A 56,312-nucleotide genomic window follows, 5' to 3' on the forward strand; every position below is an offset into this window, starting at 1 on the left:
TTGACGAGCTGTTCAGGTACGGAAAGCGTTACTCCGAGGTGGGCGATTTCGATAGTGCCGAGCGGGCACTGATTGAAAAGCTGTTTTTTACCGAAGCGGAAAAATACGGTTTTTACGGAGAAAAGGTGACCAAGGAGTTGACGGCGGCCATTCCCGCCAAGGAGGCGGTAAAGATTCCGTATTCGGGGCATTACCTGCTCAAGGGTGAGTCCACGGCTTACTATGAGAAGTTGCGCAAGGATATTGGCGATAGTGTCATCCTGACCTCGGGTATTCGTGGCAACGTCAAACAGATGCACCTGTTCGTGGCCAAGTGTCTGGAGTCCGGTTACAACCTCTCCAAGGCCTCCCGCTCTCTGGCACCACCCGGGCACAGTTATCACGGCATCGGTGATTTCGATGTCGGTCGGGTCGGCTGGGGTTACTCCAACTTTACCGACCGGTTTGCCGAGACCGATGAGTTCAAGCGCATGCAGGATCTTGGGTATGTGCAGATCCGCTATACCAAGGACAACCATTATGGGGTGCGCTTCGAGCCCTGGCATATCAAAGTGGTCTGATCTGGCTCGGAGGTTACCGAGCACCGGAAACAAAAACGGCCTTTGAGATTGCTCTCAAAGGCCGTTTTTTTTGCAGTAGCGGCGCCCGAAGGCACCACCGCTGTTTTTCTTAGTGCTCGTGGCCTTCCGGGCCGTGAACGTGACCGTGCTCTTTTTCTTCGTCGGTCGCGTCACGCACGTCGGTGACTTCCACATCAAAGCTCAGGTCGACGCCGGCCAGCGGGTGGTTGGCATCGATGGTGACAGTGTCGCCCTCGACGGACGCCACACGCACGATCTGGGTGCCCTGTTCGGTCTGGGCCTGAAACTCCATGCCCGGCTCAACTTTCTCAACGCCGGTGAACATGTTGGCGGGCAGCTCCTGGATCAGGTTGTCGCTGCGCTCGCCGTAAGCTTCGGCGGCGGGAACCTGGGCGGTCAGCTTGTCACCGACGCTCTTGCCTTCCAGCTGCTTTTCCAGGCCGGGAATGATGTTGCCAGCGCCGTGCAGGTAGGTCAGCGGGCCTTTTTCCTCATTGGACTGGTCCAGCTGCTTGCCTTCTCCGTCGGTCAGTGTGTAGTGAAAGCTGACTACGCTGTTGTTGGAGATGCTCATAAAATAACCTATTGGTTGCGGGTGAATGAAAAGGGTCGAACAGTGTGGTGCTCGTTGTTCCCAGCCGCATGCTAGAAACGTTCTATTCTCTTGCCGTTGATACGTGCTTTGTTGATGGTGATGGAATGCGAGTCGCCATCCTCTTTCTGCTGAAGGCGAATCAGCAGAAAGTCCCAGTCTTTGGCCAGCCAGGCGTAGGTGACGCGGTCATCATCATCCCGGCTGCGCATGACCTTGACGGTATCGACTTTTCCCAGCGGTGTGTCCAGGGTCTCTTCGCCCACTATCTCGAACCGGTACCGCTTGAGTTCGCCGCCATCGGCGATTTCGTAGACCAGGTTGTCCCGGCCGGCGATCAGGTCCCGCTGCAGCTGCACCTGGTAGCTGGTTTTGTCCTGAACGTTCTCGCTGATGTCCATGTTCCAGCTCACACCCTGGACGTCGTTGGTCACACGTTCCTTGTCCCAGTCGAAGGTCAGCTCGGCGTCGCGGTCTTTACCCAGCCCCCGGCGCTTGTAAAAGTACTTGTTGGGCTGAACCACGGTTCCGTCTTCAGTCCAGTCGAACCGGGTTATCTCTACTATGTTACCAATCCAGGAGTCAGCTTCAAAGCGCAGCTGTTGTCCGCCCTCGTCCAGATCGGACAGGGTGTGGGTCACGGTGACCTTGATGCCGAAAATACGGGTTGAGTACTCGTTTTCGAAGCTCCGGGGCATGTCGGCCCTGGCTCCCACTGCCATGAGCAGCGACAGGGCGAGCATGAGAATGACGTGCATCGATCGAGTGTTCTGGGGCATATATGGCTCCTCGCCGTATGGATTCAACGCCTACTGGTTTCCATTGGACGCCCACTGGGCCCTAAAGGTTCGTTATCCAGTACCGCTTTTCCCGATTCCATCCGCAATCGCCCCTTGGCGAACCATTCAACGGCCAAGGGGTAGAGGGTGTGTTCCTGCGCCTGAACCCGTCTGGCAAGCGCCTCGGCCGTGTCATCGGCGTGAACCGGAACCCGGGCCTGGACCACCGGTGGCCCGCCATCGAGTTCATCGGTGACAAAATGCACCGTGACGCCGTGTTCTTTGTCCCCCGCCTCCAGGACCCGCTCGTGGGTGTGTAACCCCTGGTATCTGGGCAGCAGAGAGGGGTGGATGTTCAGCATCCGGCCCTCGTAGTGCCGTGTGAATTCGGGCGTTAAAATCCTCATAAAGCCCGCCAGAACCACCAGATCCGGATGGTGGCGGTCAATCAGCTCCTGCAGAGCCCGATCAAAGGCCTCGCGCGATTCAAAATCTTTGTGGTCGAGCGTCAGGGCGGGGATGCCGGCCGCTTCGGCTCTCTGCAGGCCGGCAACCCCCGGGCGGTTGCTGATCACAGCCACCAGATCAATGGGGAGCTGCCCGGCCTGCCGGGCATTGATCAGCGCCTGAAGGTTGGTGCCACTGCCACTGATCAGAACGACGACTCGGGTGCGGGACTGGACACTCAAGCACGGACTCCTGTCAGCTCAACCCGGGGCTCATCACCCGACGCTTCGGCGATGGTGCCAATGGCAAACGCCCGCTCGCCGGCGGCGTTCAGCTGTTCCAGAGCGGCGGTTTCCTGGGCCCTGGGCAAGGCGATGACCATGCCAACGCCGCAGTTGAAGGTGCGGAACATCTCGCGCGGGGCAACGCCACCGGCCTGCTGCAGCCACTGAAACACGGGCGGCAGATCCCAGCTACCGGTGTCGATCACCGCTTTGCAGTGATCGGGCAGCACCCGGGGGATGTTCTCCGTCAGCCCGCCGCCGGTAATGTGCGAGAGGGCGTGAACATCGAAATCTTTGATCAGTTGCAGCAGCGGTTTGACGTAGATGCGGGTCGGTGTCATCAACGCCTCGCCCAGCGGTTGCCCGTCGCAGTCCCGGGTCAGGTCGGCGTCGCTGACCTCAATGATTTTGCGGATCAGTGAGTAGCCGTTGGAATGGGGGCCGCTGGAGGCCAGGGCGATGAGGCTGTCGCCGGCGGCCACTTTGGTGCCGTCGATGATCTCGGACTTTTCCACCACGCCGACGCAGAAGCCGGCCAGGTCGTAGTCGTCGCCGTCATACATGCCGGGCATCTCGGCGGTTTCGCCCCCGACCAGAGCACAGCCGGCCTGCTCACAGCCGGCGCCAATCCCGGTGACCACATCGGCGGCGATATCGACGTTGAGCTTGCCTGTGGCGTAATAGTCCAGGAAAAACAGGGGCTCGGCGCCGGCCACCACCAGATCGTTGACGCACATGGCGACCAGATCAATACCGATGGTATCGTGGCGTTTGAGGTTCATGGCCAGGCGAAGCTTGGTGCCAACGCCGTCTGTCCCCGAGACCAGCACCGGCTGGCGATAGCCGCTGGGCAGCTCGCACAGAGCGCCAAAGCCACCCAGGCCGCCCATGACCTCCGGTCGGCTGGTGCGCTTGGCGACACCCTTGATGCGCTCAACCAGGGCTTCCCCGGCATCGATGTCGACACCGGCATCTTTGTAACTCAGTGACGGATTCGCGTTTTGTTCACTCATGAATTGGCTTTCGCTCTCGGAACGACGGCAGCGAACTGCCTGTCTGGACGGGGAATGTCATTTAATGGCCGCGTATTCTATCAGTTTATGCCCGAAATGCGAGCGAGTGGTCCATGCGGCCAATTCTGTCACTCTCAGCCGTCACACAAGCGCGTTGGGCAAGGCGCGCGAGTGCAGGACTGGCCGTCGTCAATTCAAGCGAGCGCAAAGCTTACCGCCTCCTGCTCTCGCCCCTTACCTACATCCATGTAGGCAACACCGCCCAGGGTGCTTGTGTGGCGGCCCTTCGGGAGAGCCTGTGCTGGCGCGACTCGGCGTTGCGTCTCTTGACAAGGGAACCACCCTTGCCTGCGAACGCGCCTTGATTCGCACCAGCACAGGCTCTCTGAGAGTGACAGAATTGGCCGCATGGACCACTAATGAACCTTTCCCCATTTTTGTGGCCTGCTACAATGCGGAGCTTGGCCCTCCAGCCGATTCGAGAAACCTGTTCAAGCGAACCATTCAACCAACATGGAACCGAGGCATACTTTGAGGCGATTACTGACAATAACGACGGCCTGGCGGCTCTGTCTGACCTTCGCAGCACTGCTGCTTGCCGCGGCGCCGCTTCGTGCCGAGCAGGTGGTGGACCTCTACACCGCCGAAGTGCTGGTGGCGACGCAGTCGGCGGCCGATCGCGAGCGTGCGGCGCGCGAGGCGTTTGCAGCGCTGGTCGTGCGAGTCTCGGGTGATACCGGGGCCATGGAGCAGTCGGCGGTGCGCGAGGCCAGCCGACGAGCGCAGGACTTTGTCTACCAATTCAACTATGCCTCGACCGATGACACTATCGAGGTCGACGGAGAGGAGCGCCCGGCCACCCGGCTGGTGCTGAAGTTCTCACCGGTGGAAATTGAGCAGCTGTTGCGCTCCGCCGAGCTGTCCCTCTGGCCAGCCAACCGTCCCGCCGTGCTCTACTGGCTGGTAGCCCGGGACGATGACGGCGTTCAGCGCGTGACCGGCTCGCAGGAGCGGGACTGGCTGAAGGAGCAGGCCGTCTTGCGCGGGTTGCCGTTGATTTCGCCCCTCGACGATCTGCAGGATCGGCTGGCACTGTCCGCCCGTCAGCTGTGGGATCTGGATCGGGAGGCCATCCGGTCAGCGTCAGCGCGCTATGATTCCGACGCGGTGCTCGTGGGCCGCTACAGCGAGACGTCCAGCGGCGAGTGGCGCTCGGACTGGCAGCTGTATCATGGAATGGGGAACTACGGCTTTAACGTCAACGCCGAGTCGAAACAGGCGATGATTGCCTCGGCCGTAGATGTTCTGGCGGACCATTTTGCCTCGCTCTATGCCATTGTGCCGCGTGAAGAAGGGCCGGACACGCTGGTACTGCAGCTGTCCAACATTGAGGGTTTCGGCGCCTACAAGGCGGCGGAGACCTATCTTGAAGATCTGGCGATGGTCCGTCGGGTAGAGATGATATCGGTGCGCCCCGGCGTGTTGCTGTTCCGCCTGGTCACCGAAGGGGACGTCGAGCGCCTGCTCAGCACCCTGAAACTCGACAGCCAACTGGTTCCCGCTGCCCAGAGCGGGCATGTCAGCCTGGTGGGTGATCGCTTCCAGCCACAGGGTACAATGGCCAACCCGCTGGTTTATACTTGGGAGCCGTAACGCTCGTTTCCGGCCCGTTTAGTCACGGGAGCCCCAACAGTCACTGGAGCCCCAATAGTCATTGGAGATAGTGTGATCGCCATGTCCCCACCGGAGCAGTTGTCGCTGGGCGTCAGCCTGAATGACGACGCCACCTTTGAAAATTTCTATGCGCCGGCCGGTTCCGCCAATGAGCGGACATTGACGCTGCTGCGCGCTCAGGCGTCGGGGCAGGGCGAGGACTTCATTTACCTGTGGGGTGGCTCTGGGGTGGGGTTGACCCATCTGCTGCAGGCGGCCGGGCATCAGGCCCAGGATGCGGGCTTCAGTATCCAGTATCTGCCTCTGCGCGAGCTGGTGGGATTCGCCCCCGAGGCCCTGTTTGACGGCATGGAGCATGTGGATTTTCTGTATCTGGACGGACTGGAAGCCATTGCCGGGCAGGCCCATTGGGAAGAGGCGCTGTTCCACCTTTATAACCGGCTGCGCGACGGGGGTGGCCGCCTTTTGGTGGCCGCTGTCCAGGGGCCCCGGGAGCTGCCTGTGGCATTGCCCGATTTGCGCTCGCGCCTGCAGTGGGGGATCACCTGCCAGGTCCACCCGCTCAATGATCAGGACAAACAGAATGCTCTGCGCCACCGCGCCCGGGCGCGGGGTCTGGATCTGAGTGAAGAGGTGGCCCACTACATCCTCCAGCGTGTTCCGCGCGATATGAACGAGCTGTTCTGCTACCTGCAGCGACTGGATCATGCCTCCCTGGCCGAGCAGCGCAAACTGACGATCCCGTTTGTAAAGAAAGTGTTAAATCTGTAGCCGGCTCTCTCTTTGATCGCGACTTTGAGGTATTCTTGGGTCTCTTAGGGTCGCGAGCACCATAACTCTGGAGAGGCAGGCCGGGCATACCGGGCTTCGGCGCCAGCGACCCCGAACAACAAACATCAATAAAAATAGAGGTGCTTCCATGCCCACTCTCACACGTGGACTCGTGGCCGTATCGGCCGGCCTTTGTCTGCTCACTGCCTGTCAGTCCGAACTGTCCCAGCCCCGGGATGACGTCACCGAAGGTGACGCGAACATTCAGGTCAATCAACTGGGTTTTATGCCCGATGCGGCCAAGGCCGCCGTGGTACCGGCCAATGGGGCGGACCGTTTTGAACTGATCGACATCCGAAGCGGCCAGTCGGTGTTCAGCGGTACCCTCAGTGAAGGGCGGGCCTGGGAGCACTCGGGTGAGCGGGTACGTCAGGCTGACTTTTCCTCCTTTACCCGGCCCGGCCGCTACCAGGTGCGCGTGGCCGGTCTGGCCGAATCTCCGGAGTTTGAGGTGCGCGAGGATATCTATCGGGCATTGAACGATGCCGCCATCAAGGCCTACTACTTCAATCGCGTCAGCACTGAACTGACGCCCGAGTATGCGGGAGACTACGCCCGCCCGGCGGGTCATCCGGATACGCAGGTCGAGGTCCATCGGTCGGCAGCCTCCGAGGCGCGGCCCGAAGGCACCGTCATCTCCAGCCCCAAAGGCTGGTATGACGCCGGCGACTACAACAAGTACATCGTCAACTCGGGCATCAGTACCTACACCCTCCTGGCCGCTTTCGAGCACTTCCCGGAATATTACTCGGGGCGCGATCTGACCATTCCCGAAAGTGGCGACGCCGTGCCCGACCTGCTCGATGAAACCATGTGGAACCTCGAGTGGATGCTTACCATGCAGGACCCGCATGACGGCGGCGTCTATCACAAGCTCACCACCAAGAACTTCTCGGGCAAGATCATGCCCCACGAGGCTGATAAACAGCGCTACGTGGTGGCCAAAGGAACCGCTGCGGCGCTCAATTACGCGGCGGTGATGGCCACCGCCAGTCGGGTGTATGCCGAGTATGAAGAGGCCTTCCCCGGCTTCTCCCGCCAGGCGCTCAAGTCCGCCGAAGCGGCCTGGCAGTGGGCGCAGGAAAACCCCGATGTCACTTACCGCAACCCGGAAGACATTCAGACCGGCGAGTACGGCGATGACCAGTTGAGCGACGAATTCGCCTGGGCGGCCGCCGAGCTCTATATCACCACGGGCAAGGATGACTACTATCGGGTCATGAGCGCACCGGAGCTGGCCAACAGCACGCCCAGTTGGTCCGACTCCAAAGGGCTGGCCTGGATGTCCCTGGCCCACCATCGCGAGCAGTTGACCTCAGCGGCGGATCGGGACCTGATCGAATCCCGGGTGACCGGTCTGGCCGATGAGCTCCATGGGGAATGGCAGGACTCGCCCCAGGGCGTGGCGATGCGGGCTGAAGATTTCGTCTGGGGCAGCAACGGGGTGGCGATGAACAATGCCATGATGTTGTTGCAGGGCTATCGGCTCAGCGGCGAAGAGGGCTATCGCGATGCCGCTCAGGCTCTGCTGGATTACGTGTTGGGGCGCAATCCCACCGGGTTCTCCTACGTGACCCAGTATGGCAGTCAGACTCCGCAGCACATTCACCACCGGCCGTCAGAAGCCGACGAGATCGAGGCGCCGGTTCCCGGTTTTCTGGCCGGAGGCCCCCACAGCGGCCAGCAGGATGCCGATGACTGCCCGGTGGAATACCCCTCGGACAAACCGGCCAGGTCCTATCTGGATCACTGGTGCAGCTACGCTACCAATGAAATCACCATCAACTGGAATGCCCCCCTGGTATACGTTTCGGGGGCTTTACAGGTGATGAGCGAGCGCGACTAGCGCCTGTCAGAGGAAGCTCTCTTCTCAGCCCGGCCACGCAATGCTCCGTTCCCGAGCGGTCGCGTGGCCGGGTTTTTCGTGCCTGATTGAGTGACCATTTGGGCGCGACGATGATACCCTTCGGGTTTTTCTCTCCGGACCCCACTGAAGATTGATCCCCATGCCAAAACTGCTCGCCCTGCTTCTGCTCATTTTCAGCTCATCGACGATCGCGGGCGAACGCCCGCCCGCGAATCGATATGCCGACGTCACCGCCGACGGCCGGGGCGCGGTGGCCACCGTGCAGCCTGTGGCCACCCGGGCGGCCATGGATGCCTATGAGCAGGGCGGCAATGCCCTGGATGCCGCTGTGGCCGCTGCCCTCACATTGGGAGTGGTGGATGGGCACAATTCCGGCATTGGCGGCGGTATTTTCGCGGTGGTCCACTGGGCGGACGGTACGGTAGAGGCCATCGACGGGCGGGAAATCGCACCGGCCAGGGCCCATCGGGACATGTATGTGCGCGACGGCGAGTACCGGCCGGAGCTGAGCAAAAAAGGGCCCCTGGCGGTCGGCATTCCGGGCTCGGTCAGCGCCTATGACTACATGATGCGCAAGGGCGGGGAGGGCACCTTCGCCCAGCACCTGAAGGCAGCGGCGGACCTGGCCGAAGAGGGCTTTGCGATTGACGGCATCTTTACTCGCCGCCTGAACCGCCATGTTGATGACCTGAACGAATTCCCCGGCACGGCCGCCATTTTCCTGAACCCGGAAGGTGAACCCTGGCCGCTGGGGCATCGCCTGCAGCAACCGGACCTGGCCCGCACCTACCGGGCCATTGCCAAACAGGGGCCGGAGTACTTCTATGAGGGTGATTTCGCCCGGGCGGTGGGCGACTGGATGGCCGACAATGGCGGGATGGTGAGGGCCGAGGACTTTGCCGATTATGACCTCAAACGTCCCCAGCCGGTCGTGAGCGATTATCGCGGTTACCGGATTTACGGGTATCCGCCACCCAGCTCGGGTGGTGTGCACGTGGCCCAGATGCTCAACATGATGAGTCACTTTGAGCCCGCCAAACTGTCCGAGGCGGATCGCTACCACTTGCTCGCCGAGACCATGAAGCTGGCCTTTGCCGATCGCGCCCACTGGCTGGGTGATCCCGCCTTTGCCCAGGTGCCCAAAGGACTGGCAGGCGAGCCCTATGCCGAGACGCTGGCCGAGCGCATCTCGCTCGACAAAGCCCGGACGGTCGAGGGCCACAGCGAGCCGCCCAAGTCCCAGGAAGAGCTGTTCGGCAAACATACGACCCATATCGCCACGGCCGACAAGGAAGGCAACTGGGTGGCCATTACCGCCACGGTCAATACCAACTTTGGCTCAAAAGTGGTGGTGCCGGGCACCGGTGTGATTCTCAACAACCAGATGGACGACTTTTCCGCCCAGCCGGGCGAGCCCAACGCCTACGGGTTGATCGGGGCCGAAGCCAACAGCATCCGGCCGGGTAAGCGCCCGCTGTCGAGCATGAGCCCCACCATTGTGACCCGCGAAGGTAAGCCAGTACTCACTTTGGGTGCGGCCGGCGGGCCCACGATCATTACCCAGGTGTTCCAGACTCTGGTCAACTACATCGATCTGGAGTTGGCGCTGGAAGACGCCATAGCCATGCCCCGGGTTCATCACCAATGGCGACCCGACCACCTGTTTGTGGAAAAGACGCTGCCCGACCCGGTGCGCGGGGCCCTGGAGACCAAGGGTCACAGTCTGCGTCGTCTGGGAGACTATGGCTCCACCCAGGCGATTGGTCTCGATCGCAAAGGTGGCTTCATCAGTGTCGCCGAGCCGCGACTGGAAGAGCGCAATCAGGTGGAGTGAGCCGGAGGCCTTTATGCGGCGGCCAACAGCGCCTGCTCCAGCCGCGCCGGTTCCTGTTCGCGCTTGATGGTTTCAAAAAAACTCTGGGCCTGGGGGTACTGGCGCTGCAGGTACATCAGCCATTGCTTGATGCGGTTGCCGCTGTGGCGGGTGGGGTAGTTGGGCTGACTCATCCGATAGTAGCGGTACAGTAATTCACACACCTTGGACCAGTTCATGGGAGTATATGGCTCGCCGGCCACATGAGCCTTGATCTGACGCGCCAGATCCGGGCAGGCCAGCAGGCCCCGTCCCAGCATGAACCGGTCGCAACCGGTCACTTCCCGGCAGCGTTCAAAGTCCGCCACCGTCCAGATCTCGCCGTTGGCGATCACCGGAATCGTCAGGGCCTCCCGGATGCGGGCAATGTAGTCCCAGTAGGCCGGGGGGCGATAGCCGTCGGCTTTGCTGCGGGCATGCACGGTTAGCTCGCTGGCACCGCCCTCGGCCGCCGCCCGGGCGTTGTCCAGATACAGGCTTCTGTCTTCAAAGCCCAGGCGGATCTTGGCACTGACCGGGACTTCGGCGGGGAGCGCGGTGCGCACCGCCCGCACAATGTCATGCACCCTGTCGGGGGCGCGCAGCAGGCAGGCGCCACCGTCGCTGCGGTTCACGCTTTTGGCCGGGCAGCCAAAGTTCAGATCGATCGCGGTGGCGCCGGCGCGCACGGCGTTGGCCGCGTTGAGCGCCACCATCTCGGGCTGACCGCCCAACAGTTGCAGTTTGACGGGGGTGCCACTCGGGGTGCGGCTCTGGTGCTCGAGCTCCGGTGCGGAGCGCAGGAACACCTTGCGGGGCAACGCGGTATGGGTCACCCGGATAAATTCGGTGACACAACCATCCAGCCCGCCCAGTGCGCTGAGCAGGTCGCGAACCTGGTGGTCGACCACGCCTTCCATCGGGGCGAGAAATAGCTGCATGGGTGCGTGCTCCGGGGGCTCAAAAGGGCCGCCATTCTAGCGGCTTTTCCTCAGGCAGGGGGAGCCCGGTGCACGAAAAAGCAGCACTCAAGTTGTAAGTTTTTGAAAGATAAGAGAAAATGGACGGCCGTTTTATCAACGGCGGGATGGTAAAAGTAAACCCCGGCCACGGCATTTTGTGACGCAGTTGCCAGCTTGGGGGATTCAAGCTACATTGGCGCGCCCCGGCGTCGGGCGAGAGCTTTCTATCGACTGGCGGGCCTATCAGCCGGCCGCGAAGGTTTTGCCGGTAACGATTGTGACACGGGTATTCATGAAACAGGGTGCATGCAATGAATGACACACTGATGCAACAAGGCACGGACCTGATGCTCTATGGCATGGGGTCGGTGCTGGTTTTTCTCACACTGCTGGTGATTGCCACTACCCTTTTGACGGGGCTGGTCCGGCGTTGGTTCCCCGAACCTGACCCGATTCCCTCGGGCCGCCCGGCCAAACGCTCCGGAGCAGGGCGCAGGCCGGCCTCCGCCGAAGTGGACGAGACGGTATTGAAAGCGATCAAGGCGGCGGTGGCAAAACACCGCGCCCGCCGCTGATTGTCAGCGACCAGCAGACCCCAAACGCACCCCAAAGCGAACAGTGAAGAAGGTAAAACGCCATGAGCGAGGTTAAAAAGCCCTTGGGCATTACGGAACTTGTTTTGCGCGATGCGCATCAGTCCCTTTTTGCCACTCGCATGCGCCTTGACGACATGCTGCCCATCGCCGAGAAACTGGACCAGGTGGGCTTCTGGTCCCTGGAAACCTGGGGCGGTGCCACCTTTGACGCCTGCATCCGCTATCTGGGCGAAGACCCCTGGGACCGGATCCGGCAGCTCAAGCAAGCCATGCCCAAGACCCCCATGCAGATGCTTCTCCGGGGCCAGAATATCCTGGGCTACCGTCACTACGCCGATGACGTAGTGAAGAAGTTCGTCGAGCGTGCGGCCCACAACGGCGTGGATGTTTTCCGGGTGTTTGATGCCATGAATGACATGCGCAACCTGGAAACGGCGCTCAAAGCGGTCAAGGATCAGGGCAAGCACGCCCAGGGCACCATCTCCTACACCATCAGCCCGGTGCACAATATCGATGGCTGGGTCGATATGGCCAAGCGCATTGAAGACACGGGCGCCGACTCCATCGCGATCAAGGATATGGCGGGACTGCTCAGACCCTATGTGGGCTACGAGCTGGTCAAGCGCCTGAAAGAGACCTGCGATATTCCCATTCACATGCAGAGCCATGCCACGACCGGCCTGGCCCATGCCACCAATCTCAAGTGCGTGGAAGCGGGTATCGACAACGTCGATACCGCCATTTCCTCCATGTCCATGACCTATGGCCACAGTCCCACCGAAACGCTGGTGGCGACCCTGGAGGGCACGGAGCGGGACACCGGGCTGGACCTGGAGTTGCTGGAAGAAATTGCCATCTACTTCCGTGAAGTCCGGCGCAAGTACGCCAAGTTTGAAGGCTCGCTCAAGGGCGTGGATTCACGCATCCTGATTGCCCAGGTGCCGGGTGGCATGCTGACCAATATGGAAAACCAGCTGCGCGAGCAGAATGCCGAAGACCGGTTCAACGAAGTCCTGGAAGAGATCCCCCGGGTGCGCAAGGATCTGGGTTATATTCCTCTGGTGACGCCCACCTCACAGATCGTGGGAACCCAGGCGGTCATGAACATTCTCACCGGTGAGCGGTACAAGACCATCACCCGGGAGACCGAAGGGGTGCTCAAGGGTGAATACGGTGCAACCCCGGCCGAGGTCAACAAGGAGCTGCAGGACCGCGTGCTGGACGGGGGAGAGCCCATCACCTGCCGCCCGGCCGATCGTCTGGAGCCGGAGCTCGACAAGTTGACCGAAGAGCTGGAAGCGAGCGCGAAAGAAAAGAATATCGAGCTGACCGAGGGTGAGGGCCGTATTGACGATGTGCTCACCTACGCGCTCTTTCCCCAGATCGGTCTCAAGTTCCTTGAGAACCGCAACAACCCCGACGCCTTCGAGCCCGTGCCCACCGGCAAAGAGGGCAGCGCTGTCACCACCGATTCCGGTGAGGAAGTCTACACCGTGGAAGTGGATGGCAAGAGCTACACCGTTACCGTCAACGATGGCGGCGATGTGACCGGCCTGGTGCCTGTGGGTGGCGATGCCTCCAAGAGCGGCGAGAATGCCGCGCCCGCCAGCGGCGACGGTGAGCCCGTGCCCGCCCCTCTGGGCGGTAACATCTTCAAAGTGATGGTCAGTGCGGGCGATGAAGTTGAAGAGGGCGATACGCTCCTGATTCTCGAGGCCATGAAGATGGAATCGGAAGTCAGCGCGCCCCGCGCCGGCACCGTCACCAAAGTGCATGTGCAGACCGGGGATGCGGTTTCGGCCGGCGACCCGCTGCTCGATTTGGCCTGAGCTTGAACCGAAGCTGCTTGAAGCAACGTTGAGACCAATTTATGCATAATTTTATTCGACTGTGGCAGGAATCGGGCATTAACCAGATGGAGTGGGGTACTTTCGCCATGATTCTGGTGGGCCTGCTCCTGCTGTTCCTCGCCATTCGCAAAGGCTTTGAGCCGCTGCTGCTGGTGCCCATCGGTTTTGGCTGCATCATGGCCAACATACCCGGGGCGGGTTTGGCGCTCTCGGCGGTAGAACAGGCGCTCGATGTGGGTGGACAGGAAGTGTTGGCCGCTCTGGGCGACGTCCTGGGCGCCTCGGCCGGCGCCAGCGCCGATGAGCTGCTCAAAGTCTACAAAACCGCCGCGACGGCGGAACAAGCCGCCGCCGCCAAGGTGGCGCTCGACTACGGTTACAATAACGGGGTGATTTACACCTTCTATGAAGTGGCGATCGGCTCCGGTATTGCGCCGTTGGTGATCTTCATGGGAGTGGGGGCCATGACGGATTTCGGTCCCCTGCTTGCCAACCCGAAAACCCTGTTTTTGGGGGCGGCGGCCCAGTTCGGTATTTTTGCCACCGTTATCGGTGCGGTCGGTATGTCGGCCGCCGGCTGGATGGATTTCTCCATCGCCGATGCCGCGGCCATTGGCATCATCGGTGGTGCTGACGGTCCGACTGCCATTTATGTGTCGAGTATTCTCGCCCCGGAACTGCTCGGCGCCATTGCAGTGGCCGCATACTCCTACATGGCGCTGGTACCGCTGATCCAGCCGCCGATCATGCGCGCGCTCACCACCAATGCCGAGCGTCAGATCAAGATGGAGCAGTTGCGCCCGGTCTCCCGGCGCGAGAAGATCGCGTTTCCTCTGGTCCTGCTTATCCTGGTGGCCTTGCTCTTGCCGACGGCCGCGCCGCTGTTGGGCATGTTCTGCTTCGGTAACCTGATGCGCGAGTGTGGCGTGGTCGAGCGTCTGAGCGATACCGCGCAGAACGCACTGATCAATATCACCACGATCTTTCTGGGTCTGGCCGTGGGTTCCAAGCTGGCGGCGGGCAGCTTCCTGGATACCAAAACGCTGGGCATCCTGGTACTGGGTATCGTCGCCTTCGCCATTGGTACCGCCATGGGCATTCTGGTGGCCAAGCTCATGAACCTGTTTGTGCGCCACAAAGTGAACCCCTTGATCGGTTCGGCCGGTGTATCCGCCGTTCCCATGGCGGCGCGTGTGTCCAACAAGGTGGGGCTGGAAGCCAACCCCCAGAACCATCTGCTCATGCATGCCATGGGCCCGAACGTGGCCGGTGTGATCGGGTCGGCCGTGGCGGCCGGTGTCATGATCTCGATGGTTTCGGCCATGTCGTGATGTTTTACAGCCGGGAGGCTATTCATCCTCCCGGCTTGACCCTTTCTGTAAATACCCCTAATATCAAAAGCAAGGGAAGTGATTCCCCCATCTCAAGCAGCGTATCGGCTTGCCAGCGCGCTTCGGATTTCTCTTACCCACCACCAAAGAGGAGGAGCCAGCCATAGCATTCGGGGCACCTCTGCCAGCCCCACCAATGCATCACCTTTTTTGAGTCTCACAGGGCAGGGCCGCGGCCGACCCTCACAGGACGAAGCGCCCCACCAGTCCCTGTTCAAATTGGAACACAAAGGGGATTTACCCATGGCGAAACGATCTCACGCGAAGCGCAAGAGAAATCAGAGAACCCACCCCGAAGACAGATTATTTCCAGAGGAATACGGAAGACGTCGCTCCCCTCTCGACGGCAACATCGTAGAAATCAACTCCCACTCCCGCCAACTCGAAACCGCTTACGCTCCCAAACGTGCCAACCAACCCCTGACCGCCTGCAACAACGCCCAGCAGACCTACATCAACGCCATTCAGAACTACAACCTCACCTTCGGCATCGGCCCGGCGGGCACGGGGAAAAGTTACTGTGCCGGCGCACTCGCGGCCGAAGCGCTGGAATCCGGGCGAATCGAGCGGATCATCCTGACCCGTCCCGCCGTGGAGGCCGGCGAGCAGTTGGGGTTTTTACCCGGCGCACTGGATGAAAAATTCTCGGTCTATATTGACGCCTTTCGGGAAATTCTCGCCGAGCGCCTGGGCGCCGGAACGGTGGACTATTGTCTGCGCCACGGACGTATCGTTGCTGCGCCCCTGGCTTTCATGCGCGGCAAAACTTTCAACAACCGGACCTTCGTGATACTGGACGAAGCGCAAAATACCTCGCCCGCGCAGATGAAGATGTTCCTGACCCGGATCGGTGAAGACTGCAAGGTCGTCATCAACGGTGACATCGAGCAGAGCGACATACGCGGATCCAATGGCCTGGCGGATGCGGTCAATCGCCTGGGCAACTTGCCCAGCGTCTACATCCATCGGTTCGAGCGCGAAGATATTGTTCGCAGCGGGCTGGTGCGGGATATTATTGATCGTTACGAGTTGACGTGATCAAGTGCCTGGCGGTTGCAGAAGCCCGGCCAGGAGGCCGGGTTTCTGCAAACTGATGATGGGTTGATTATTCGTGGTCTTCAGCGCTACCGACAAAGAAGGGCACATTGGCAGTGGCGGCTTTTTTGTGCTCGGTAGTGACATAAGTGAACAGGCGATAGGGGCCTTTCTTTTCCGGTGCCTTGAACTGCATGCGCCCGTCACCCCGATCCTGCACGATCAACCCGGAGACACTCTCCGGGCGCTCTTCACGATCGCCGCCCGATTTGATATCGGTGCTTTCCGGTAAAAACTCCCAGCGAATGTCAAAGGGCGCATCTTCCGGATGACTCGCTTCGAGTGTGACCTCGTATGAGGCTCCCGGCTCAAGATAAATACTGTCGTAGGCGGTTTTACCGTCGATCCGGAATGACTGAATACTGGGTGCTCGGTGGGTCGGCCACTCCCCGGTCCACAGCTGTTGCATGGTGTCGACAACCTCGGTGGCGTGGCCGGATTCGAGAAACAGGCCATACCAGGTCGGCGTGGTTTCCTGTTTCTGCCCCCACAAAAAAGCGTAGGAGCCGAGTCCTTTTTCCGGGTCGCCAAGAATGGCCGACTCATAGCGTTGGCGATAGGCCTGCGCCTTTTCGGTACTGGTCTGCTCAATGGGCACGCCCCAGTCTGTGTTGGCGATTTCCCAGTGGCCTGTGGGCCCCCACTCGGTCACGGCGTAGGCCCCCGGCCAGCCGACATCACGAACCTTCCCCGGGAGTGTGTCGAGGTCACCGTAAGTGTTGATGCTCAGGTAGTCGATGCTCGGCACCCGCTCCAGGATCAGGTCGGCCTTCTCCTCGTCGATGCCCGCCGTGACGGTGGTGATCAGGTGGTGGGGGTCCAGCTCCCGGATCATCCGCGCAATGTCTTCCACGGCGTGCCAGACAGAGGTGTCGGTATAAAACAGGTCCAGTTCATTGCCGATGCCCCAGCTCAGGAGCGCGGGGTGATCCCGGTAGCGCAGCACTTGCTCACGCAGGCGTTCTTTTTGCGCCTGAACGGCCTGTTTATCGCTGTAATCAAACCCGTGGCGCTCCTTGCCCATGCGCAGGCCCAGCATGACGGTGAGGCCCTGGGCCTCGGCTTCATCCAGAATTCGCTCGGCATCGTCGGTGCTCCAGGTCCGGACCGAATTGGCACCGGCCGCTGCCAGCTGGTCCAGCCGGCTGGTGCCGCCAGCGCCCCGAATAAAATAGGGCTCGCCCTCGCGGTAAATCCAGTAGTGCCCGGACTCGTCCTGCTTCAACGTGACGGGTATGGCGCTGGAGGCGCTTGAGGACTGTGGGGAAGAGTGTGCTGAGGGGTCTGTTCTGTCACAGGCCCCCAGTGCCAGTAGGCCGCTCAGAAACAGAAATGTATGTTTGTTCATTGGTGCTCTCTTTTTATTGGGTGGACGGGCGCAGTGCTTATCGTGATTGTTGCGTCAGATCATCACCCTGGCAAGAGACAGGCTTAAAGTGGGAAGCGCAAAATGCAAAGTGGGAAGTGGGACCCCTAGGGGTGTTTTTCCTGCCTGAGCTTGGCGCGCACATCCATCAGGAGTTTTCCGTAGCGGTTCTCTCCCCGATGGTCGCGGCCGACGCCCCAGAAATAATCGTAGAGGGACACTTCGACAATCGGGTTGTTCTCGGTCGCCAGCAGAGCCTCCGCGAATTCGGGCCAGGTGTGGCACTGGGTGTAAATGGCCCGGGTCATGGCAGCGACTCTGACCTTGTCCCAGTCCTTTCTCGGCCGTTTGAACCAACCGCGTCCCCGCTTGCGGGCTATCTCGACTGAATCCGCCGTTCGGATGGACTCGGCCAGCGCCCGGCCCGGGTATTTCATGGCCTGGTAGTAGTGCTCGGCCGTGGGCCAGGGGTGGCCGTCCAGCAAAAATTGCCGCGGTATTGCGCAGCCCAGTGTTTCGTCCGGTTGCAGTCGGGAAACCTGGATGGCGTTGTCGTTCTCGGTTGATTCAAATAGCCCCATGGCACTCGACCTGAAAATAGATGGATGTAAAGATGCTGCTCTGTGATCGGAAACTCAATCTTCCACCCACTCCCAGCGCACCGGCTGCCCAAAGTCGTCCAGAATCATTTTTTTTCGGGGGCGTTTGGGCTTCGGACGTTTGGGGACCGGGACGGGATGTTTGCGCGCCTCCAGCGCCTGAACCACATGGGTCAGAGGCGTGCGTCCGGCCAGAGGATTCTCGTCCTTGGTGGGCGTGAACAGGGGCGTCAGGGGCCCTTTGGCGTCAAAGCGACCGCTGATGCCTCTCGGCACTTCTTTGACTTCACCACCCTCGCGCAGGTAATCGGCCAATTGCTGGTCGAGCTCGGCGCGCAGTTGGCGTTTGGTTTTGACAGGTTTCATAGCGGCTTCGGTAAGAGTATCGGGGGTAAGGGTATCTGGGTCCGATACAGAATTTCGGGCCAATCACGAAGAATAACAGCCTCGCCCTGAGCGGGCAAATGGCGTCAGGTGTGGATTTTGCCGGCCGGGCCTCGCATAGCACCTGGGCTTTGGGTAAACTGCGTGCTCGCCCGCTTACCTTTATAGCTATAGCGGGCCGCCTTTTTGTTAATGCCCCCTGACCCGGGCTGCGAGCCAGACGCTTCATGACCGACGACAGTCTCAGAATCACTGAAATCTTCCACTCCCTGCAAGGCGAGGCCCGGACCCTGGGGCGCCCCACGGTATTCGTGCGCCTGACGGGATGTCCATTGCGTTGCCATTACTGCGATTCGGAGTACGCCTTTCACGGCGGGGAGCGCCAGACGCTGGAGCAGATCCTCGAGCAGGTGGCCGGCTACCACCCGCGATACATCTGTGTCACCGGCGGCGAGCCGCTCGCCCAGCCCAACTGCCTGGCGCTGCTTGAGCGCCTGTGTGATGCAGGCTATGAGGTGTCTCTGGAAACCAGTGGGGCCATGTCCCTGGAAGGCGTGGATCCGCGCGTCAGCAAGGTGATGGATCTGAAAACGCCGGGCTCGGGCGAGGTGGACAAGAACCGCTGGGAGAATATCCCCCTGCTGGGCCCACAGGATCAGATCAAGTTCGTGCTCTGTAGCCGCGAGGATTATGACTGGGCCAAGTTCAAACTGGACGAATACCGCCTGGTGGAACGAGTGAATGATGTGCTCTTCTCCCCGAGCTTCGGTCAGCTGAACGCCCGTTCGCTGGCCGACTGGGTAGTGGCGGACAACCTGCCGGTGCGTTTTCAGCTGCAGCTGCACAAACTGCTCTGGGGCGATGCCCCCGGATATTGAGCCCGTATTTGAAGGAGTTAGCACAATGATCGCACCCAAAGCCGTGGTTCTGGTCTCCGGAGGGCTGGACTCCACCACCGCTCTGGCGATTGCCCGCAACAAAGGCTATGACTGCTACACCATCAGCTTTGATTACGGCCAGCGCCACCGGACCGAGCTTGCGGCCGCCGAGCGCACGGCCCGCCAGGGTGGCAGCCTCGAGCACAAGGTCATCACTCTGGATCTGCAGGCCATCGGGGGTTCCGCCCTGACCGACAGCGCTATTGATGTGCCCGAGACAGAGGGCGAGGGCATTCCGGTCACCTATGTGCCCGCGCGCAACACCATCTTCCTGTCGATCGCCCTGGGCTGGGCCGAGGTGCTCGGTGCTTTCGATATCTTCATTGGCGTCAACGCCGTGGATTACTCCGGCTACCCGGATTGCCGCCCGGAGTATGTGAGCGCTTACGAGGCCATGGCTAACCTGGCGACCCGGGCCGGGGTCGAGGGGCGCCGGCTGCAGATCCGGGCGCCGCTGATGCACTGGAGCAAGGGCGAGATCATCCAGCGCGGCCTGGCGCTGGGGGTGGATTACAGTCTGACCGTGTCCTGCTATCAGGCCAATGAGGCGGGCGAGGCCTGCGGCCGCTGTGACAGCTGCCGCCTGCGCCGCGCCGGCTTTGCGGAGGCGGGTGTTGAGGACCCGACGCGCTATCAGATGGGCGCTAGTAGGGGCTAGAGCTTAAGCTGTTGGTTTTATTGGGGCTTTTTTCTGCTTTGGGGGCAAAAAGCGCTTGTTTTTTTCGGCTGAATCTTTATCATACGCGCCTCTTTGGGTCGTTAGCTCAGTTGGTAGAGCAGTTGGCTTTTAACCAATTGGTCGCTGGTTCGAATCCAGCACGACCCACCATCTTTCAAAGTTCGAGCGCCATAGGCGCTATCCTGCCAGTTTTGGGTCGTTAGCTCAGTTGGTAGAGCAGTTGGCTTTTAACCAATTGGTCGCTGGTTCGAATCCAGCACGACCCACCATCTTTCAAAGTTCGAGCGCCATAGGCGCTATCCTGCCAGTTTTGGGTCGTTAGCTCAGTTGGTAGAGCAGTTGGCTTTTAACCAATTGGTCGCTGGTTCGAATCCAGCACGACCCACCATTTTCCTTTCCTGTTCCGCCTCCAGGTTGGCTTCTAGTTGAGTCCTTTTGGGGATTGGGTTTATAGCTCAAGCATGGGAGATACTTCACGACCGGCCCGCTTCGGGGTGGCCTGTTCCAGGACACGTGGCAAGTACGTCCCTGTAACTCGTCAACACTAGTCCCGCGGTTGACGGTCCTGGAACAGGCCACCCCAAATCGGTCCTCCGAGCCTTGTAGATACAAACCCTCCAGAAATATTCTTGGGAGTTGATGACCTCTGTGGCAGGTGCGCTGTCGCTTACCAGCCCTACAGGAAGGCACGGCGGTTGCTACAAGGTGCGGAGGACCGATCTGGGGTAGGGTCTTCCCGGACCGTCACCGACAGGATGTCGGTGGAGAGGCCCCAGGGATGGGTTCACGCCGTGTCCGGGAAGACCCTACCCCTGAGCGGGCCGGACGTGAAGTAACTTCCTTAGGCGTTACCCTATTTAAAGCTAACTCTACCCCGAACCCGTGCCTTCCAATCGTCCCCTAGGAATCAATAAAAACAGAAAGAGTCCAAGAAACAGCAGTTTTGGGGCGCTTTTGCGCTGTGTGGTATTATGGCGCCCTGACCTGATGCAGGTGATTTGTGAGGTGATTCTAGTATGACTGCGGACAATGTAATCGACACCGTTACCGCCCGGAAAACGCCGGAAGAGGTGGTGCGGGAGCATCTGGACCGCGCCTGGGAAGCGCCTCGCTACACCCCGGAGCAGGAAACAGATTACCGCGAGCGTATTAAAGCATTATTACACAAGCACAACGCCGTGCTGGTGGCGCACTACTATACCGACCCCATGATCCAGGCCCTGGCCGAAGAGACCGGTGGCTGCGTGGCCGACTCACTTGAAATGGCCCGCTTTGGCAAAGAGCACAGCGCCGACACCCTCGTCGTCGCCGGCGTGCGCTTCATGGGCGAAACCGCCAAAATCCTCACCCCGGAAAAGCGCGTACTCATGCCCACACTGGAGGCCACCTGCTCCCTGGACCTGGGCTGCCCGCCCGACGAGTTCGCCGAATTCTGCGATCAGCACCCGGACCGCACGGTGGTCGTCTATGCCAACACCTCCGCCGCCGTCAAAGCCCGGGCCGACTGGGTCGTGACCTCCAGCATCGCCAAAGACGTGGTGGACCACCTCGACCAGAAAGGGGAGAAAATCCTCTGGGCGCCGGACAAGCACCTGGGGGACTATGTGCAGCGCGAGACCGGCGCTGACGTGCTGCTCTGGGACGGCGCCTGTATCGTGCACGAGGAATTCAAGGCCCGTGGGCTGGAAGATCTCAAAGCCCTGTACCCCGAGGCCGCCGTGCTGGTACACCCCGAATCACCCCAATCGGTAGTGGCGCTGGCGGACGTGGTGGGCTCCACCTCGCAACTGATCAAGGCCGCGCAGGAGCTGCCCAACGAGGATTTTATCGTCGCCACCGATCAGGGCATCTTCTACAAGATGCAGCAGTTGTGCCCGGGCAAGACCTTTCACATCGCGCCCACCGCCGGCAGCGGCGCCACCTGCCGCAGTTGCGCCAACTGCCCCTGGATGGCCATGAACGTGCTGGAGAACCTGGCGAGCGTCTTCGAGCGAGATGACAACGAGATTCATGTGGATCCCGAGGTGGCCCGCAAAGCCATGATTCCCCTGCAGCGGATGCTGGATTTCAAAAAATAACCCCCGATCTTACGTCAAACTTGTCTAGTGGAGCGCCTCTCAGTACCATTGCGGCTTTGCTTTCCCCGCCATTCGGCTGGAAGGCCCGGGTTTGCCGGTCGAACCTGTGGCGTTTGCCGAAGTCAGAGCGTACGTAAAATCGATTAAACGGAGCTCCCGCTCATGATACAAGGCAGCATGGTCGCCCTGGTAACCCCCATGGCCCCCGACAATACCCTCGACTGGCCCAGCCTGCGCGATCTGGTGGACTGGCATCTGGAGCAGGGCACCAACGCCATTGTGGCGGTGGGCACGACCGGCGAATCGGCGACTCTCGACATTGCAGAGCACCTGAGCGTGATCAAGGCGGTGGTGGATCAGGTCAACGGGCGGATTCCGGTCATCGCCGGCACCGGCGCCAACTCCCTGGCCGAGGCCATGGAACTGACCGAAGGGGCCAAGGAGGCGGGGGCCGACGCCTGCCTGCTGGTGACGCCCTACTACAACAAGCCCACTCAGGAAGGGCTTTACCTGTTCCACAAGACCATTGCCGAGCAGGTGGCGATTCCGCAGCTGCTGTACAACGTACCGGGCCGGACCGCTGTCGACATGCTGCCGGAGACGGTACGGCGCCTGTCGGAGCTGCCCAATATCATCGGCATCAAGGAGGCCACCGGCGATATGGTGCGGGCGCGAACCCTGATTGAGCAGTCGCCCGACGACTTCATCGTGATCTCCGGGGATGATGCCACGGCGGTCGAATTGATGCTTTTGGGCGGTAAAGGGGATATTTCCGTTACCGCGAATGTCGTACCCAGGGCGCTGGCCGAACTCTGTGAGCTGGCCATCGGCGGACACGCCGAGCAGGCGCGCGCGCTCAATGAGCAATTGATGCCCGTTCACCGGGCCATGTTTGTGGAAACCAACCCCATCCCCGCCAAATGGGCCCTGATGCAGATGGGGCGTATTCAGTCGGGGATTCGTCTGCCCATGACCACGCTGTCGGGGCACCACCATGAGTCGGTGCTGGCCGCGCTGAAAGATGCCGGGCTTGTTTGACTGGCTTTGGACGCTAAAGGCTATTTTGGACGCTAAAGGCTTGTTTGAACGCTAAAGGCTTATTTATAAACCGCTAAAAGAAAACTCACTGGAGAGTTTGGACATTTATGCGCATTGTGTATTGGTTGTTGGTCGGGTTCAGTTTTACGCTCTCCGGCTGTGGCGTTCTGTTTGGCGAGGAGGGGTACTTCCGCAATCGCGAAGACGATTATCTCAAGGCGGACAGCCTCGAGCCACTGAAACTGCCGGACAATCTCGACGGTGCGACCCTGGGGCAGCTCTATGACGTTCCCGAGCTGACCCAGGAAGACGTCAGTTTCGTCCAGGACACCTCCGACTTTGAGGTCCCACGCCCCGAGCCCCTGTCCTCCAATGCGCTGGTGGAGCGGGTCAAAATCCAGAAGCTGGATAATGAGCGCTGGATTCTGGTCAATGTCGAGCCCGGCGAATTGTGGCCGCGGGTGCGCAGCTTTCTGTCGAGTAATAACCTTGAAGTGGCGTCCACTGATACCGATCGCGGCCTGATCGAGACCGAATGGCTCTCGTTCAAGGACGATGACAGCAACCAGATCAACCGTTACCGGATTCGCATCGATCGCGGCGTCCAGCCCGACACCAGCGAGATCCATGTGACCCATATGAGCCTTGACCGCGAGTCGGCCTCTCAGGCGCAATTGAACGCCTGGCCGGACGAGTCCACCAGCAAGGAGCGTGAGAACTGGGTTGTCGATGAACTGGCGGCTACGCTCGCGAGTGAAGAGCTGGACAGCCTGGGCGGCACCTCCCTGATTGCCCGGGAAATCGGGGGCAATATCAAGGCGCGCAGTGCCATGGTAGAAGGCGAGCCGGTTCTGCATCTGGAGCTGCAGCGTGCACGCGCTCTGGCCACTCTCAGCCACTCGGCTACCCAGGAAGGCTTTACCATTTACGACAGCGCTCCGGAAGAGGGCCTGTTCTACCTGGGCTACCGTCAACCGCGGGCAAGCGAGCCGGGCTGGCTGGCGCGACTGTTCGGGGCCGAGAAGAACCCAAAGCCACCCGAAACAGACTACAGCCTCGCGCAATTGCGCGAAGTGCTGCCCGAGGGGCTGCTCGCCTCACCCGAGCAAGCCGAGAGCGCTCGCGAACAACTCCCGGACGCACCCGGGTACCTGTTGGTACTGAAGGAGCAGGACAGCGGCGTACTGGAGGCGCGCCTGCGTGATGCCTATGGCCAGCGTCTGGCCCCCCGCCGTGCACGTGAGCTGCTCTCGGTGCTGCGCAAGAACCTGATTTAAACCGATCGGGGTCCGGGCCCGAAGGCGGCATGCCTTCGGGCCGGTTCGGCTGGCGTTTTGCGACCGGCTTGCATATGCTGATAGATAGAAGCGGGCGAAAGCCTGCGGTACCTTCCCGCCCTCGGTCAGCCTTCAATGCCTGAAGGTTGGGTGGGCAAGGTTTTTGGTCAGTGGGTCTTTGGTGGGCAGAGCCTTGCGCGCCCCACTGGAACCCTTGGAAAAGGAGCTCATCGTGATTGATCGCCGCCAGCATGAACGCTTATCCACCAGTATCAGGGTGGAAATGACGCATCCCAGTTTTGGCACCATTGTCGGGTTTACCCAGGATATCTCCGATGGCGGGGCCAGGGTTCTGGTGGAGAATCAGCCCAAACCACCGGTGGGAACCCGTGTCATGGTCAAGTTCAAAAAAATGGTCGGGCCGATCAATGCCGACCCCGTCCCCATGCGCGTCATGCATCAGTTGAGGAATACGGTCGGTTTGATGTTTGACTGACGATCGTTGGGTAGCCAGTCAGCCACAGTGCCCGGGCAACCGGACTTTGTCGCCAATCTTCTCTGCCAGTTTCTGCGCTTCGCCACACTCGAGTGAATCGTTGCCGCGTAAATCCACTTCTTTCAAACGCTCCAGCGAACGCAGCGGCGCCGTGCTCGAGAGCCGGTTGCTCCTGATGTCGAGAATTTCCAGTTGAGCGAGGCCCTTCAGAGGCTCGACACTGGCAATCTGGTTGCCTCTCAGGCTCAGGGCCTCAAGACCCGTGAAGCGCGAGAGGCCTGCAAGTGTCTTGATCTCGGTACTGCTGCAGTTCAATTGATTGAGCTGCCCGGCCAGGGTAATCCTCTGGTCAGCGATGGCCTGTTCCACGCATTCATTCAGTGCCGCGTCCTCAAGCCGGTAATCGGAGAACAGCGTCGGCGGGTTGTAAACCGGATTGTCGTTGAGATTGAAGGTGTAGCCGGCGCAGCCGCCGAGCGCCAGAAACGTGGCTGGCAGGAACCAACGAAAAAAAGAGTGAACTGTATTGTTGCTGTGAACCATGGGTCTGCCTATAGTGTCTATGTCTGGCTGGCCATAATCATGGCAGCTGGATTGCAGGAATGCCACCCCAATCCGGGAGGGCGCCTGGAGATAACACGGGTCTGGCGCAGGGCGCGCCACGCCTTTTGATGACCATTGAGTCTGATCGAATTGATCGCAATCATTTTACGTAAGAGGAAAGGTAATGAAATATTGGCTGGCATTGTGTGCAGTGTTCACCCTGGTGGCTTGTACCACCACAGATCCTTACAGTGGGGAAGAAAAAACCAGTAATACCGCCAAAGGCGCGGGCATTGGCGCCGTGGCCGGCGCGGTCATCGGCGCGGCCTCGGCCAGCAAAAGCGACCGCAAGAAAGGTGCGATTACCGGTGCTCTGGCCGGTGGTGCCATTGGTGGCGGCGTCGGTGCCTACATGGATCGCCAGGAAGCCAAGCTGCGCGACGAGCTCCAGGGCTCGGGCGTCCAGGTGCGGCGCGAGGGCGACCGGCTCTACCTGATCATGCCGGGCAACATCACCTTTGCCACCGGCCGTTATGAAATCAAGTCCCAGTTCTACAACGTGCTTGATTCGGTCTCCAAAGTGCTCAAGGAGTTCGATCAGACTGCCATCAAGGTGAGCGGTCATACCGACTCCACCGGTAGCGATCAGCTGAACCAGACGCTGAGCGAGCAGCGCGCCGAGAGTGTGCGTCAGTACCTGATTCGCCAGGACGTGGCCTCCGGCCGCATTCAGGCCATTGGCTATGGTCCGCGCTATCCGGTGGCGAGCAACAGCACCGCGGAAGGGCGTGAGCAGAACCGCCGCGTCGAGCTCGAGCTGCTTCCGATGGAATAAAGCCTTACCGCTACAAGCCGGGCGCACAGGGAGGTGTGCCCCGCGTTCCTGCCAGAATAATCTCGCTGTTCAACTGTCCAATCTCCCCCGAAAGTCATCCAATCATGCCCGAAGCCACTTCGACTGACCTGTTGGTGCTGTGCAACCGCCCGGATTTTCGTTCAGAGGCGGCCGAAGCCGCGCGCATTCTGGCTGCCCCTCTCCTGCTGAACATCCGACCGGCTGAACTGGAGCAGGCCCCCTTTGCGTTGGTCTACGATGAGGCGGGTGTGTCCCTTTGCCACACCGGCCGCAAGGTGCCGGGGCCGGTGCGGGTGGATTTCCTGGCGGGGGCGCTGGATTACCGGCGGCGATTCGGGGGCGGCAAGGGCCAGATGATCGCCAAGGCGGTGGGAGTCAAAGCGGGCGTCTATCCCGCCGTACTCGATGTCACGGCCGGCCTGGGCCGGGACGGTTTCGTTCTGGCCTGCCTGGGATGTCCCGTGCACTGGCTGGAGCGTTCCCCATTGGTGTATCGGCTCCTGGAGGACGGTCTGGCGCGCGCGCGCCGTCACGCCGCCGAAGGGGCGGATTCCGAACTGGAAGCGATTCTGGCGCGTTTGAGCTTGAGTGAGGGGGATGGCCGCGAGTACCTGGCGCGGCTGGAAGGGTTGGAGGAGCCTCAGCGGTTGGGTGAAGAACCTCAGCGCCTGGACGAAGAGCCTCGACGACCCGATGTGGTCTATCTGGACCCGATGTTTCCCGAGCGCCACAAGTCCGCCGATGTGAAAAAGGAGATGCAGGCTTTTCACCGCCTGGTGGGGCGGGATGAGGACGCCGGTGAGCTCCTGGCGCTGGCGCGCTCAGTGGCCCGCTATCGGGTCGTGGTCAAGCGGCCCCGCAAGGCGCCGGATTTGGCCGGTGTCGCTCCCAGTCACCGGATTGAGGGCAAGAGCAGTCGGTTTGATGTTTACGCCCGGCAGAAGCTGCCCGAGCGGCTGAATGCCGATTGAGGCGTTCTCCGGGGGCCGCCCTCTCTCAATTGATGATTGACAGACGCATGGACAGATCCAGAGCCCGGCAGTGTTTGGTGAGCGCGCCGATGGAGATATAGTCCACCCCCGTCTGGGCCAGTGCCACCAGCGTCTCCTCGGTCACATTGCCCGAGGCTTCGAGCTTGGCCCGCCCGCCGGTCCGCTCGACCGCACGGCGCAGGTCGGTCTCGGAAAAATTGTCCAGCATCACAATGTCGGCACCAGCCGCCAGTGCCAGGTCCAGTTGTTCCAGCGTCTCCACCTCCACCTCCACCGGACGGTCCGGCGCGATGGAGCGGGCCGTTTCCACGGCCTTGGGGATACCGCCACAGGCGGCAATGTGGTTTTCCTTGATCAGAAAGGCGTCATACAGACCCATCCGGTGATTGCCGCCGCCCCCACAGAGCACGGCGTATTTCTGCGCGCGGCGCAGACCGGGTAGGGTTTTGCGGGTATCCAGCAGCGTGACTCCGGTATCGGCCACCCGCCGGGCGTAGTCAGCGCTCACCGTGGCGGTGCCCGACAGGGTCTGCACGAAATTCAGGGCGGTGCGCTCTCCGGTCAGCAGGCTGCGGGCGTTGCCCGAGAGATCGAACAAGCGGTCGTTTTCCTGGAGCTGATCGCCGTCCTCCACATGCCAGTGAATGCGCACTTCCGGGTCGAGCTGGTGAAACACCTCCTCCACCCAGAACTTACCGCAGAATCGGCCCGGCTCGCGGGTGATCACCCGGGCCTCGGCCTGCTGATAAGGGGGGATTAATTGCGCGGTGATGTCACCGGAGCCGACATCTTCGCTCAGGGCGGCGCGCACGCCGGTGCGGATATCGTCGTTGAGCGCCTCTCGCTCGGTGTCGGGCCATTCGATCATGGGTTACTCGATATATCGTAGGGTAAGCTGGTCGCCTTGCTGGCTGAATTCTACCTGTCCCAGAGCGCTCATGCCCAGCAGAACCTTGTCACCACCCATGGAGGGGTTGATGCTGGCCGACACATTGCGCAGCTCAATGCTCCCCAGTTGCAGGCGGTCCAGGCGGGTGGCGCGTACCTGTATCCGCCCGTTGGCGGTCTGGGCCTGTTGTCTGGCGCCGGCTTCCAGTCCGGCCCGGTCGGCCAGATCCTGGCTGACGACCACGTCCGTGGCGCCGGTGTCGAGCAGGAATACCGCCTCTTCGTTGTTGATGTGACCGGAGGCGACATAGTGGCCCGAGCGGTTGCGGCGCAATACCACTTCACTCACCCCCTGACTCGAGTAGCTCTCGGGGTTCATGTTGGGATTGTCTTTGCGCTCCTCCCAGAGCCCGAAGACCCAGGTCAGCAGCGCCAGGCCAATGACCCAGGCGGCGATCAACATGCCCCGCCCGGCGCGTTCGCCCGGTTGCGAGCTCTCCGTCATAAAGTATTCACCTGTGTTTATGCCTCCGATGCCAGATTTTCACACTTTTTCAGCCAATATTTTCTAAGAAAAAGAAGCCTTTAGCCCGAATTGTGATGCACCTCTCGATATTATCATTTGCCTCTGGGATGTGTCGCGGTCTCCGTTATACTGGACTTTAGAAACTGTAAATATAGCCGACACCCAAAGCATCATTCGTCATCTCCAAGTCACACAGGTACACCTCCGATGACCGAGCCCGTGCAACCTCAGCGTGAAAACGTGATCCCGCTCAACCCCGGGCGGCGCCCGGCGCAGGGTGTGTCTCTGACGCGTCTGCCTGCGCCCATGCACTCCCTGCGCGATAAAACACGCCAGGAGCTGCAGGCCTTGCTGCGCGAGCTGTTCGACAAGGCTGATGATGCGTTGTTTGAGCTGGCCGACCAGGCCGCCAGCAATCAGGAGCAGAATCTCTATTTTGACTCCATGCGGGAAGTCCGTCTGCGCCGGCGCGCCATAGAGAGCGATTTCTTTGAGAACCTGGATGGTGGTTTTGCCCGCCTGCTGGATACCCGCGCGTCCGATCCCGGCCGTGACTCCGAAGAGGAGTCTTTCTCGCTGGATGATCTGAGCCTGGTGCAGAACGATGAGCTGGAAGAGCTGGTCGCCACTGAGGGGATGGTCAACAAGGCCAATGAGCAGTTTGCCGAGCCGATGCAGCACCTGACGTTGCGCATGGACCAACTGGTGCCGGTCAAGGTATACCAGAAGAATAACCCCGTCGGGGCCGATGCCATCTGCGGTGGCTTCACCGAAGCGACCCAGACGGTGAAGATCGATGTCAAAGCCAAGCTGGTTCTGTTCAAGCTGTTCGACAAGGTGGTCATGAGCCGTCTGGGCAAACTGTATGAGACCCTGAACCAGCTGCTGGTCGATGCCAATATTCTGCCGTCACTCAAGGCCGGCTCTGTGCGGCCCCAGCGCGGCGAGGCGCAGAAGCACAGCAGCACCCAGGCCAGTTCCGAGCGCACCCAGCGCGAAGATGAAACCAATCAGGTGCTGCACACTCTGCGGGATCTGCTGAATCAGCGCGGCCCGTCGGATAGCGGAATGGGTGGAGCGCCGGGAAGCGGATCGGACAGTCGCGCCGACGGAGGCCGGGGTACCAGCGCCGGAGATGAGGCCCAGGGAGTCGAGCTCGACAGCCGGGACCTGGTGCAGCTGTTGTCGCGCGCCCAGCACAGTGACTGGTCCAGTCGCGAGAGCACTTCGCCGGTAGACGTCCAGCAACTGCTGCGCGGGCTGCTCTCCGAGTCCAATCGTGGCAACCTCAATCAGGTCGATGACGATGTCATCAATCTGGTCAGCATGATGTTCGAGTTCATTCTCGACGACCGCAACCTGGCCGATCCCATGAAGGCTCTGCTGGGGCGCCTGCAGATTCCCCTGGTGAAAGTGGCCATTGCCGACAAGACTTTTTTCAGCAAAGGCGGACACCCCGCCCGTCGTCTGCTCAATGAGCTGGCCATGTCGGCGCTGGGCTGGCAGGACACCGGAGAGGAGAACCGGCGCAAAGATACGCTCTACCAGAAAATCGAGCAGATTGTGCAGCGTATTCTCTCGGATTTCGAGAGTGATGTGGGCATCTTCGACCAGATGCTGCTTGAGTTCCGCTCCTACCAGGAAAAAGAGCGCCGCCGGGCGAAAATTCTGGAGCAGCGGACTCTGGATGCAGAGGATGGCAAGGCCAAGTCCGAGCGCGCCCGGGCCGAGGTGGATCGTGCCCTGGCCCGGCTGACCGAGGGGCGGGATCTGGCCCCGGCGGCCGATCAATTACTGCGCGAGGCCTGGTCAAAGGTGCTGTTCATCATCTGCCTGAAGCAGGGTGCGGACAGCGACGACTGGCATCGGGCGATTGGTACTGCTGAGCGGCTGGTCTGGAGTGCAACGGCGCCCATGGATCGCGACAACCGCCAGAAGCTGCTCAAACTGGTGCCGGAGCTGTTGCCGCGCCTGCGCTCCGGCCTGGAGTCCATCGCCTACAATCCCTACGACATGACCCAGCTGTTCAAGCAACTGGAGCGGCTGCACCTGTCGCGGCTGCGCGGGCAGAGCGCTACGGAAGCGAAAACAGCCCCACCGGCCAGCACCGATGCCTCTGCCTCTGAGAAGCCCGAGGCGATTTCCGCCGCCCCCGAGGCGCCCGTATCGGAAGCGCCGGAGTCGACTTCCTCCGAGAACGCCGGGCAGCGGGCAGAGGCACCCGCGCCGTCTGCGCCCGAAGCGAATGCGGCGGCTGATGCACAGGATCAGAGCACGGCAGAGAGCACGCCAGAGAGTGCGGTGGAGAACAAGGTGGAGAGCGAGGCGGAGTCCACCGCCGAAGAGCCCCTGTCCGCCTCCGATCCCCATGTGGCGCTGGTGTCCAATCTGACCCAGGGCAGCTGGTTTGAAATGCAGGACAGTGCCGGGCAGATGTACCGTTGCCGCCTGGCCGCCATGATCAAGCCCACGGGCAAATACATCTTCGTCAATCGCTCGGGCATGAAAGTGGCTGAGGAAACGCGCGACGGGCTGGCCCGGGCCCTCAAGTCCGGTCGGCTGCGCATTCTGGACGATGGCATGTTGTTCGATCGGGCGCTGGAAGCGGTCATCGGCAATCTGCGCAGTGCCCGGGCCCGGTAAGCGACAAACGGGCCCGGCCTCTGTATCATCCCCTCCATTATTGTGTCGGAGGGGAGTCTGTGACCCAACCCATATGCGATGGCTGGCTGGCCTCGGCCCGTCAATGCCCATCTCCCAATCATAATGAGCGGCCCGAAGACGTCCGGATCAGCCTGCTGGTGATTCACAACATCAGTCTGCCGCCGGAGCAGTACGGCACCGGTTATATCGAATCCTTCTTCTGCAACCAGCTTCCGGCCCAGGATCACCCCTATTTCGAGACGATTGCCGGTCTGCGGGTGTCGGCGCACCTGCTGATTGACCGCGAGGGGGAGCTGGTCCAGTTTGTCGCTCTGGACCGGCGCGCCTGGCACGCCGGTGCCTCCGAATTCCAGGGACGGTCCGAGTGCAATGACTTCAGCATCGGCATCGAGCTGGAGGGCTCCGATCATATCCCCTATACCCCGGCTCAATATGAGCGTTTAGCGGCGGTCACAGGTCTGTTATTATCTCGCTATCCGGAATTGACACCGGGGCGGATTGTCGGACACTCGGACATCGCCCCCGGTCGCAAAACCGACCCGGGCCCCGCCTTTGACTGGGCCCACTATCGATCACTGCTGGGAGTGGACCGCCCCCTATGACGTTTCTCAGTTTGTTGCTGGTACTGGCTCTGATTCAATGGTGGGGCTCAGGCGCTCCGCTACAGCGCGATGGCTGGTTTTTCTCCTATGCCGACTGGCTGGATAGCCGGCCGGCGTTGACCTGGCCCGCCGGCCGCCTGTTGCTGGCCGTGCTCGTGCCGGTGCTGGCGTTGTGGCTTGTGACCTGGTGGGTGGCGACGTCTCTGACCCCCATCTGGGTGTTTCTGATAGCCGTGCCGGTGCTGCTTTACAGCCTTGGCCGGGGCGACTTTACCGAGCAGGTACGCAACTACATTGAAGCCAGCTACCGCAAGGACTCGGTGAGCGCCGCCCTTCACCTGGCGCAGCTGCAGGGCAAGGAGGTCGAAGACCGCGATCCCGAGGACTGGCCCACGCTTCATCGTCAGGCCCTCAGAGCCATTGCCTACCGCGGGTTTGAGCGGATGTTTGCCGTCATTTTCTGGTTTTTCATTCTTGGGCCCGCCGGTGCGCTGCTCTATCGTTTGAGCCTTCTGTACCGGCAGCGCGAGCCCTCCGCACTGGTTGACCGCTGGGTCTGGTTGCTGGAATGGCCGGTGGTGCGTCTGATGGGCCTGACCTGGGCCATGGCCGGGAACTTCGATACCTGCTTTTTCCGCTGTCAGCGAGACTCGCTGGATGTGGAGAAACGCACGTCGGCGGTGCTGTACGATCACGCTCTGGGGGCCCTGGGGTTGCCGGATGAAGTCTGCGGCGAGGAGTCGGTGACGCTCGACAGCATCAGCGCCAGTCAGCCGCTGTTTTCCCGCTCACTGCTGATCTGGGTGTGCTTCCTGGCGCTGGTGACGTTGCTGGCCTGATCGTTCTCCAGACTTTTCATCTGATTCTATGCCTGTCCGCAGGCGACAACTGTGACAGAGGTTTCTGCTATGCCGTCTTTTGACGTGGTGTCTGAAGTAGATAAGCACACTTTGACCAATGCGGTTGACCAGGCCAATCGCCTGATCGGCAACCGCTATGACTTCAAGGGCGTCGATGCCAGTTTCGAACGCAAGGATTTCGTGGTCACCATGACCGCCGAAGTGGATTTTCAGCTCCAGCAGATGCTGGATATTCTGCAGAGCGCGCTGGTCAAGAATGACATCGACATCGCCTGCCTGGAGGTCAAGGAACCCACCACCGCGGGCAAACAGGTCAAGCAGGATATCGTGGTCCGCACCGGGCTCGAAACCGACATGTGCAAGAAGATGGTGAAAATCATCAAGGAGTCCAAGCTCAAGGTTCAGGCCCAGATTCAGGGCGATCAACTGCGGGTGACCGGGAAAAAGCGCGACGATCTGCAGCAGGCGATGGCCTTGTTACGTAGCGCCGAGGGCATCGATATGCCCCTGCAATTCAACAACTTCCGGGACTGATCCCCGTGTCCAATACTCTTTTCCCGATCGGCTCGAGCGGGCCTCGTGTGCTTTATGTCTGAACCCGGAACGCCCGAACAGCGGCTTACCTGGCGCGAATCCCTGAGCGTCTATGCCAACCCCAGGGTGGCTTCCATGCTGTTTCTGGGTTTTTCGGCCGGCCTGCCTTTCCTCCTGGTATTCAGTACCCTCTCAGCCTGGTTGACCGAGGCGGGAGTCAGTCGGGCCAGTATCGGCTTTTTCAGCTGGATCGGGATCACTTACTCCATCAAAGTGTTCTGGTCGCCGCTGGTGGACCGGTTGACGCTGCCTGTGCTTGGACGTTGGCTGGGTCATCGCCGCAGCTGGATTCTGCTGGCCCAATGCATGATCGCCGGTGGTCTGATCGGCATGGCGATGACGGATCCGGCCACCGAACTGGAAAAGCTGGCACTGTTTGCGCTTCTGGTAGCGTTCGGCTCGGCCACTCAGGATGTCTCCGTGGATGCCTGGCGCATCGAAGCGGTGGATGTGGAGCGTCAGGCGGCCATGTCCGCAACCTATGTCTTCGGTTATCGCATAGCGTTGCTGGTCGCCGGTGCCGGCGCCCTGAATCTGGCAAGCTTCCAGAGTTGGCCTACGGTGTACCTGACCATGGCCTGCCTGGTCGGTGTGGGAGTGGTGACCGTACTGCTCTCGCCCGAACCGGCGGTGAAGAGGCGCTCTGATGCGGTCTTCCTCGAACAGAGGGCCCAGGATTTTCTCGAGCGCAGCGGCCACTGGCCGGAGTGGGCACGCCACGCGGTGGCCTGGTTGATCGGGGCGGTTGTCTGCCCCTTTGCCGATTTTTTCTATCGCTACGGACGCCAATCTCTGCTTCTGCTGCTGATCGTGGGGTGCTACCGGATCAGCGACATCAGTATGGGCAGTATGGCCAACCCCTTTTATCTGGACCTGGGGTTCACCACCAGCCAGATTGGCAACGTGTCCGGCCTCTGGGGGTTTGCCATGACGATCTTGGGGGGCATCGGTGGCGGGCTTCTTGTCCCCCGTTACGGATTGCGTCCGGTTCTCCTCGCTGGCGCGACTCTGGTGGCGGCCACAAACTTGCTGTTCGCGTTGATGGCGACAGTCGGCCCCGAGCTCTGGATGCTGGTGATCACTATCAGTGCCGACAATCTGTGTGGTGGCATGGCCATGGCCGTGCTGATTGCCTGGCTCTCGAGCCTGACCAACACCGCCTACACTGCCACGCAATACGCCCTGTTCAGCTCGTTGATGACGCTGCCGGGTAAGGTGATTGGCGGTTTCGGTGGGTTGGTGGTGGAGTCGGCCGGGTACGGCTGGTTCTTTATATACGTAGCGATCCTGGGCGTTCCCGCGATTGTTCTGGTGGCATGGTTGATGCTTCAGAATCGGCTCCGGTCGCTATAAATCGCGCGCTTGATTGTGGTAAGGTGCGCCCCAACTACTGCCTGTCCCGGACCGGATGCCCCAAATACCCCAACCGGGATTCGCGCCGTTACGTGAAGGCCCAGTCCTTCCAGAGAACACTACTCGTACCTATGCTGCCGCTTCGATATGGTCTCCCCCTGCTTCTGACGCTTCTGGCACTGCCAGTGGGGGCGGAAGTGGTTCAATTGAAAAACGGGGATCGCATCGCCGGGGAGTTCATTCGCGCCAGTGAAGATCACGTCAGGTGGGAATCTGACAAGCTCGGCACCCTCACCATTGAGAAAACCGAGATACTGGATCTTCGCACCTCCGTCCCCCTGAAAATCAACGGGGTGGGCGAACCCTGTCTGGTCGAGGGGATGGATGAGGAGCATCTGGTCTACTCCTGCGGTGACGATCCCGAGCCGCGGCGGGTGCCGCTGGTCTCTCTGGCCATGATCATTCCCTATGCGGAGCTGCTGCAAGGCGACAGTGCCACCTGGACCGGCCAGATCAACTTGTCGGGCACCTACGCGCGGGGTAACGAAGTCCGGGACGACTGGAAATTTCGGACACACACCGAATATCGAATGGTGGACTGGCGGCATGTGGGCACGCTCGAATACGCCAGTTATTCCAGAAGCAAGTCCGAGCCCGACATGCAGTGGGGTGGACGCTACTCGCTCGACTGGTTTTTTCGCGAGCGCTGGTTCCTGAGCAGCGATTTCCGGTACGGGAAGGACGAGACCCGGGCGAGGGACCGGTACTACAACTTCGGTGCCGGTACCGGCTACCAGTTCTGGGAAAACCCGCTCACCGCGCTGGCGCTCACCGGTGGGGTGGTGTATGTGGCCGACAAATACGAGGTGCCGGCGGACCCGGGCCCCGACTTTTTGCGCGAGGAAAGTCGTATCGCCTGGCGGATGGGGACCGATTTCCGCTTCAAACTGCCGCTGGGCGTGTCCATGTTCCATCGCAACGAGTTTGTCCGCTCTTTTGAAGAGGACAGCGACTGGCAACTGACTACCACTACCGGCTTCAGTACCCTGATCGTGGGGCAACTCCAGTCCGAGATCAAACTCGATTACCAAGTGGACAACGACCCCCAGCAGGATACCGAGCGCGAGGATGTGCGCCTGGTGGTCGGTCTGAGCTTCGAATGGTAAGCTATCAGTAATATGTAATGGCCGGGATGACGCTCCAGGCCGCACCAACCGGACTCTTGTTATGCGTGTTCTGCTTCTGTTGTTTATCGTGATCCCCCTGGTGGAAATCTGGCTGATGATTGAAATCGGCCGGGAAATCGGCGCCCCCAGCACCATTGGCCTGATTTTACTGACAGCTGTGATCGGTGTGCTGTTGATCCGCCTGCAGGGCCTGACGACGCTGATCCGGGCGCAGAGTCGCATGGCGTCGGGCGAGCTGCCCGCCATGGAAATGGCCGAAGGCCTCGTGCTGGCACTCTGTGGGGTCTGTCTCCTGATTCCCGGGTTCGCGACAGACCTGATCGGCTTCATCGGTCTGATTCCGCCGGTACGGCGCTACCTGCTGGCCCCCTGGCTTCGGGGCATGCAGATCCGGCGGGGGCCCGGCCCGGGCGGTCCAACGGGTCCGTCATCCGGCCGGACGCTGGAGGGCGACTACCGCCGGGAGGATGATCCCGAGCGCTAGCGCTTCCCGCTCTTCCAGCCACCACCCCGAGACGGGTCCGTCTCGGGGTAAACCGCAAAAAAAATCGCCTCCCCCCGTTGAAATCCCCTCCGACAATCCCAATTAACCAGACACATGAGTTTTGTGCCCGGCTGGTATTGCCATTCGGGCCCCGGTGGCCTCGGCCGCCGATCGATTTCACTCCGGGGCCACCCGGTTCATTTCAGTGTTTAACACGTAAGTTGGAGATACAAGTCCATGAAAATTCGTCCTTTACACGATCGCGTAGTGATTCGCCGCAAGGAAGAAGAAGAGAAAACCGCCGGAGGCATCGTGCTGCCCGGTTCTGCCAAAGAGAAGCCCAACCAGGGTGAAGTGATCGCCGTGGGCAATGGCCGCGTTCTGGATAATGGCGAAACTCGCCCGATTGACGTGAAAGTGGGTGACGTTGTGGTCTTCGGCAAGTATGCCGGTAGCGACACCATCGAGATCGACGGTGAAGAGCTGGTGATCCTGAGCGAGAGCGATATCAAGGCGGTGCTGGCGTAAATTGCCCGGCACACGCAGGTTTCAACTGTAAATTCTGAACACGAAATATTGGAAGGAAAGTACCATGGCTAAAGAAATCAAATTTGGCGATAGCGCTCGTCAGCGCATGCTCAAAGGCGTCAACGTACTGGCAGACGCCGTCAAGGCAACCTTGGGCCCCCGCGGTCGCAACGTGGTGATCGAAAAGTCCTTTGGCGCCCCCACCGTCACCAAAGACGGTGTGTCCGTAGCCAAGGAAATCACCCTGAAAGACAAGTTTGAAAACATGGGCGCCCAGATGGTGAAAGAAGTCGCCTCGCGCGCTTCTGACGATGCCGGCGACGGCACCACCACCGCGACCGTGCTGGCCCAGTCCATCGTGACTGAAGGCCTGAAGTCCGTCGCCGCCGGCATGAGCCCCATGGAGCTCAAGCGTGGCATCGACAAGGCCGTGATCGCGGCGGTGGAAGAAATCCGCAAGCTGTCCACTCCCTGTGAAGACAGCAAGGCCATCTCCCAGGTCGGCACCATTTCCGCCAACTCCGATTCCGACGTGGGCGAGCTGATCGCCAGCGCCATGGAGAAGGTCGGCAAAGAAGGTGTGATCACCGTGGAAGAAGGCTCCAGCCTGGAAAACGAGCTGGATGTGGTTGAAGGCATGCAGTTTGACCGCGGCTACCTGTCTCCCTACTTCATCACCAACCAGGACAACATGAGCGTCGAGCAGGACGACCCCTTCATCTTGTTGGTCGACAAGAAAATCTCCAACATCCGCGAGCTGCTGCCCACCCTGGAAGCCGTGGCCAAGTCCAACAAGCCGTTGGTGATTGTGGCCGAGGACGTTGAAGGCGAAGCCCTGGCGACTCTGGTGGTCAACAACATGCGCGGTATTGTGAAAGTGGCCGCCTGTAAAGCACCGGGCTTTGGCGACCGTCGCAAGGCCATGCTGCAGGATATCGCTATCCTGACTGGTGGTACCGTGATCTCTGAAGAAGTCGGTCTGGATCTGGAAAACGTGACTCTGGAACACCTGGGCCGCGCCAAGCGCGTCACCATGTCCAAAGAGAATACCGTGATTGTCGATGGCGCTGGCAACAACGCCGACATCGAAGCGCGTGTGGGCCAGATTCGCACCCAGATGGAAGACACCAGCTCCGATTACGATCGTGAAAAACTGCAAGAGCGCGTGGCCAAGCTGGCCGGCGGTGTTGCCGTGATCAAGGTCGGTGCCGGCTCCGAAATGGAAATGAAAGAGAAGAAGGCTCGAGTGGAAGACGCTTTGCACGCCACCCGCGCCGCCGTTGAGGAAGGTGTAGTGGCCGGTGGCGGTGTTGCCCTCGTACGTGTTGTGGCCGCCATTGCCAGCCTCAAGGGCAGTAACGAAGAGCAGGACGCCGGCATCTCGATTGCCCGTCGTGCCATGGAAGCCCCGCTGCGTCAGATCGTGTACAACTCTGGCGGTGAGCCTTCAGTTGTGGCCGAACGTGTTCGCAATGGCGAAGGCAGCTTCGGTTACAACGCCGCGACAGGCGAATTTGGCGACATGCTTGAGATGGGTATTCTGGATCCGGCCAAGGTCACCCGCACGGCCCTGCAGGCCGCCGGTTCCGTGGCCGGTCTGATGATCACCACCGAAGCGATGATCGCCGATGAGCCGGAAGATGACAAAGCCGGTGGCGCCCCGGATATGGGCGGCATGGGTGGCATGGGCGGTATGGGCGGCATGATGTAAGTCGCGCTACAGCCTGAGAGGGCGGGCCGGTCGGCCCGCCCTTTTGTCATTAAGGTGCTATACTCTTTGCTCTTAATGTTCTTTCCAAAACTCCTACAGTCAGAGGGCATAGCGCCCGCAACTGACGCAGTGCACAGCTTTCACGGGCCGAAGAACCGACCCGAGACGCAATATGTGCCTTTATTGGTGGCACTTCAGTGGGTTCGACACTCTGCCACCGCCATTTTAAACCGTGTTCAGGAGAACTGATTATGGCTTTCGAATTACCCCAACTGCCTTACGCAAAAGACGCGCTAGAGCCGCACATTTCCCAGGAAACCCTGGAATATCACTACGGCAAGCACCACCAGACCTATGTTGACAAGCTGAATGCGGCCATCGAAGGCAAGCCCGAAGCGGACAAGAGCCTGGAAGAGATCATCAAGACCGCACCCAAAGGCCCTCTGTTCAACAACTCGGCCCAGGTCTGGAACCACACCTTCTACTGGCACTGCCTGAGCCCTAACGGTGGTGGCGAAGCCACGGGTCCCGTGGCCGACGCCATCAACAAGGCTTTTGGCTCGTTTGAAAAGTTCAAAGAGGACTTTTCCGCGCAGGCCGCCGCCAACTTCGGTTCTGGCTGGACCTGGTTGGTCAAGAAGTCCGACGGCTCAGTCGCCATTGTCAACACCAGCAATGCTGAAACGACACTGACCGACGAGAGCGTGACGACCTTGCTGACCGTGGATGTGTGGGAACACGCCTACTACATCGACTATCGCAACGCCCGTCCCAAGTATCTGGAAGCTTTCTGGAAACTGGTCAACTGGGACTTCGTCAACGAGAACTTCGGCAAGTAAGAAGGCCTCGTCCGACCGAAAACCCCCGCAGGGAAGCAGTTCCTGCGGGGGTTTTTTGTTGGAATTGACCTTGCAGGTCGCGAGGGCACCGGATCCTCCGGTGATGAATTGCCCGACATTGGACCTGCTCCCTTCTTTTTCAGACTCAGACCTGCTATAAACGCAGCCACGAAATGTAGTGATTCAGGTGTTTCTATGGACCGCAAAGAACCGACCCTGTCGGGCACCATCAAGCCCGAAAAAGACGAAGTCGCCGCACGCCAACCGCGCAGTAACACGCCGGGCCCCAAAGGTCCGCGTCGGTCGGAGCCTCCAACCACGCCCCCTTCCGGGCGCCCGCCCAGTGACAGTGGTGGCTCCGGAGGCCAGGGGCTGGCCATCGCCGCCCTGATTCTGGCGCTGGCTGGCCTCGGCGGTAGCGGCTTTCTGGCCTGGAAGTGGATCGGGGCGGAAGAAAACCTGGTGCAGGCCAATAACCGGATTAAGGGGCTGGAGCAACGTCTGGACATCACCTCGGATCAGTCGAGTGAGTACGTTGATGAAATTCAGGACAAGCTCGAGTGGGCGGACTCGGAAATCCGCAAGCTCTGGGGCGTTTCTTACGATACCAACCGCAAGAATATTGCCCAGAACAAAGAGCGCGTCGAATCGCTCCAGCAGAGTGTGAGCCAGGTCAAGCAGACGGCGGAGACGGCCGGTGAAGGGGTCGACAGCCTGCAGTCGTCCTTATCGGATATCGACTCCAGAGTGGGTGAGCTCGACGCCGCGATGAAGGAAGTACAGGAGCAGACCGGCTCGCTGGCCGAGCATCAACAACGGCTGCAGAACCTGGTGGAAGATGTCGACCAGCTCGAGCGGCAGGTGTCCGAGCTCGACGGCCTGGCCGGGCGTGTCGGTACCAATGAAGAGGCGATAGAAGCCATTGACTCTTACCGCCGCAGTATCAATCGCGAATTACTGGAAATAAAAGACCGGCTCTCCTCGAGCCCCTGATTCCTCGTCCGCCCCGGTCTCGGCTAGCCCGCAAAGTGCTGGATCCGCTGGGCGGGCTGGGGCGAGCGCTCACTCGGGACTCCGCCCGAGCGTGACTGCGCGCGCGAGGTTTGATTCCACCGTTCGATGGCCTCCTCTAGACTCTCCCAGTGCGGCCCCATGGATTTGCAGTGCTCACAGACCACACAGTAGGTCAGTCCGCTGTGCGTCAAGTGCAGATGATGGCTGCGACAGAAAGGACAGGGTTCAATGGCAGTGGCCATGGGCATGACGCTCCAGTGCGTGAGTCGGGCGAAGGGTTTGGCGATTGACTGATGTTCGGGGGAGGGGAGGGCGCCTGCGCCGAATGGGGGATTCAGCGTCCTGAGATTTCCTGCCTGTTGAGTGCCTGAGCGGCACTGCGATCTCAAGCATGATTCACAAACTCCAAGTGATCATACCCCGAGTTTAGCTCACCGCCGACCAAAAGCAACCGGTTTCGCGCTTTGCCTGCGCGGTTTTTTCGCGCTAGAGCAAACAACCCTCGCTTCGTGTAAAATTTCCGGCACCTGACGAGCTGTAGAGAGAGCCCTATGACCACCGTGATTCGCCAGAACGATCTGATTGATAGCGTCGCCGACGCCCTGCAATTTATTTCCTACTATCATCCCGTGGATTTCATCCAGGCCGTGCACCAGGCCTACGAGCGCGAAGCCAACCCGGCCGCCAGGGATGCCATGGCGCAGATTCTGATCAATTCCCGGATGTGCGCCACGGGGCACCGCCCCATCTGTCAGGACACCGGTATTGTGACGGTCTTTGTCACGGTGGGCATGGAGGTGCAATGGGACGCGGAAATGGGCCTGACCGAGATGGTCAACGAAGGCGTCCGCCGAGCTTACAATCATCCGGACAATGTGCTCCGTGCCTCCATTCTGGATGACCCGGACGGGGCCCGAAAAAATACCGGCGACAACACTCCCGCTGTGATTCATTACGATATTGTTCCCGGAAACACCGTGGATGTGCACGTGGCGGCCAAAGGTGGCGGCAGCGAGGCCAAAACCAAATTTGCCATGCTCAACCCGTCCGATTCAGTGGTGGAGTGGGTGCTGGACATGGTGCCCAAAATGGGCGCCGGCTGGTGTCCGCCGGGCATGCTCGGCATTGGCATCGGCGGCACGGCCGAGAAGGCCATGCAGATTGCCAAGGAGTCACTGCTCGACCCGGTGGACATTCAGGATCTGCAGGCCCGTGGGGCGCAGAATCGCAGCGAGGAGCTGCGCCTGGAGCTGTACGACAAGGTCAATCGGCTCGGTATCGGAGCCCAGGGCCTGGGTGGTCTGACGACTGTGCTGGATGTGAAGGTCAAGGATTTTCCCACTCACGCCGCCAACAAGGCTGTGGCTATTATTCCGAACTGCGCCGCCACCCGTCATGCCCACTTTACGCTGACCGGCGAAGGCCCGGCGCTGCAGACGCCGCCCAATCTGGATGACTGGCCGGAAATCGCCTGGGACATGGGCGACAGCGTGCGCCGGGTGAATCTGGATACGGTAACCCGCGAAGACGTCAATGCCTGGCAACCGGGCGATACGCTCCTGCTCTCGGGCAAAATGCTCACCGGCCGCGACGCCGCCCACAAGAAGATGGTGGATCTGATCGCGGCAGGCGAGGAATTGCCGGTGGATTTGACCGGCCGGTTCATTTATTACGTGGGGCCGGTCGATCCGGTGCGCGATGAAGTGGTGGGGCCGGCCGGTCCCACGACCGCCACTCGCATGGACAAGTTTACCCGCACGATGCTGGAGAAGACCGGTCTGCTGGGTATGATCGGCAAGGCCGAGCGCGGCCCCGCGGCGATCGAGGCGATCCGGGATAATCAGTCGGTGTATCTGATGGCGGTGGGCGGTGCGGCCTATCTGGTTTCCCAGGCGATCAAGTCTTCCAAGGTGCTGGGTTTCCCGGAGTTGGGGATGGAGGCCATTTACGAGTTTGAGGTTCAGGATATGCCGGTCACTGTCGCGGTCGACAGTCAGGGCGAGTCCGTCCACCAGACCGGCCCGAAGATCTGGAAAGCCAAGATCGAGGAAGAAAAAATCAAGGTTGTGTAATCCATTTTTTGTGGTTAAGCGACTTCGGACGGAGTGCTGCGGCTGGGTATACTGGTGTGAGACACGCCGTGAATACATCCCTGTAGGCTCGACCACCCGCCGTCCAGGCGGGTGACGGTCTCACACCAGTATACCCAGCCTCCGCGGTGCCAGCGTATCGTTTCGGGAACTAGCACCTTGGTTTACGGCGGATGCGTCTTAGACTTATCCGCCCTACGGAACCTGCCGTGGTATTCGTAGGGCGGATCGACCCTCTGCACTCCGTAGAACCCACCGAGCGAGCCCGTAGGTCTGGTCGGTCCGACGTTTCGGAGCGACAGCGCACCTGACAAATAGGGGGGCAGTCACCAAAATATTTCTGGAGAGATTGTATCTACAGCGCTCGTAGGACCGATCTGGGGTAGGGTCTTCCCGGACCGTCACCGACAGGACTGGCAATTGCTCCTGCATTGCCAGCATACACGCCATCCATGGCGATAATGTTGGTGGAGAGGCCCCAGGGATGGGTTCACGCCGTGTCCGGGAAGACCCTACCCCTGAGCGGGCCGGTCGTAAATCAACTGCTAGAGCCGAAAAATTCTTTAGCTATCGGCCAACGTGACCCTTAACATTGTGCTCGCAGTGAACACCAAAGGACTACCCGATGATTCTTGAACAATACCAGATCGACGCCTTCGCCTCACGGCCCTTCGAAGGCAACCCCGCCGCGGTCGTCCCCCTGACCGAGTGGCTGGACGAGGCCCTCATGCAGTCTATTGCAGCCGAAAACAACCTCGCCGAGACCGCCTTTTTTGTTCCCGAGGGCGACGGTTTTCAACTGCGCTGGTTTACCCCCGTGCGCGAGGTCGATCTGTGTGGGCACGCCACGCTGGCCTCGGCTCATGTGCTGTTTGAGCATCGGGGGTATGAACACGCGGTGATCCGCTTTGGTACCCGCAGTGGCGATCTGTATGTCGAACGGCGGGGTCAACAGTTGGCCATGGATTTTCCGGCCGTGGCAACGGAGCGCTGCGAAGTGCCTGAGCCGTTGCTGAAAGGACTGGGCGTCGCACCCGTCACTGTGGAAGCGGGAATGGATTATCTGGTGGTGCTGGAAAACGAAGCACAGGTGCGGGAGTTGCAGCCGGATCTGACGGAGCTGGGCAAGCTGGATCGCCGGGGAGTGATGGTTACCGCCCGTGGGAATCACAAGGATTTTGTCAGCCGCTTTTTCTGTCCCAAAGGCGGTATTCCTGAGGATCCGGTCACCGGCTCAGCTCACTGCGCGCTGGCCCCTTACTGGGGTAAGCAGCTTGATAAAAGCAAGCTCAACGCCCGGCAGCTTTCCAGACGCGGGGGCGATGTCGACTGCGAGCTCAAGGGTGAGCGGGTGACGCTCTTGGGACAGGCCGTGACCACGATCATCGGTGAGTTCTATTTACCCGCCTAGCTATGCGCGGTTGCTTTCCCAACTCGGTTCCTAGGGATTACAGCGCGTTGCTGGAGCTCTCGGAGCTGGCCGCTTCCAGGGCAAAGTTGGCGCTGCCGACTGTCTGCTCCTCGCGCCGGAATACGATCAGGTGATCGGCTTCGATGCGGATGCCCACCTGGTCACCGATGGCGTAGTCGTGGTGGCTGGGAAAGGCCGATTGCACGCGGCTGCCCGTGGGCAGTTGCAGGGTGTAGAGCGTGGCGGTGCCGGCAAAAATCTTGGCCACCACTTCGGCTTTTTTATCGCTGCTGTCATCGTGGATGACGTCATCCGGGCGCAGTAAAAATTCCACCGGGGTGTTTTCCACCCACTCGTAGCAGCGGTTGCCGACAATATCACCCAGCTCGGTGCGCACCGTGTGTCTGTCCACCAGGTAACCTGCGAGAAACACGCCCTGGCCAATGAAATTGGCCACAAAGCGGGTGGCCGGTTCGTGGTAGAGGTTGAACGGGGTGTCCCACTGTTGCAGTTGACCCTGGTACAGAACGCCGATACGGTCGGCCATGGCAAAGGCTTCGGACTGGTCGTGGGTTACCATGATGGCGGTAATGCCCCGCTCCTTGAGAATGGCGCGCACTTCCAATGCCAGGGCCCGGCGCAATTCCACGTCCAGGCTCGAGAAGGGCTCGTCCATCAACAGCAGTTCCGGTTCGGGGGCCAGCGCTCGGGCCAGGGCGACGCGCTGCTGCTGACCGCCGGACAGTTCATGGGGGTAGCGGTGGCCCAGGTCTTCGAGCTTCACCAGCTGGAGCAGTTCTTCACACACCCGCTCTTTTTCCCGGCGGCTGTAACCCTTGAGGCCGAAGGTCAGATTGTCGCGCACGTTCAGGTGCGGGAAGAGCGCGTAGTCCTGAAACACCATGCCCACACGCCGTTGCTCGGGCGGCAGGGCGTGACGGGCCGAGGCAATGGTGTGGCCCCGCAGTTGAATCTCCCCCGCTTCGGGATTGATGAAACCGGCGATGGTTCGCAGCACCGTGGTTTTGCCGCAGCCACTGGGGCCGAGCAGGCAGCAGATGTCCCCCTCGTTCAGGGCAAAGGACAAGTCCTCGATCACCCGCTCGCCCTCGTAGCCGCAGCTGATGGTATCGACGGTCAGCAGAGCATTCATAAATCAGGCCGGGTTGTTGAACAGGAATTCAACCAGCGCTTTCTGGGCGTGCAGGCGGTTCTCCGCCTCTTCCCAGACGACCGATTCGGGCGAGTCGAGCAGCTCGGCGCTGATTTCCTTGCCGCGATAGGCGGGCAGGCAGTGCATGAACAGCGCCTTGTCGTGGGCGTGCTCCATCAGCTTGCGGTCGACCTGATAGCCGGCAAATGCCTGCTCGCGCGCTTTCTTTTCGTCTTCCTGGCCCATGGAGGCCCAGGTATCGGTGACCACCAGGTCAGCGCCGTCCACCGCCTCTTCCGGGGTGCGGAAGAGGCTGACGCGATCGCGCGCTCCCTCGAGCAGATCCTGCCGGGGCTCAAAGCCCTCGGGGCAGGCGATGCGAAGCTCAAAGTCCCATTGTTGTGCGGCATTGATATAGGACTGACACATGTTGTTGCCATCACCCACCCAGGCCACGGTCTTGCCGGCGATCGACCCGCGGTGCTCGAGAAAGGTCTGCATGTCGGCCAGCAACTGACAGGGGTGAAAATCGTCGGTCAGGGCATTGATCACCGGCACTTTGGAGTATTCGGCAAAGCGTTCAATGTTGGAGTGCTCAAAGGTGCGGATCATGACCGCATCGACCATGCGCGACAGCACCCGCGCCGAGTCCTCAATGGGTTCTCCGCGGCCGAGCTGGGTATCGCGCGGAGACAGAAACAGCGCGTGGCCGCCCATCTGGGCCATGCCCGCTTCAAACGACACGCGGGTCCGGGTGGAGGATTTTTCGAAAATCATCCCCAGTACCTTGTTTTTGAACAATTCTTCAGACTGACCTTTGGCCTGAATGGCTTTCAGTTCAATGGCGCGTTCGAGCACGGTGTTCAGCTCGGCCGGGGTCAGGTCCATCAGGGTCAGAAAATGTCTAGGTTTTTGCTCAGCCATAATGGCAACTCGTTGTCGGTTGGGGCCGGCTCCGGGCCGGTCTATTGAAAATCGCGGATCAGTTCGGTGACGCCGGTCACCAGTTGTTCGGCTTCCGCGTCAGTCAGAATAAAGGGCGGCAACAGGCGCACTGTATTGCCCGCTGTTACGTTGATGAGCAGTTCGCGCGTGCGTGCCTGGGCCACCAGATCGGCGCAGGGTCGATCCAGCTCAATGCCCAGCATCAGGCCCTTGCCACGGATGTCGATGACCTTGGGGTCGTTTTTCAGGGTTTCTTCAAACTGCTGTAGCAGCCAGTTGCCCAGCCGGGCGGCGCGTTCGATCAGTCCCTCATTGAACAGCGTTTCCATCACGGCAAGGCCGGCGCGACAGGCGAGCGGGTTGCCGCCAAAGGTGGACCCGTGGCTGCCTGGCTGGAATATCTCGGCGGCCCGGCCGCGGGCCAGGCAGGCACCGATGGGCACGCCATTGCCCAGGCCCTTGGCGGTAGTGACCACGTCGGGCTGTATGCCGTTGTGTTGGTAGGCAAAGTAGCGACCGGTGCGACCGTTGCCGGTCTGGATTTCATCCAGCATCAGCAGCCAGTCATTCTGATCGCAGATTTCGCGCAGCTGGTTCAGGTAGTGGGTGGTTGGGACCCGGATGCCGCCCTCGCCCTGAATCGGCTCCACCAGTACTGCGACAATATTGCGGTGCTCGGCCGCAGCGGCGCGCACCGCCTCGGGGTCGTTGTAGGGCAGGCGCACAAAGCCTTCCACCAACGGGGCGAAGCCTTCCTGGGCCTTGCGGTTGCCGGTGGCACTGAGAGTGGCCAGCGTGCGGCCGTGAAAGCTGTTTTCCATCACCAGAATGATCGGGCTATCGACACCCTTGGCATGGCCGTACTTGCGCGCGAGCTTGATCGCCGCCTCGTTGGCCTCGGCGCCCGAGTTGGAGAAAAACACCTTGTCCATGCCCGACTGCTCGCACAGTCGATCGGCCAGCTGGCCCTGGGGCGGAATGTTGTACAGGTTGGACACATGCAGCAGGGTGCCCGCCTGGTCGCAGAGGGCGCGTGTCACGGCCGGGTGGGAGTGACCCAGACCGCAGACCGCAATGCCACTGATGGCATCAATATAACTGTTGCCCTGATCGTCCCACACACGGCTGCCTTCGCCCCTGACCAGGGTCAAAGTGCGGGTACCGTAGGTGTTCATCAGTTTGTCCATCGCTCGCTCCAGGGTGTAAAAGCAACAAAAACGAAAAAACCGCCAAAAGCCTGTGTGAAGTAACAGGCGGCCAACTTGCTGAGGCGGGGATCAGTCGGGACGTACAGAGCCATTCAGGACCATTGACGTGGGGGACACGGACCCCTGAAATGGCAAAAGAGCAATACTATAACCAATTTGAACGCAAAGCAAACGGCCCCCGAGCGCACGACAAACGGCCCCCGAGCGCACGACAAACGGCCCCGAGCGCACGACAAAAGGCCCGGAGCGCTGAGCTAACGGGCTCGAGAGCGCCCCCCGGGGCGGGCTTTCCCGTTGTCCGCCCCGGGGGAGACTTCGCGCCGCGGCTCGCCTATAGTAGGCAGCTCTGATAATTCCGGTAATGGAGTATTCAATGCATAAAACTCGACAATTGATGGTTTTCAGCCTCTGGCTGGTTCTGGCCGGCTGTGCGCACCAGAGTATGCATCATGACGACCGTTCGACGCCGTCTCTCGAGCGATTGGCCTATGAGAGTCAACTTGATGGCAGGGAGCGTGAATTCTTTGTCTATTTGCCGCCGGGCTATGCTGATGAGCCGGAGCGTGACTGGCCGGTCATGCTGTTCTTGCACGGCAATGGGGAGCGGGGCAATGGCCGGGACGAGCTGGGCTTTGTCCTGTCACACGGTCCCATTTACGAGGCCTGGGTCCAGAAGCGCGATCGGCCTTTTATCATCATCTCACCGCAACTGCCGATGTTTGGTATGGATGAGCATGCTGATTATCTGCGGGACCGCGATCCGGAGCAGATGGCGAGTCGTCTGGAAAGCGGCACACCCCCGAGACCCGAGCCCTTCGACACCCCCCAGCCGATGACCGGGGTCCCGGCAACGGAGTCCATGAAGGACCAATCGGCCGTGCTGCCCGGCGGCTGGGATCGGATCGAAGACGACCTGATCATGATGCTGGACCGGGTGGAGCGTGAGTATCGTACCGATCCACAACGTCAGTACCTGACCGGACTGAGCTACGGCGGGTTTGGTACCTGGTATCTTGCCAGCCATCACCCCGAGCGCTTTGCCGCCATCGCTCCAGTGGTCGGCTGGGGGCATCCGAAGCTGATGGCACCGATCGCAGACAACCAGTTACCACTCTGGGCCTTTGCCGCCGGGCGTGATCCGGTGGTGAAGATTGAGGATTTCTACCCGGGCCTGAATCGGCTCGAAGCGCTCGGGCACAACGACGTTCGCTTTACCAATCACGAGGGTATGGGGCATGACGCCTGGACCCGCGTCTACCAGAGCGACGATTTCTATCAGTGGCTGCTCGAACATGAGCGAGCCGAAGGAAAATAAGTCGGCCAATTCTGATAAAAAGATCCCGTTTTGGTAGGCTTGCGTACTTTTGCGTGGCCCCTCAGTTGATGGGCCACCATTCCATTTTGAATATCGGATTTTAATGCGTATGAAGTTTCTGAAGGTAGCCCTGGGCACCGTATCGTTTCTGGCTCTCTCCACACAGGCCGACGGCCTCGAAACCCTGGTGGTGACCGGTGACCGCGAAGGTGATCTGGCCGAACAACTGCCCGGCGCCGCGCGTCTTGCCATGGACCGGCAGCAACCGGGAATGCGCATCGACAGCGCCGAACTGTTGCAGGGCCTGCCCGGCGTGCAGGCCGACAGTCGTTCCAACTACGCCCAGGATACCCGTCTGACCCTGCGCGGCTTCGGTGCCCGCTCGGCGTTCGGGGTGCGCGGCATCGATCTGCAGATGGACGGTATTCCCCTGAGCACGCCGGATGGTCAGGGGCAGCTCTCCAGCCTGATGGTGGATGACGTCGAGTCGGTCCAGGTGCTACGCGGCCCCCTGGCGGCGCTCTACGGCAACGGTGCTGGCGGCGTGATCCGCTTTGACAGTCGCGCCCCCGAGAGCAATCGGCTCGGCGTGCGCCTGCTGGCCGGTGACGGCGATCGTCAGCGCCAGGCGTTGAGCGGGCAGTGGGCCTCCGGCAACTGGGGGGCGCGTCTGCGGGGCTCGCGCTTTCAGAGCGACGGCGAGCGCCCCCACGCCGAGGCCGAGCGTCGTCACGGTGGGGCCCAGGTCTACCATCGCGCCGACAGCGGTGTTGAAACGGTGGTGCGCCTGGATACCAGCGAAGATCCGCTGCTGCAGGACCCCCTGGGCCTGAGCCCCGAGCAGTGGCGCGAGAACCCGGAGGCCGGTAATGACCGGGCCGAGACCTTCAACACCCGCAAGAGTATCCGCCACCGCCAGGGCTCGGTGAGCCTGCGCCAGCGCGAATCGGAAAACCGGTGGCAGCTGGCGTTCTGGCGCGGCCAGCGGGAAGTGAATCAGTGGCTGGCCTTTCCCGGCGGTGATATCACCAGTTCGGGGGCGGTCATCGATCTGACCCGGGACTTCTCCGGTGCACGCGGCAGCTACACCCGCGATCTGACACTGGCCGGCACCCCCCTGGAAGCGACGGTCGGGGTCAGCCTGGAACAGATGGATGACCGCCGTCGCGGCTACGTGAACAACAACGGCGAAACCGGCGACCTGCGCCGGGACGAGCTGGGCGAAGTGGACAGCCGGGATCTGTACGGCATTCTCTCCTGGGCGCCGGCCGAGCGCTGGGAGCTGACCGGCGGTCTGCGCCACAGCGATCTGGACTTCAGTGTCGATGATGATTTTATCGTCCCACCCGAGGGCGATTCGCCCGGCAACCCGGACGACAGCGGCGGCCGCGACTACGACTTTCTCTCGGGCGCGCTGGGCGTCGAGTATCAGGTGAACGCGCGCTGGCAGGCCTATGCCAGCGCCGGGCGCGGGCACGAAACCCCGACTCTGACCGAGACGGCCTACCGCAATGAAGGCAGCGGCCTGAACACGGCGCTGGACCCCACCGTCAATGACCAGAGCGAGCTGGGGCTGCGTTTTACCCCGGCCGATGAGTTCGCATCATTGGATATGAGCCTGTTTCAGATTGACAGCGAGGATGAGCTGGTGGTGGATCAGTCGGAAGGGGGCCGCACCACCTACCGCAACGCCGCCGCCACCGAGCGCTGGGGCCTGGAAGTCAGTGGCGAGCTGTCCCTGGCCCCGGCCTGGTGGGCGCGCTTCAGCGCCAGTTATCTGGATGCGGAATATTCGGAAGGACCCTGGCAGGGCAACCAACTGCCGGGAATCGCGGAGACCAATCTCTACGCCCAGCTACGCTGGGAGCCGTTGCTGGACGACCGCATCGGCCTGGCCCTGGTAAGCCGCTATCGCAGTGAGATTGCGACGGGGGATGACAATGAGACCTTCGCCCCCTCGGCCACGCTCTGGGATCTGAGTGTGGACTCCCATCAGCAGTGGGGCGACTGGACGCTGGAGGCCTGGGCCAAGGCGGCGAATCTGACCGATGAGACCTATGTGGGCTCGGTGATTGTCAACCAGGGCAGCGGCCGCTCCTTCGAGCCCGCCCCGGGACGCAATCTGAGCGCCGGTCTGAATGTTGATTATCGGTGGTAGGGGGGGGACCCTCAGAGATAGCCGGATGTGAAACTTCAGGTGGTTGCTTTACGTCCGGCCCGCTTTGAGGTGGATTGTTTCAAGACACGTGGCGAGTACGTGACGTGAAGGGATTCACTAATGCCGCGATGGCATGGATGCCATAGAGCGGCCCCTGTAACTCGTCAACACTAGTCCCGCGGTTGACGGTCTTGAAACAATCCACCTCAAATCGGTCCTCCGAGCTTCGTAGATACAAACCTTCCGGAAATAATGTTGGGAATTGATAATCTCTGTGGCAGGTGGCGCTACCGCTAACCTGCCCTACGGGTTCGTTCGGTGGGCTCTACAAGGTGCGGAGGACCGATCTGGGGTAAGGTCTTCCCGGACCGTCACCAACAGGATGTTGGTGGAGAGGCCCCATGGATGGGTTTACGCCGTGTCCGGGAAGACCTTACCCCTGAGCGGGCCGGACGTTGATGCAAACACCGAAGGTTCCCCAAACCTCCATACAGGAATTGACCTGAAAAGAGTTCGTGATTGGCCATCCCCGCAACCCGGAAAACAATGTGATGACGACTGAACTACCCAGCCTGCCTCTGAGTGACTACCGCGCCGACTTCGAGCAGGCTCTGTCGCAAGGGCCACTGCTGCTCGAAGCCGAGCCCGGGGCTGGCAAATCCACCCTGGCACCGCTCTGGGCGCTTGAGCTCGCCCCGGCCGGGCAACAGGTCTGGCTCGTACAGCCGCGCGTGCTCGCCGCTCGCAGCCTAGCCCGCCGGCTGGCGCAACTGCGGGGCGAAAGCGTCGGGCAGAGCGTGGGCTACCAGGTGCCGTTTGATCGCCAGGAAAGCGCCGAGACCCGGCTGCGAGTGATGACCCCGGGCATCCTCCTGCAACACCTGCTGCGCGATCCCGGGCTCGATGGGGTGGCCACGGTCATGCTCGATGAAGTGCACGAACGCAGCCTCGATCAGGACACCGCCTGGGCCTGGCTGCAGGAAGTGGCACTGTTGCGCGACGACCTGCAACTGGTGCTCATGTCCGCCACCCCCGATCCGGCCTTGCGCCAACAGATCGCCCAACAGATCGCCGCCCCCGGGCGCTGCTTCCCGGTCAGCGTGGACTATCGGCCGCCGCGCAAAGACTCGCGCCAGTGGCGTGAATCGATCGACGAGCAACTGCTGCGCGCCCTTGAGAATCTGCCCGACTGGCAAGTGCAGACCGCCCTGGTGTTTCTGCCCGGCTGGGGCGCGATCGAAGCCTGCGCCCGGGCCCTGGGTCGCGTTCACCCCGGAGCGCGGGTGGAACGGCTTCACAGCCGGGTGCCCGATGCGGAACAGAATCGGGCGCTGGATCCGGCCAGCGGTCCGCGCCTGATCCTGGCGACGAACATCGCCGAAACCTCCCTGACCATTGCCGACGTCACCCTGGTGATCGACTCGGGGCTGGTGCGCCAGCCGGAATACGAGCAGCGTACCGGCATCAGCCGCCTGCGCGACCGGCGAATCAGTCGGGCCAGCGCCGAGCAGCGCCGGGGCCGGGCCGGGCGGGTACAGGAGGGACACTGTGTCCGGCTCTGGTCGTCGGAAGAGGTACTGGCGCCGGCGGAGCAGCCGGAGATTCGCGCTACCGACTACCGGCCCCTGGCCCTGCGTCTGGCGCACTGGGGCTCGCCGGTGATGGACCTGCCCTGGCTCGAGTCGCCCAACCCCATGGCCCTCGATCAGGCCCGGACCCAGCTGCGGTCCTGGCAACTGCTGGATGCGGACAATCGAATCACCGAGGCGGGGCGGCAGGTCTCGGCGCTGGGCACCCATCCGCGTCTGGCGGCGCTGCTTCAGGATCAGGTCCGGGAGCAGGGCGCCCTGGCCGACGCGGTCTTGTGGCTGGCCCTGGCGCTGCATTTTGACTGGCGGACGCCGGGTGAGAGCGATGACTGGCTGGGCTCCGCCGGTCGGGAGCTGGAGCGCAATCGCCAGTGGCAACAACAGCGCCGGCGGTGGCTCAGGGTGCTGGGTGCTTCCGTCCGCGAGATCGGGCACCTTGAGCCGACGCGTCTGGCCTGGGCCTTTCGCGATCGCATTGGCCATCGGCAGGCGTCTGGCCGCTACCGCCTGAACAGTGGCATCAGCGTGGCGCCGGAAACGCCGCTCAGTGAGGACTGGGCCGTCTTTCCCCAGATTGCGGCGCGCGGTAAAGGTCACATGGGACAGGGCTGGCCGCTGGAGCTGAATGCCGCCCAAAGGCGCGAGCTGAGCGAGCCGGAAGCGCAGCTGGAACATCGGGGCAAAGGCTGGCGCCGGCGGGTGATCTGGCGCATGGGCGGCGCGGTGAGCGCGGAGGATCTTGAGCCCCTGACGGCGGAGGCGGTGGCGCCGGCTCTGGTGGCGGATATCCAGCATCACGGCCTGGATCTGTACCCCTGGAGCCAGGGCGCCCAACAATTGCTGCGCCGGGCACGTCTGGCCGCGGAATACCAACTGCTGAGCCTGCCCGATCTGGGTGAGGCGGCACTGCTCGGTCAACTGGCGCAGTGGCTGGCGCCCTTCCTGGGCCCGGCCAACCGGCCCGACGCGCTGCCCTGGGAGCAGGGGCTGGCGTTTTATCTTGGGTATGACGTCCTCCAGGCGCTGGATCGGCTATTGCCCACGCACCTGACCCTGCCCAGCGAACGGCGTGTGGCGATTGTGTATCCCGACGGCGGCCTGCCTGAGGTGAGCGGCAAGCTGCAGGAGTTCTTTGGCTGCCGGCAGATGGCGCTGGCCGAGGGCAGGGTGCCTCTGCGCTTGCATCTGGCCTCACCTAACGGCAGCCCGCTGGCGATCACCGCCGACCTGGCGTCGTTCTGGCAGGGTGCCTACCCGGAGGTGCGCAAACAGATGCGTGGTCGCTATCCCAAGCACCCCTGGCCCGAGGATCCGCTCAGTCATGCTCCGACACGTCTGACCAAAAAGCGGCTGGCGGGTGGCTGACTGGTTTCCCCGCGTCGGCTGCGTTAGAATATAATACTTGAGTCGCACACTGGGTTTTTGCCCGGCGGGCGCTCCGGTAATTTCCATGATTTAACGTGAATTCGCACAACCACGCACAACCAAGAGGTCAGCAAGTCCTATGGACGACGTACAGGCAAGCATCAAACAGCAAATTGAAGAGAATCCGGTCATTCTTTTTATGAAGGGTTCACCCAATGCGCCCCAGTGCGGTTTTTCTCAGCGCACCTCCCAGGCCGTCATGGCGTGTGGCCAGCGTTTTGCCTACGTGGACGTGCTCGCGAACCCCGACATTCGTGCGGGTTTGCCCCAGTACGGCAACTGGCCGACCTTTCCTCAGCTGTGGGTGAACGGCGAGCTGATCGGCGGTAATGACATCGTGCTGGAAATGTACGAAAGCGGTGAGCTCAAGCCCCTGCTGGAATCGGCCGCGGTCAAAGAGTAACGCCAGCGCCCGGTGGGTTCAGCGAACCCACCGGGCTTGTTTTCTTTCACAGCCGGCGCTCAGAGCCGGGTCTCTTCGTTCAGAAAGCCACCAGATATACGATCAACAATCCCACCAGCGCCACACCACTGAAAATGATCAGCCCCAGCCCCAACCGCCTATGGCGGCGGATGCGCAAGTTCTGCTCCTGCGTCTGTTGGCCCAGTTGGTGTACCTGCCAGGCCAGATCGCGGGATTTGACCAGCTTGGCCCGCATATCCATGAGCACCTGAATATCCTGGTCGATCACTGCCTGGGCATCCGTGTCGCCGCTGACGCGCTCGCGGGCATCGTTCAGGTTGGCCAGCTGCTGTTCCAGGCGGTGCATTTTGGCGTCGATGTTGGCGGAGATGTCGTTGATTTGCATGGGCCTGTGCGATCGTTATTGTGGTAAACCACTACTTTAACAGATCCGGGCCGGGGGCGTCTGTTGTATACTCCACGGCATCAAACCGTCAAATCACTGTGCTATGGTGATGGGATGATTTACCGGACTTGATTTTACCGAGCTTGACTCTACCGTACTCGAGGAGACCCGTTCATGTTGAGAATGTTTAATATCCGGGGCGCCACGCTGCGCGACCAGCCCGTGGATGAAGATAACCTCAAGGCGGCGCTGGATGATGCGGTCTGGATTGATGCGCATGAGCCCACGGAAGAAGAGCGCGGGCTGCTCAATACCTTCCTGCGTGCGGAATTGCCCGAGTCTGACGATGTGGAGGAGATCGAGTTCTCCGCGCGTTACTTTCAGGATGGTGCCGGTCTGCACGTTCACTCCCTGTTTCTCTCGCCGGGGGAGGGGCGGCACAGCACCGTGACGGTCGCCTTCATCCTGCAGGACAAGCGGTTGATCACCCTGCGCGATGGCGATCTGGCGGACTTCCGTCTGTTGCGCATGCGTGCCCGGCGCGGGCAGGTGCAGGCCGCCTCACCTCAGGATCTGATGATCACCATGTTTGAGCAGAAGGTCGAGAACCTGGCCGACGTGCTCGAGGATATTCACCGCAAGCTGGAGGATGTCAGCCACCTGGTGCTGGAAGACGAAGACGCCGACCTGGAAGATGCCATCGACAAGCTGGCCAAGCTGGAAGACAGCAACGGTAAAATCCGGCTGTGTCTGATGGATACCCAGCGCTCGATTTCGTTTCTGCAGCGGCATCTGCGTGAGCACTTTGAACTGCAGGAAACCGCGCGCGAAATCAAACGCGATGTGGATACGCTCATGTCCCACACCGCGTTTCTGTTCGACAAAATCAACTTCCTGATGGACTCGACCCAGGGCTTCATCAACATTGAACAGAGCCAGATCATCAAGACCTTTTCCATTGCCGCGGTGGTATTTCTTCCCCCCACAGTAATTGCCAGCATCTACGGCATGAACTTTGACCTGATGCCCGAGCTACATTGGAAATACGGCTATGTCTTTGCGCTGGTGGTCATGGTCATGGCGGGTATTGCGCCCTACCTGTATTTCAAACACAAAGACTGGTTGTAAATCTGAATGGGTAGGACCGATTCGGGGTGCAGTGTTCCCAGACCGTGGAGCGGGGGACCCGCGATGCGAGCCTACAGGGATGTATTCACGGCGTGTCTGGGAACACTGCACCCCGAAGCGGGCCGGGCTCAACGCGCCGTTCACCGATTTTTCTATCTTTCCTTTAACAATCTGGGGTAAATATTTTGTACAAAGCTGTGTTGTTCGACTGCGACGGCGTTCTGGTCGACTCGGAAATTCTCGCCACCCGGGCCCTGCATCGATCGGTACAGACTCTGGGGTTGCCCTACTCGGAACAGGAGGTGGCCGAGACCTTTACCGGACACAGCTTTCCCGATTGTGTCGCCATGGTAGAAGAGCGGCTGGGCAAACCCATTCCGGACATGAACGGCTTCATGGAGGACAACCGCCGTTTCTCCGAACAGCTGATGCGCACCGAGCTGATCACCATGCCCGGAATAGAGCGGGTGCTGGCACAACTGACTCACCCCTTTGCGCTGGTGACCAACTCCCGCACCTTTGAGCTGGAGCTCAAACTCTCGGTGACCGGGCTGGATGTGTACTTTCCGTCCGCCCGCCGGTTTGATTCGCAGAAGCTTGCGGTATCAAAACCCGACCCGGCAATCTATCAGCGGGCGGCCGAGCAGATCGGTATGGACATCAGAGACTGTCTGGTGATCGAAGACAGTGTGCCCGGCCTGACCGCCGCCACCCAGGCTGGCGCCACCGTCTGGGCCTATCGTCCCCACGCCAGCGAACAGCAGCTGCGCG

General features: G+C 60.9%; 52 protein-coding genes and 3 tRNA genes (2 of these 55 cut by a window edge). 39 read left to right on the forward strand and 16 right to left on the reverse strand.

Features of this window, described 5'->3' with window-relative positions; genetic code table 11:
- A protein-coding gene (locus AAE484_RS07420) for a M15 family metallopeptidase (protein WP_341937730.1) crosses the window boundary here: on the forward strand, window positions 1–560 show its 3' portion. The gene continues 514 nt to the left of window position 1, outside the view; the window shows 560 of its 1,074 coding nt (coding positions 515–1,074); the start codon falls outside the window, past its left edge; it ends in the stop codon at window positions 558–560.
- A 109-nt stretch (window positions 561–669) separates the two neighbouring features.
- Here the strand turns inward: AAE484_RS07420 and AAE484_RS07425 are convergent, their stop codons facing one another.
- The 4 genes from AAE484_RS07425 to purM all read right to left on the reverse strand — a co-directional run bounded on the left by AAE484_RS07425 (window position 670) and on the right by purM (window position 3,696).
- Window positions 670–1,155 carry an FKBP-type peptidyl-prolyl cis-trans isomerase gene (locus AAE484_RS07425; RefSeq protein ID WP_341937731.1) on the reverse strand — a complete coding sequence of 162 codons (486 nt, stop codon included), beginning with the start codon at window positions 1,153–1,155 and terminating at the stop codon, window positions 670–672.
- A gap of 71 nt (window positions 1,156–1,226) precedes the next feature.
- On the reverse strand, window positions 1,227–1,952 hold the full coding sequence (locus AAE484_RS07430) for a DUF3108 domain-containing protein (protein ID WP_341937732.1): 726 nt from the start codon (window positions 1,950–1,952) through the stop codon (window positions 1,227–1,229).
- A gap of 23 nt (window positions 1,953–1,975) precedes the next feature.
- Entirely contained in the window at window positions 1,976–2,641 is a 666-nt protein-coding gene (purN, locus tag AAE484_RS07435; RefSeq protein ID WP_341937733.1) for a phosphoribosylglycinamide formyltransferase, read from the reverse strand.
- A complete protein-coding gene (gene purM, locus AAE484_RS07440; RefSeq protein WP_341937734.1) occupies window positions 2,638–3,696 on the reverse strand; it encodes a phosphoribosylformylglycinamidine cyclo-ligase in 1,059 nt (352 codons plus the stop codon). The genes purN and purM overlap by 4 nt, the downstream gene beginning before the upstream one ends.
- A gap of 531 nt (window positions 3,697–4,227) precedes the next feature.
- On the opposite strand from purM, the gene AAE484_RS07445 reads away from it, so the two are divergent.
- The 4 genes from AAE484_RS07445 to ggt all read left to right on the forward strand — a co-directional run bounded on the left by AAE484_RS07445 (window position 4,228) and on the right by ggt (window position 9,902).
- Window positions 4,228–5,349 (forward strand): DUF2066 domain-containing protein, encoded by a 1,122-nt coding sequence (locus AAE484_RS07445; protein ID WP_341937735.1) that lies wholly within the window; start codon window positions 4,228–4,230, stop codon window positions 5,347–5,349.
- Window positions 5,350–5,430: 81 nt separating this feature from the next.
- Window positions 5,431–6,141, forward strand: coding sequence for a DnaA regulatory inactivator Hda (gene hda / locus AAE484_RS07450; RefSeq protein ID WP_341937887.1), 711 nt, complete (start codon window positions 5,431–5,433; stop codon window positions 6,139–6,141).
- A gap of 148 nt (window positions 6,142–6,289) precedes the next feature.
- Entirely contained in the window at window positions 6,290–8,047 is a 1,758-nt protein-coding gene (locus AAE484_RS07455) for a glycoside hydrolase family 9 protein (protein ID WP_341937736.1), read from the forward strand.
- Between the two features lie 160 nt (window positions 8,048–8,207).
- Window positions 8,208–9,902, forward strand: a complete 1,695-nt coding sequence (gene ggt / locus AAE484_RS07460; protein WP_341937737.1) for a gamma-glutamyltransferase — start codon at window positions 8,208–8,210, stop codon at window positions 9,900–9,902.
- 11 nt (window positions 9,903–9,913) lie between these two features.
- Here the strand turns inward: ggt and AAE484_RS07465 are convergent, their stop codons facing one another.
- Window positions 9,914–10,861, reverse strand: coding sequence for a tRNA dihydrouridine synthase (locus AAE484_RS07465; protein WP_341937738.1), 948 nt, complete (start codon window positions 10,859–10,861; stop codon window positions 9,914–9,916).
- A 332-nt stretch (window positions 10,862–11,193) separates the two neighbouring features.
- Here AAE484_RS07465 and AAE484_RS07470 point away from each other — a divergent pair, with 332 nt between their 5' ends.
- The 4 genes from AAE484_RS07470 to AAE484_RS07485 all read left to right on the forward strand — a co-directional run bounded on the left by AAE484_RS07470 (window position 11,194) and on the right by AAE484_RS07485 (window position 15,757).
- The gene (locus AAE484_RS07470; RefSeq protein WP_341937739.1) at window positions 11,194–11,457 is read left to right on the forward strand and encodes an OadG family protein; all 264 of its coding nucleotides are present in this window, start codon (window positions 11,194–11,196) and stop codon (window positions 11,455–11,457) included.
- A 62-nt stretch (window positions 11,458–11,519) separates the two neighbouring features.
- A complete protein-coding gene (oadA, locus tag AAE484_RS07475) occupies window positions 11,520–13,307 on the forward strand; it encodes a sodium-extruding oxaloacetate decarboxylase subunit alpha (RefSeq protein ID WP_341937740.1) in 1,788 nt (595 codons plus the stop codon).
- A 41-nt stretch (window positions 13,308–13,348) separates the two neighbouring features.
- Window positions 13,349–14,659: a sodium ion-translocating decarboxylase subunit beta gene (locus tag AAE484_RS07480; RefSeq protein WP_341937741.1), complete on the forward strand. Its 1,311-nt coding sequence runs from the start codon at window positions 13,349–13,351 to the stop codon at window positions 14,657–14,659.
- 303 nt (window positions 14,660–14,962) lie between these two features.
- Window positions 14,963–15,757 (forward strand): PhoH family protein, encoded by a 795-nt coding sequence (locus AAE484_RS07485; RefSeq protein ID WP_341937742.1) that lies wholly within the window; start codon window positions 14,963–14,965, stop codon window positions 15,755–15,757.
- 67 nt (window positions 15,758–15,824) lie between these two features.
- Here AAE484_RS07485 and AAE484_RS07490 read toward each other — a convergent pair whose 3' ends face one another.
- The 3 genes from AAE484_RS07490 to AAE484_RS07500 form a co-directional block, all read right to left on the reverse strand.
- Complete coding sequence (locus tag AAE484_RS07490) at window positions 15,825–17,162, reverse strand: glycoside hydrolase family 2 TIM barrel-domain containing protein (protein WP_341937743.1); 1,338 nt, start codon at window positions 17,160–17,162, stop codon at window positions 15,825–15,827.
- Between the two features lie 125 nt (window positions 17,163–17,287).
- Window positions 17,288–17,761 carry an NADAR family protein gene (locus AAE484_RS07495; protein WP_341937744.1) on the reverse strand — a complete coding sequence of 158 codons (474 nt, stop codon included), beginning with the start codon at window positions 17,759–17,761 and terminating at the stop codon, window positions 17,288–17,290.
- A 54-nt stretch (window positions 17,762–17,815) separates the two neighbouring features.
- Window positions 17,816–18,145 (reverse strand): hypothetical protein, encoded by a 330-nt coding sequence (locus AAE484_RS07500; protein ID WP_341937745.1) that lies wholly within the window; start codon window positions 18,143–18,145, stop codon window positions 17,816–17,818.
- A gap of 245 nt (window positions 18,146–18,390) precedes the next feature.
- Between AAE484_RS07500 and queE the strand changes: the two genes are divergently transcribed.
- The 9 genes from queE (at window position 18,391) to AAE484_RS07545 (ending at window position 24,669) form a co-directional block, all read left to right on the forward strand.
- Window positions 18,391–19,041, forward strand: a complete 651-nt coding sequence (queE, locus tag AAE484_RS07505) for a 7-carboxy-7-deazaguanine synthase QueE (RefSeq protein WP_341937746.1) — start codon at window positions 18,391–18,393, stop codon at window positions 19,039–19,041.
- Window positions 19,042–19,066: 25 nt separating this feature from the next.
- Window positions 19,067–19,759 (forward strand): 7-cyano-7-deazaguanine synthase QueC, encoded by a 693-nt coding sequence (gene queC / locus AAE484_RS07510; RefSeq protein ID WP_341937747.1) that lies wholly within the window; start codon window positions 19,067–19,069, stop codon window positions 19,757–19,759.
- A 95-nt stretch (window positions 19,760–19,854) separates the two neighbouring features.
- Window positions 19,855–19,930, forward strand: a tRNA-Lys gene (locus tag AAE484_RS07515).
- A gap of 43 nt (window positions 19,931–19,973) precedes the next feature.
- Window positions 19,974–20,049 (forward strand) — tRNA-Lys (locus AAE484_RS07520).
- A gap of 43 nt (window positions 20,050–20,092) precedes the next feature.
- Window positions 20,093–20,168 (forward strand) — tRNA-Lys (locus tag AAE484_RS07525).
- Window positions 20,169–20,796: 628 nt separating this feature from the next.
- Complete coding sequence (gene nadA / locus AAE484_RS07530; RefSeq protein ID WP_341937748.1) at window positions 20,797–21,858, forward strand: quinolinate synthase NadA; 1,062 nt, start codon at window positions 20,797–20,799, stop codon at window positions 21,856–21,858.
- A gap of 162 nt (window positions 21,859–22,020) precedes the next feature.
- Window positions 22,021–22,896, forward strand: coding sequence for a 4-hydroxy-tetrahydrodipicolinate synthase (gene dapA / locus AAE484_RS07535; RefSeq protein WP_341937749.1), 876 nt, complete (start codon window positions 22,021–22,023; stop codon window positions 22,894–22,896).
- 107 nt (window positions 22,897–23,003) lie between these two features.
- On the forward strand, window positions 23,004–24,173 hold the full coding sequence (gene bamC / locus AAE484_RS07540; RefSeq protein ID WP_341937750.1) for an outer membrane protein assembly factor BamC: 1,170 nt from the start codon (window positions 23,004–23,006) through the stop codon (window positions 24,171–24,173).
- A gap of 232 nt (window positions 24,174–24,405) precedes the next feature.
- On the forward strand, window positions 24,406–24,669 hold the full coding sequence (locus AAE484_RS07545) for a PilZ domain-containing protein (protein ID WP_341937751.1): 264 nt from the start codon (window positions 24,406–24,408) through the stop codon (window positions 24,667–24,669).
- Between the two features lie 18 nt (window positions 24,670–24,687).
- Here the strand turns inward: AAE484_RS07545 and AAE484_RS07550 are convergent, their stop codons facing one another.
- Entirely contained in the window at window positions 24,688–25,212 is a 525-nt protein-coding gene (locus AAE484_RS07550; RefSeq protein WP_341937752.1) for a leucine-rich repeat domain-containing protein, read from the reverse strand.
- Between the two features lie 184 nt (window positions 25,213–25,396).
- Here AAE484_RS07550 and AAE484_RS07555 point away from each other — a divergent pair, with 184 nt between their 5' ends.
- Window positions 25,397–26,047: an OmpA family protein gene (locus tag AAE484_RS07555; RefSeq protein ID WP_341937753.1), complete on the forward strand. Its 651-nt coding sequence runs from the start codon at window positions 25,397–25,399 to the stop codon at window positions 26,045–26,047.
- Window positions 26,048–26,151: 104 nt separating this feature from the next.
- Window positions 26,152–27,039: a class I SAM-dependent methyltransferase gene (locus AAE484_RS07560; protein WP_341937754.1), complete on the forward strand. Its 888-nt coding sequence runs from the start codon at window positions 26,152–26,154 to the stop codon at window positions 27,037–27,039.
- 25 nt (window positions 27,040–27,064) lie between these two features.
- Here AAE484_RS07560 and nadC read toward each other — a convergent pair whose 3' ends face one another.
- Both nadC and AAE484_RS07570 read right to left on the reverse strand, forming a co-directional pair.
- Complete coding sequence (gene nadC / locus AAE484_RS07565) at window positions 27,065–27,928, reverse strand: carboxylating nicotinate-nucleotide diphosphorylase (protein WP_341937755.1); 864 nt, start codon at window positions 27,926–27,928, stop codon at window positions 27,065–27,067.
- A 3-nt stretch (window positions 27,929–27,931) separates the two neighbouring features.
- Entirely contained in the window at window positions 27,932–28,453 is a 522-nt protein-coding gene (locus AAE484_RS07570) for a retropepsin-like aspartic protease family protein (RefSeq protein ID WP_341937756.1), read from the reverse strand.
- Between the two features lie 228 nt (window positions 28,454–28,681).
- Here AAE484_RS07570 and AAE484_RS07575 point away from each other — a divergent pair, with 228 nt between their 5' ends.
- The 11 genes from AAE484_RS07575 (at window position 28,682) to AAE484_RS07625 (ending at window position 40,289) form a co-directional block, all read left to right on the forward strand.
- The gene (locus AAE484_RS07575) at window positions 28,682–31,117 is read left to right on the forward strand and encodes a DUF1631 domain-containing protein (protein ID WP_341937757.1); all 2,436 of its coding nucleotides are present in this window, start codon (window positions 28,682–28,684) and stop codon (window positions 31,115–31,117) included.
- Window positions 31,118–31,176: 59 nt separating this feature from the next.
- Window positions 31,177–31,740 (forward strand): 1,6-anhydro-N-acetylmuramyl-L-alanine amidase AmpD, encoded by a 564-nt coding sequence (gene ampD, locus AAE484_RS07580; protein ID WP_341937758.1) that lies wholly within the window; start codon window positions 31,177–31,179, stop codon window positions 31,738–31,740.
- The gene (gene ampE, locus AAE484_RS07585) at window positions 31,737–32,579 is read left to right on the forward strand and encodes a regulatory signaling modulator protein AmpE (protein ID WP_341937759.1); all 843 of its coding nucleotides are present in this window, start codon (window positions 31,737–31,739) and stop codon (window positions 32,577–32,579) included. Before ampD ends, ampE begins: the two co-directional genes overlap by 4 nt.
- Before the next feature lie 69 nt (window positions 32,580–32,648).
- Window positions 32,649–33,134: a YajQ family cyclic di-GMP-binding protein gene (locus tag AAE484_RS07590; RefSeq protein ID WP_341937760.1), complete on the forward strand. Its 486-nt coding sequence runs from the start codon at window positions 32,649–32,651 to the stop codon at window positions 33,132–33,134.
- 54 nt (window positions 33,135–33,188) lie between these two features.
- Window positions 33,189–34,547, forward strand: coding sequence for an AmpG family muropeptide MFS transporter (locus AAE484_RS07595; protein WP_341937761.1), 1,359 nt, complete (start codon window positions 33,189–33,191; stop codon window positions 34,545–34,547).
- Between the two features lie 131 nt (window positions 34,548–34,678).
- A complete protein-coding gene (locus AAE484_RS07600) occupies window positions 34,679–35,713 on the forward strand; it encodes a DUF481 domain-containing protein (RefSeq protein WP_341937762.1) in 1,035 nt (344 codons plus the stop codon).
- A gap of 61 nt (window positions 35,714–35,774) precedes the next feature.
- Entirely contained in the window at window positions 35,775–36,218 is a 444-nt protein-coding gene (locus AAE484_RS07605; protein ID WP_341937763.1) for an FxsA family protein, read from the forward strand.
- Window positions 36,219–36,455: 237 nt separating this feature from the next.
- Window positions 36,456–36,746 carry a co-chaperone GroES gene (groES, locus tag AAE484_RS07610; RefSeq protein ID WP_341937764.1) on the forward strand — a complete coding sequence of 97 codons (291 nt, stop codon included), beginning with the start codon at window positions 36,456–36,458 and terminating at the stop codon, window positions 36,744–36,746.
- A gap of 64 nt (window positions 36,747–36,810) precedes the next feature.
- Window positions 36,811–38,457 carry a chaperonin GroEL gene (gene groL / locus AAE484_RS07615; protein WP_341937765.1) on the forward strand — a complete coding sequence of 549 codons (1,647 nt, stop codon included), beginning with the start codon at window positions 36,811–36,813 and terminating at the stop codon, window positions 38,455–38,457.
- A gap of 251 nt (window positions 38,458–38,708) precedes the next feature.
- Window positions 38,709–39,296: a superoxide dismutase gene (locus tag AAE484_RS07620; protein WP_341937766.1), complete on the forward strand. Its 588-nt coding sequence runs from the start codon at window positions 38,709–38,711 to the stop codon at window positions 39,294–39,296.
- A 195-nt stretch (window positions 39,297–39,491) separates the two neighbouring features.
- Window positions 39,492–40,289: a hypothetical protein gene (locus AAE484_RS07625; RefSeq protein WP_341937767.1), complete on the forward strand. Its 798-nt coding sequence runs from the start codon at window positions 39,492–39,494 to the stop codon at window positions 40,287–40,289.
- Between the two features lie 23 nt (window positions 40,290–40,312).
- Here the strand turns inward: AAE484_RS07625 and AAE484_RS07630 are convergent, their stop codons facing one another.
- A complete protein-coding gene (locus AAE484_RS07630) occupies window positions 40,313–40,552 on the reverse strand; it encodes a Lar family restriction alleviation protein (RefSeq protein ID WP_341937768.1) in 240 nt (79 codons plus the stop codon).
- Between the two features lie 309 nt (window positions 40,553–40,861).
- Between AAE484_RS07630 and AAE484_RS07635 the strand changes: the two genes are divergently transcribed.
- Together AAE484_RS07635 and AAE484_RS07640 are read left to right on the forward strand one after the other, a co-directional pair.
- Window positions 40,862–42,382: a fumarate hydratase gene (locus tag AAE484_RS07635; protein WP_341937769.1), complete on the forward strand. Its 1,521-nt coding sequence runs from the start codon at window positions 40,862–40,864 to the stop codon at window positions 42,380–42,382.
- 643 nt (window positions 42,383–43,025) lie between these two features.
- Window positions 43,026–43,811 (forward strand): PhzF family phenazine biosynthesis protein, encoded by a 786-nt coding sequence (locus tag AAE484_RS07640; RefSeq protein ID WP_341937770.1) that lies wholly within the window; start codon window positions 43,026–43,028, stop codon window positions 43,809–43,811.
- A gap of 37 nt (window positions 43,812–43,848) precedes the next feature.
- Here AAE484_RS07640 and AAE484_RS07645 read toward each other — a convergent pair whose 3' ends face one another.
- The 3 genes from AAE484_RS07645 to AAE484_RS07655 are packed head-to-tail and all read right to left on the reverse strand — an operon-like array spanning window position 43,849 to window position 47,096.
- Complete coding sequence (locus AAE484_RS07645; RefSeq protein ID WP_341937771.1) at window positions 43,849–44,964, reverse strand: ABC transporter ATP-binding protein; 1,116 nt, start codon at window positions 44,962–44,964, stop codon at window positions 43,849–43,851.
- Between the two features lie 3 nt (window positions 44,965–44,967).
- Complete coding sequence (argF, locus tag AAE484_RS07650; RefSeq protein ID WP_341937772.1) at window positions 44,968–45,888, reverse strand: ornithine carbamoyltransferase; 921 nt, start codon at window positions 45,886–45,888, stop codon at window positions 44,968–44,970.
- Between the two features lie 41 nt (window positions 45,889–45,929).
- On the reverse strand, window positions 45,930–47,096 hold the full coding sequence (locus AAE484_RS07655) for an acetylornithine transaminase (RefSeq protein WP_341937773.1): 1,167 nt from the start codon (window positions 47,094–47,096) through the stop codon (window positions 45,930–45,932).
- A 394-nt stretch (window positions 47,097–47,490) separates the two neighbouring features.
- On the opposite strand from AAE484_RS07655, the gene AAE484_RS07660 reads away from it, so the two are divergent.
- The 4 genes from AAE484_RS07660 (at window position 47,491) to grxD (ending at window position 54,007) form a co-directional block, all read left to right on the forward strand.
- On the forward strand, window positions 47,491–48,432 hold the full coding sequence (locus AAE484_RS07660; RefSeq protein ID WP_341937774.1) for a carboxylesterase family protein: 942 nt from the start codon (window positions 47,491–47,493) through the stop codon (window positions 48,430–48,432).
- A gap of 109 nt (window positions 48,433–48,541) precedes the next feature.
- A complete protein-coding gene (locus tag AAE484_RS07665; protein WP_341937775.1) occupies window positions 48,542–50,590 on the forward strand; it encodes a TonB-dependent receptor family protein in 2,049 nt (682 codons plus the stop codon).
- Between the two features lie 551 nt (window positions 50,591–51,141).
- Window positions 51,142–53,544, forward strand: coding sequence for an ATP-dependent helicase HrpB (gene hrpB, locus AAE484_RS07670; protein ID WP_341937776.1), 2,403 nt, complete (start codon window positions 51,142–51,144; stop codon window positions 53,542–53,544).
- 139 nt (window positions 53,545–53,683) lie between these two features.
- Window positions 53,684–54,007, forward strand: a complete 324-nt coding sequence (gene grxD / locus AAE484_RS07675; protein ID WP_341937777.1) for a Grx4 family monothiol glutaredoxin — start codon at window positions 53,684–53,686, stop codon at window positions 54,005–54,007.
- Window positions 54,008–54,086: 79 nt separating this feature from the next.
- On the opposite strand, the gene AAE484_RS07680 is transcribed toward grxD, so the two are convergent.
- The gene (locus AAE484_RS07680) at window positions 54,087–54,413 is read right to left on the reverse strand and encodes a hypothetical protein (RefSeq protein WP_341937778.1); all 327 of its coding nucleotides are present in this window, start codon (window positions 54,411–54,413) and stop codon (window positions 54,087–54,089) included.
- A gap of 174 nt (window positions 54,414–54,587) precedes the next feature.
- Here AAE484_RS07680 and corA point away from each other — a divergent pair, with 174 nt between their 5' ends.
- Complete coding sequence (gene corA / locus AAE484_RS07685) at window positions 54,588–55,541, forward strand: magnesium/cobalt transporter CorA (protein ID WP_341937779.1); 954 nt, start codon at window positions 54,588–54,590, stop codon at window positions 55,539–55,541.
- A gap of 185 nt (window positions 55,542–55,726) precedes the next feature.
- Window positions 55,727–56,312: the 5' portion of an HAD family hydrolase gene (locus tag AAE484_RS07690; RefSeq protein WP_341937780.1), read on the forward strand. Its footprint extends 77 nt past the window's final position; 586 of the gene's 663 nt are visible here — the first part of the coding sequence; the start codon lies at window positions 55,727–55,729; its stop codon lies beyond the right edge, outside the window.

The organism is Marinimicrobium sp. C2-29 (assembly GCF_038419845.1).
GTDB lineage: Bacteria > Pseudomonadota > Gammaproteobacteria > Pseudomonadales > Cellvibrionaceae > Marinimicrobium.

What these genes read in the sequence shown, in the direction of transcription:
- grxD (WP_341937777.1), top strand. Translation starts at nt 53,684, where the DNA reads ATGGACGACGTACAGGCAAGCATCAAACAGCAAATTGAAGAGAATCCG.
- corA (WP_341937779.1), top strand. Translation starts at nt 54,588, where the DNA reads ATGTTGAGAATGTTTAATATCCGGGGCGCCACGCTGCGCGACCAGCCC.
- AAE484_RS07645 (WP_341937771.1), bottom strand. Translation starts at nt 44,964, where the DNA reads ATGAATGCTCTGCTGACCGTCGATACCATCAGCTGCGGCTACGAGGGC.
- AAE484_RS07640 (WP_341937770.1), top strand. Translation starts at nt 43,026, where the DNA reads ATGATTCTTGAACAATACCAGATCGACGCCTTCGCCTCACGGCCCTTC.
- AAE484_RS07635 (WP_341937769.1), top strand. Translation starts at nt 40,862, where the DNA reads ATGACCACCGTGATTCGCCAGAACGATCTGATTGATAGCGTCGCCGAC.
- AAE484_RS07430 (WP_341937732.1), bottom strand. Translation starts at nt 1,952, where the DNA reads ATGCCCCAGAACACTCGATCGATGCACGTCATTCTCATGCTCGCCCTG.
- AAE484_RS07570 (WP_341937756.1), bottom strand. Translation starts at nt 28,453, where the DNA reads ATGACGGAGAGCTCGCAACCGGGCGAACGCGCCGGGCGGGGCATGTTG.
- AAE484_RS07495 (WP_341937744.1), bottom strand. Translation starts at nt 17,761, where the DNA reads ATGGGGCTATTTGAATCAACCGAGAACGACAACGCCATCCAGGTTTCC.
- hrpB (WP_341937776.1), top strand. Translation starts at nt 51,142, where the DNA reads ATGACGACTGAACTACCCAGCCTGCCTCTGAGTGACTACCGCGCCGAC.
- AAE484_RS07625 (WP_341937767.1), top strand. Translation starts at nt 39,492, where the DNA reads ATGGACCGCAAAGAACCGACCCTGTCGGGCACCATCAAGCCCGAAAAA.
- argF (WP_341937772.1), bottom strand. Translation starts at nt 45,888, where the DNA reads ATGGCTGAGCAAAAACCTAGACATTTTCTGACCCTGATGGACCTGACC.
- AAE484_RS07560 (WP_341937754.1), top strand. Translation starts at nt 26,152, where the DNA reads ATGCCCGAAGCCACTTCGACTGACCTGTTGGTGCTGTGCAACCGCCCG.
- AAE484_RS07470 (WP_341937739.1), top strand. Translation starts at nt 11,194, where the DNA reads ATGAATGACACACTGATGCAACAAGGCACGGACCTGATGCTCTATGGC.
- AAE484_RS07555 (WP_341937753.1), top strand. Translation starts at nt 25,397, where the DNA reads ATGAAATATTGGCTGGCATTGTGTGCAGTGTTCACCCTGGTGGCTTGT.
- AAE484_RS07665 (WP_341937775.1), top strand. Translation starts at nt 48,542, where the DNA reads ATGAAGTTTCTGAAGGTAGCCCTGGGCACCGTATCGTTTCTGGCTCTC.
- groL (WP_341937765.1), top strand. Translation starts at nt 36,811, where the DNA reads ATGGCTAAAGAAATCAAATTTGGCGATAGCGCTCGTCAGCGCATGCTC.
- AAE484_RS07480 (WP_341937741.1), top strand. Translation starts at nt 13,349, where the DNA reads ATGCATAATTTTATTCGACTGTGGCAGGAATCGGGCATTAACCAGATG.
- AAE484_RS07595 (WP_341937761.1), top strand. Translation starts at nt 33,189, where the DNA reads ATGTCTGAACCCGGAACGCCCGAACAGCGGCTTACCTGGCGCGAATCC.
- AAE484_RS07500 (WP_341937745.1), bottom strand. Translation starts at nt 18,145, where the DNA reads ATGAAACCTGTCAAAACCAAACGCCAACTGCGCGCCGAGCTCGACCAG.
- nadC (WP_341937755.1), bottom strand. Translation starts at nt 27,928, where the DNA reads ATGATCGAATGGCCCGACACCGAGCGAGAGGCGCTCAACGACGATATC.
- groES (WP_341937764.1), top strand. Translation starts at nt 36,456, where the DNA reads ATGAAAATTCGTCCTTTACACGATCGCGTAGTGATTCGCCGCAAGGAA.
- bamC (WP_341937750.1), top strand. Translation starts at nt 23,004, where the DNA reads ATGCGCATTGTGTATTGGTTGTTGGTCGGGTTCAGTTTTACGCTCTCC.
- oadA (WP_341937740.1), top strand. Translation starts at nt 11,520, where the DNA reads ATGAGCGAGGTTAAAAAGCCCTTGGGCATTACGGAACTTGTTTTGCGC.
- purM (WP_341937734.1), bottom strand. Translation starts at nt 3,696, where the DNA reads ATGAGTGAACAAAACGCGAATCCGTCACTGAGTTACAAAGATGCCGGT.
- AAE484_RS07455 (WP_341937736.1), top strand. Translation starts at nt 6,290, where the DNA reads ATGCCCACTCTCACACGTGGACTCGTGGCCGTATCGGCCGGCCTTTGT.
- AAE484_RS07680 (WP_341937778.1), bottom strand. Translation starts at nt 54,413, where the DNA reads ATGCAAATCAACGACATCTCCGCCAACATCGACGCCAAAATGCACCGC.
- nadA (WP_341937748.1), top strand. Translation starts at nt 20,797, where the DNA reads ATGACTGCGGACAATGTAATCGACACCGTTACCGCCCGGAAAACGCCG.
- hda (WP_341937887.1), top strand. Translation starts at nt 5,431, where the DNA reads ATGTCCCCACCGGAGCAGTTGTCGCTGGGCGTCAGCCTGAATGACGAC.
- AAE484_RS07605 (WP_341937763.1), top strand. Translation starts at nt 35,775, where the DNA reads ATGCGTGTTCTGCTTCTGTTGTTTATCGTGATCCCCCTGGTGGAAATC.
- queC (WP_341937747.1), top strand. Translation starts at nt 19,067, where the DNA reads ATGATCGCACCCAAAGCCGTGGTTCTGGTCTCCGGAGGGCTGGACTCC.
- AAE484_RS07590 (WP_341937760.1), top strand. Translation starts at nt 32,649, where the DNA reads ATGCCGTCTTTTGACGTGGTGTCTGAAGTAGATAAGCACACTTTGACC.
- AAE484_RS07620 (WP_341937766.1), top strand. Translation starts at nt 38,709, where the DNA reads ATGGCTTTCGAATTACCCCAACTGCCTTACGCAAAAGACGCGCTAGAG.
- AAE484_RS07425 (WP_341937731.1), bottom strand. Translation starts at nt 1,155, where the DNA reads ATGAGCATCTCCAACAACAGCGTAGTCAGCTTTCACTACACACTGACC.
- AAE484_RS07485 (WP_341937742.1), top strand. Translation starts at nt 14,963, where the DNA reads ATGGCGAAACGATCTCACGCGAAGCGCAAGAGAAATCAGAGAACCCAC.
- ampE (WP_341937759.1), top strand. Translation starts at nt 31,737, where the DNA reads ATGACGTTTCTCAGTTTGTTGCTGGTACTGGCTCTGATTCAATGGTGG.
- AAE484_RS07655 (WP_341937773.1), bottom strand. Translation starts at nt 47,096, where the DNA reads ATGGACAAACTGATGAACACCTACGGTACCCGCACTTTGACCCTGGTC.
- AAE484_RS07490 (WP_341937743.1), bottom strand. Translation starts at nt 17,162, where the DNA reads ATGAACAAACATACATTTCTGTTTCTGAGCGGCCTACTGGCACTGGGG.
- AAE484_RS07550 (WP_341937752.1), bottom strand. Translation starts at nt 25,212, where the DNA reads ATGGTTCACAGCAACAATACAGTTCACTCTTTTTTTCGTTGGTTCCTG.
- AAE484_RS07465 (WP_341937738.1), bottom strand. Translation starts at nt 10,861, where the DNA reads ATGCAGCTATTTCTCGCCCCGATGGAAGGCGTGGTCGACCACCAGGTT.
- AAE484_RS07660 (WP_341937774.1), top strand. Translation starts at nt 47,491, where the DNA reads ATGCATAAAACTCGACAATTGATGGTTTTCAGCCTCTGGCTGGTTCTG.
- AAE484_RS07600 (WP_341937762.1), top strand. Translation starts at nt 34,679, where the DNA reads ATGCTGCCGCTTCGATATGGTCTCCCCCTGCTTCTGACGCTTCTGGCA.
- ggt (WP_341937737.1), top strand. Translation starts at nt 8,208, where the DNA reads ATGCCAAAACTGCTCGCCCTGCTTCTGCTCATTTTCAGCTCATCGACG.
- dapA (WP_341937749.1), top strand. Translation starts at nt 22,021, where the DNA reads ATGATACAAGGCAGCATGGTCGCCCTGGTAACCCCCATGGCCCCCGAC.
- queE (WP_341937746.1), top strand. Translation starts at nt 18,391, where the DNA reads ATGACCGACGACAGTCTCAGAATCACTGAAATCTTCCACTCCCTGCAA.
- AAE484_RS07575 (WP_341937757.1), top strand. Translation starts at nt 28,682, where the DNA reads ATGACCGAGCCCGTGCAACCTCAGCGTGAAAACGTGATCCCGCTCAAC.
- AAE484_RS07630 (WP_341937768.1), bottom strand. Translation starts at nt 40,552, where the DNA reads ATGGCCACTGCCATTGAACCCTGTCCTTTCTGTCGCAGCCATCATCTG.